Annotated in this window: 54 protein-coding genes and 3 tRNA genes (2 of these 57 running past the window's edge); 18 read left to right on the top strand and 39 right to left on the bottom strand. The window is 70.0% G+C overall.

All coding sequences use genetic code 11. The features are described from left to right. The 7 genes from pabB to ncot_RS00780 form a co-directional block, all read right to left on the bottom strand. Positions 1-663 carry the 5' portion of an aminodeoxychorismate synthase component I gene (gene pabB / locus ncot_RS00810; RefSeq protein ID WP_168615890.1) on the bottom strand. 606 nt of this gene lie to the left of the window's left edge, so the window shows 663 of its 1,269 coding nt (coding positions 1-663); it begins with the start codon at positions 661-663; its stop codon lies beyond the left edge, outside the window. Next, positions 660-1,244, bottom strand: a complete 585-nt coding sequence (locus tag ncot_RS00805) for an aminodeoxychorismate/anthranilate synthase component II (protein WP_168615889.1) — start codon at positions 1,242-1,244, stop codon at positions 660-662. Before ncot_RS00805 ends, pabB begins: the two co-directional genes overlap by 4 nt. A gap of 10 nt (positions 1,245-1,254) precedes the next feature. Beyond that, positions 1,255-2,943, bottom strand: coding sequence for a sulfatase-like hydrolase/transferase (locus ncot_RS00800; RefSeq protein WP_168615888.1), 1,689 nt, complete (start codon positions 2,941-2,943; stop codon positions 1,255-1,257). A 92-nt stretch (positions 2,944-3,035) separates the two neighbouring features. Next, entirely contained in the window at positions 3,036-4,943 is a 1,908-nt protein-coding gene (locus ncot_RS00795) for an anthranilate synthase family protein (RefSeq protein WP_168615887.1), read from the bottom strand. Positions 4,944-5,126: 183 nt separating this feature from the next. After that, positions 5,127-6,548 carry a Re/Si-specific NAD(P)(+) transhydrogenase subunit beta gene (pntB, locus tag ncot_RS00790; protein ID WP_168615886.1) on the bottom strand — a complete coding sequence of 474 codons (1,422 nt, stop codon included), beginning with the start codon at positions 6,546-6,548 and terminating at the stop codon, positions 5,127-5,129. Between the two features lie 13 nt (positions 6,549-6,561). After that, complete coding sequence (locus ncot_RS00785) at positions 6,562-8,088, bottom strand: Re/Si-specific NAD(P)(+) transhydrogenase subunit alpha (protein ID WP_168615885.1); 1,527 nt, start codon at positions 8,086-8,088, stop codon at positions 6,562-6,564. 118 nt (positions 8,089-8,206) lie between these two features. Then, positions 8,207-10,330 carry an MMPL family transporter gene (locus ncot_RS00780; RefSeq protein ID WP_206065064.1) on the bottom strand — a complete coding sequence of 708 codons (2,124 nt, stop codon included), beginning with the start codon at positions 10,328-10,330 and terminating at the stop codon, positions 8,207-8,209. A gap of 89 nt (positions 10,331-10,419) precedes the next feature. Between ncot_RS00780 and ncot_RS00775 the strand changes: the two genes are divergently transcribed. Next, entirely contained in the window at positions 10,420-11,187 is a 768-nt protein-coding gene (locus tag ncot_RS00775) for a WHG domain-containing protein (protein ID WP_168615884.1), read from the top strand. Positions 11,188-11,316: 129 nt separating this feature from the next. Here ncot_RS00775 and ncot_RS00770 read toward each other — a convergent pair whose 3' ends face one another. Both ncot_RS00770 and ncot_RS00765 read right to left on the bottom strand, forming a co-directional pair. Next, the gene (locus ncot_RS00770; protein WP_240938005.1) at positions 11,317-12,015 is read right to left on the bottom strand and encodes an NAD-dependent deacylase; all 699 of its coding nucleotides are present in this window, start codon (positions 12,013-12,015) and stop codon (positions 11,317-11,319) included. 132 nt (positions 12,016-12,147) lie between these two features. Continuing rightward, complete coding sequence (locus ncot_RS00765) at positions 12,148-13,092, bottom strand: 1,4-dihydroxy-2-naphthoyl-CoA synthase (protein WP_168615882.1); 945 nt, start codon at positions 13,090-13,092, stop codon at positions 12,148-12,150. 227 nt (positions 13,093-13,319) lie between these two features. On the opposite strand from ncot_RS00765, the gene ncot_RS00760 reads away from it, so the two are divergent. Then, a complete protein-coding gene (locus ncot_RS00760) occupies positions 13,320-13,757 on the top strand; it encodes a nitroreductase family deazaflavin-dependent oxidoreductase (RefSeq protein ID WP_168615881.1) in 438 nt (145 codons plus the stop codon). Positions 13,758-13,835: 78 nt separating this feature from the next. Continuing rightward, positions 13,836-14,330: an FBP domain-containing protein gene (locus ncot_RS00755; protein ID WP_168615880.1), complete on the top strand. Its 495-nt coding sequence runs from the start codon at positions 13,836-13,838 to the stop codon at positions 14,328-14,330. A gap of 31 nt (positions 14,331-14,361) precedes the next feature. On the opposite strand, the gene ncot_RS00750 is transcribed toward ncot_RS00755, so the two are convergent. The 7 genes from ncot_RS00750 to ncot_RS00720 all read right to left on the bottom strand — a co-directional run bounded on the left by ncot_RS00750 (position 14,362) and on the right by ncot_RS00720 (position 26,114). After that, the gene (locus ncot_RS00750) at positions 14,362-14,976 is read right to left on the bottom strand and encodes an ACT domain-containing protein (RefSeq protein WP_168615879.1); all 615 of its coding nucleotides are present in this window, start codon (positions 14,974-14,976) and stop codon (positions 14,362-14,364) included. Positions 14,977-15,059: 83 nt separating this feature from the next. Then, entirely contained in the window at positions 15,060-15,629 is a 570-nt protein-coding gene (gene thpR, locus ncot_RS00745) for an RNA 2',3'-cyclic phosphodiesterase (RefSeq protein WP_168615878.1), read from the bottom strand. 19 nt (positions 15,630-15,648) lie between these two features. Next, positions 15,649-16,794, bottom strand: a complete 1,146-nt coding sequence (locus ncot_RS00740) for an acyl-CoA dehydrogenase family protein (protein ID WP_168615877.1) — start codon at positions 16,792-16,794, stop codon at positions 15,649-15,651. A gap of 10 nt (positions 16,795-16,804) precedes the next feature. After that, the gene (gene recD, locus ncot_RS00735) at positions 16,805-18,580 is read right to left on the bottom strand and encodes an exodeoxyribonuclease V subunit alpha (protein WP_168615876.1); all 1,776 of its coding nucleotides are present in this window, start codon (positions 18,578-18,580) and stop codon (positions 16,805-16,807) included. Further along, on the bottom strand, positions 18,577-22,011 hold the full coding sequence (locus ncot_RS00730) for a UvrD-helicase domain-containing protein (protein WP_168615875.1): 3,435 nt from the start codon (positions 22,009-22,011) through the stop codon (positions 18,577-18,579). The genes recD and ncot_RS00730 overlap by 4 nt, the downstream gene beginning before the upstream one ends. After that, the gene (gene recC, locus ncot_RS00725; protein ID WP_168615874.1) at positions 22,008-25,355 is read right to left on the bottom strand and encodes an exodeoxyribonuclease V subunit gamma; all 3,348 of its coding nucleotides are present in this window, start codon (positions 25,353-25,355) and stop codon (positions 22,008-22,010) included. The genes ncot_RS00730 and recC overlap by 4 nt, the downstream gene beginning before the upstream one ends. A gap of 129 nt (positions 25,356-25,484) precedes the next feature. Further along, complete coding sequence (locus ncot_RS00720; protein ID WP_168615873.1) at positions 25,485-26,114, bottom strand: TetR/AcrR family transcriptional regulator; 630 nt, start codon at positions 26,112-26,114, stop codon at positions 25,485-25,487. 261 nt (positions 26,115-26,375) lie between these two features. Here ncot_RS00720 and ncot_RS00715 point away from each other — a divergent pair, with 261 nt between their 5' ends. Beyond that, positions 26,376-27,269, top strand: a complete 894-nt coding sequence (locus ncot_RS00715) for a DUF5938 domain-containing protein (RefSeq protein ID WP_168615872.1) — start codon at positions 26,376-26,378, stop codon at positions 27,267-27,269. A 26-nt stretch (positions 27,270-27,295) separates the two neighbouring features. Beyond that, the gene (locus ncot_RS00710) at positions 27,296-28,024 is read left to right on the top strand and encodes a hypothetical protein (RefSeq protein ID WP_168615871.1); all 729 of its coding nucleotides are present in this window, start codon (positions 27,296-27,298) and stop codon (positions 28,022-28,024) included. Between the two features lie 222 nt (positions 28,025-28,246). On the opposite strand, the gene ncot_RS00705 is transcribed toward ncot_RS00710, so the two are convergent. Both ncot_RS00705 and ncot_RS00700 read right to left on the bottom strand, forming a co-directional pair. Further along, positions 28,247-28,319: transfer RNA gene (locus ncot_RS00705), tRNA-Arg, on the bottom strand. 60 nt (positions 28,320-28,379) lie between these two features. Next, positions 28,380-28,715, bottom strand: coding sequence for a metalloregulator ArsR/SmtB family transcription factor (locus ncot_RS00700; RefSeq protein ID WP_168615870.1), 336 nt, complete (start codon positions 28,713-28,715; stop codon positions 28,380-28,382). 182 nt (positions 28,716-28,897) lie between these two features. Between ncot_RS00700 and ncot_RS00695 the strand changes: the two genes are divergently transcribed. Both ncot_RS00695 and ncot_RS00690 read left to right on the top strand, forming a co-directional pair. After that, positions 28,898-30,742 carry a phosphoenolpyruvate carboxykinase (GTP) gene (locus ncot_RS00695; protein ID WP_168615869.1) on the top strand — a complete coding sequence of 615 codons (1,845 nt, stop codon included), beginning with the start codon at positions 28,898-28,900 and terminating at the stop codon, positions 30,740-30,742. Between the two features lie 94 nt (positions 30,743-30,836). Then, the gene (locus ncot_RS00690; protein WP_168615868.1) at positions 30,837-31,823 is read left to right on the top strand and encodes a LuxR family transcriptional regulator; all 987 of its coding nucleotides are present in this window, start codon (positions 30,837-30,839) and stop codon (positions 31,821-31,823) included. A 183-nt stretch (positions 31,824-32,006) separates the two neighbouring features. Here ncot_RS00690 and ncot_RS00685 read toward each other — a convergent pair whose 3' ends face one another. The 3 genes from ncot_RS00685 to ncot_RS00675 all read right to left on the bottom strand — a co-directional run bounded on the left by ncot_RS00685 (position 32,007) and on the right by ncot_RS00675 (position 33,062). Then, entirely contained in the window at positions 32,007-32,150 is a 144-nt protein-coding gene (locus ncot_RS00685; protein ID WP_168615867.1) for a hypothetical protein, read from the bottom strand. A gap of 277 nt (positions 32,151-32,427) precedes the next feature. After that, positions 32,428-32,518 (bottom strand) — tRNA-Ser (locus ncot_RS00680). 88 nt (positions 32,519-32,606) lie between these two features. Then, entirely contained in the window at positions 32,607-33,062 is a 456-nt protein-coding gene (locus tag ncot_RS00675; protein WP_168615866.1) for a hypothetical protein, read from the bottom strand. Between the two features lie 100 nt (positions 33,063-33,162). On the opposite strand from ncot_RS00675, the gene ncot_RS00670 reads away from it, so the two are divergent. Together ncot_RS00670 and ncot_RS00665 are read left to right on the top strand one after the other, a co-directional pair. Next, positions 33,163-33,537 (top strand): hypothetical protein, encoded by a 375-nt coding sequence (locus tag ncot_RS00670; RefSeq protein WP_168615865.1) that lies wholly within the window; start codon positions 33,163-33,165, stop codon positions 33,535-33,537. 112 nt (positions 33,538-33,649) lie between these two features. Beyond that, positions 33,650-33,737, top strand: a tRNA-Ser gene (locus ncot_RS00665). 73 nt (positions 33,738-33,810) lie between these two features. Here the strand turns inward: ncot_RS00665 and ncot_RS00660 are convergent. From ncot_RS00660 to ncot_RS00650, 3 genes are all read right to left on the bottom strand, one after another. Next, positions 33,811-34,047, bottom strand: coding sequence for a biotin/lipoyl-binding carrier protein (locus ncot_RS00660; protein WP_168615864.1), 237 nt, complete (start codon positions 34,045-34,047; stop codon positions 33,811-33,813). A 70-nt stretch (positions 34,048-34,117) separates the two neighbouring features. Then, a complete protein-coding gene (locus tag ncot_RS00655; protein WP_168615863.1) occupies positions 34,118-35,206 on the bottom strand; it encodes a hypothetical protein in 1,089 nt (362 codons plus the stop codon). A 10-nt stretch (positions 35,207-35,216) separates the two neighbouring features. Next, a complete protein-coding gene (locus ncot_RS00650) occupies positions 35,217-36,020 on the bottom strand; it encodes a carbon-nitrogen hydrolase family protein (protein ID WP_168615862.1) in 804 nt (267 codons plus the stop codon). 26 nt (positions 36,021-36,046) lie between these two features. Between ncot_RS00650 and ncot_RS00645 the strand changes: the two genes are divergently transcribed. From ncot_RS00645 to ncot_RS00630, 4 genes are read left to right on the top strand one after another with little or no spacing between them, the layout of a single operon-like run. Next, the gene (locus tag ncot_RS00645; RefSeq protein WP_240938003.1) at positions 36,047-36,613 is read left to right on the top strand and encodes an NTP transferase domain-containing protein; all 567 of its coding nucleotides are present in this window, start codon (positions 36,047-36,049) and stop codon (positions 36,611-36,613) included. 52 nt (positions 36,614-36,665) lie between these two features. Beyond that, positions 36,666-36,998, top strand: coding sequence for a DUF6457 domain-containing protein (locus tag ncot_RS19410; protein ID WP_206065062.1), 333 nt, complete (start codon positions 36,666-36,668; stop codon positions 36,996-36,998). 41 nt (positions 36,999-37,039) lie between these two features. Next, positions 37,040-38,008 (top strand): NAD(P)H-quinone oxidoreductase, encoded by a 969-nt coding sequence (locus ncot_RS00635; protein WP_168615860.1) that lies wholly within the window; start codon positions 37,040-37,042, stop codon positions 38,006-38,008. A gap of 16 nt (positions 38,009-38,024) precedes the next feature. Next, positions 38,025-38,639, top strand: a complete 615-nt coding sequence (locus tag ncot_RS00630; RefSeq protein WP_168615859.1) for a bacterial proteasome activator family protein — start codon at positions 38,025-38,027, stop codon at positions 38,637-38,639. On the opposite strand, the gene ncot_RS00625 is transcribed toward ncot_RS00630, so the two are convergent. From ncot_RS00625 to serS, 5 genes are all read right to left on the bottom strand, one after another. After that, positions 38,640-39,281 (bottom strand): hypothetical protein, encoded by a 642-nt coding sequence (locus tag ncot_RS00625; RefSeq protein ID WP_168615858.1) that lies wholly within the window; start codon positions 39,279-39,281, stop codon positions 38,640-38,642. Next, on the bottom strand, positions 39,278-39,877 hold the full coding sequence (locus tag ncot_RS00620) for a hypothetical protein (RefSeq protein ID WP_168615857.1): 600 nt from the start codon (positions 39,875-39,877) through the stop codon (positions 39,278-39,280). Before ncot_RS00620 ends, ncot_RS00625 begins: the two co-directional genes overlap by 4 nt. Positions 39,878-40,007: 130 nt before the next feature. After that, a complete protein-coding gene (locus tag ncot_RS00615) occupies positions 40,008-40,799 on the bottom strand; it encodes a Cof-type HAD-IIB family hydrolase (protein ID WP_168615856.1) in 792 nt (263 codons plus the stop codon). Then, positions 40,796-41,770, bottom strand: coding sequence for an HAD family hydrolase (locus ncot_RS00610; RefSeq protein WP_168615855.1), 975 nt, complete (start codon positions 41,768-41,770; stop codon positions 40,796-40,798). Before ncot_RS00610 ends, ncot_RS00615 begins: the two co-directional genes overlap by 4 nt. 2 nt (positions 41,771-41,772) lie before the next feature. Continuing rightward, on the bottom strand, positions 41,773-43,047 hold the full coding sequence (serS, locus tag ncot_RS00605) for a serine--tRNA ligase (protein WP_168615854.1): 1,275 nt from the start codon (positions 43,045-43,047) through the stop codon (positions 41,773-41,775). A 113-nt stretch (positions 43,048-43,160) separates the two neighbouring features. Between serS and ncot_RS00600 the strand changes: the two genes are divergently transcribed. Continuing rightward, a complete protein-coding gene (locus ncot_RS00600) occupies positions 43,161-44,741 on the top strand; it encodes a YegS/Rv2252/BmrU family lipid kinase (RefSeq protein ID WP_168615853.1) in 1,581 nt (526 codons plus the stop codon). 125 nt (positions 44,742-44,866) lie between these two features. Next, positions 44,867-45,352 (top strand): nitroreductase/quinone reductase family protein, encoded by a 486-nt coding sequence (locus ncot_RS00595; protein ID WP_168615852.1) that lies wholly within the window; start codon positions 44,867-44,869, stop codon positions 45,350-45,352. 59 nt (positions 45,353-45,411) lie between these two features. On the opposite strand, the gene ncot_RS00590 is transcribed toward ncot_RS00595, so the two are convergent. Further along, positions 45,412-45,810, bottom strand: coding sequence for a DUF4446 family protein (locus ncot_RS00590; RefSeq protein WP_240938002.1), 399 nt, complete (start codon positions 45,808-45,810; stop codon positions 45,412-45,414). Positions 45,811-45,950: 140 nt separating this feature from the next. Continuing rightward, positions 45,951-46,889 (bottom strand): prephenate dehydratase, encoded by a 939-nt coding sequence (gene pheA, locus ncot_RS00585; RefSeq protein ID WP_168615850.1) that lies wholly within the window; start codon positions 46,887-46,889, stop codon positions 45,951-45,953. A 90-nt stretch (positions 46,890-46,979) separates the two neighbouring features. Here pheA and ncot_RS00580 point away from each other — a divergent pair, with 90 nt between their 5' ends. After that, complete coding sequence (locus ncot_RS00580) at positions 46,980-48,215, top strand: arginine deiminase (protein WP_168615849.1); 1,236 nt, start codon at positions 46,980-46,982, stop codon at positions 48,213-48,215. 159 nt (positions 48,216-48,374) lie between these two features. Here the strand turns inward: ncot_RS00580 and ncot_RS00575 are convergent, their stop codons facing one another. Then, on the bottom strand, positions 48,375-49,310 hold the full coding sequence (locus tag ncot_RS00575) for a DUF5926 family protein (RefSeq protein ID WP_168615848.1): 936 nt from the start codon (positions 49,308-49,310) through the stop codon (positions 48,375-48,377). A gap of 10 nt (positions 49,311-49,320) precedes the next feature. After that, positions 49,321-50,094 (bottom strand): glycerophosphodiester phosphodiesterase family protein, encoded by a 774-nt coding sequence (locus tag ncot_RS00570; RefSeq protein ID WP_168615847.1) that lies wholly within the window; start codon positions 50,092-50,094, stop codon positions 49,321-49,323. 75 nt (positions 50,095-50,169) lie between these two features. Here ncot_RS00570 and ncot_RS00565 point away from each other — a divergent pair, with 75 nt between their 5' ends. Continuing rightward, positions 50,170-51,348 carry a benzoate/H(+) symporter BenE family transporter gene (locus ncot_RS00565; protein WP_240938001.1) on the top strand — a complete coding sequence of 393 codons (1,179 nt, stop codon included), beginning with the start codon at positions 50,170-50,172 and terminating at the stop codon, positions 51,346-51,348. A gap of 29 nt (positions 51,349-51,377) precedes the next feature. Here the strand turns inward: ncot_RS00565 and ncot_RS00560 are convergent, their stop codons facing one another. After that, a complete protein-coding gene (locus ncot_RS00560) occupies positions 51,378-52,592 on the bottom strand; it encodes an ATP-binding protein (RefSeq protein ID WP_168615846.1) in 1,215 nt (404 codons plus the stop codon). An 81-nt stretch (positions 52,593-52,673) separates the two neighbouring features. Then, positions 52,674-52,928, bottom strand: coding sequence for a hypothetical protein (locus ncot_RS00555; protein ID WP_168615845.1), 255 nt, complete (start codon positions 52,926-52,928; stop codon positions 52,674-52,676). A gap of 170 nt (positions 52,929-53,098) precedes the next feature. On the opposite strand from ncot_RS00555, the gene ncot_RS00550 reads away from it, so the two are divergent. Continuing rightward, complete coding sequence (locus ncot_RS00550; protein WP_168615844.1) at positions 53,099-53,965, top strand: Fpg/Nei family DNA glycosylase; 867 nt, start codon at positions 53,099-53,101, stop codon at positions 53,963-53,965. 95 nt (positions 53,966-54,060) lie between these two features. Here the strand turns inward: ncot_RS00550 and ncot_RS00545 are convergent, their stop codons facing one another. The 4 genes from ncot_RS00545 to aat all read right to left on the bottom strand — a co-directional run. Beyond that, positions 54,061-54,621: a hypothetical protein gene (locus ncot_RS00545; RefSeq protein ID WP_168615843.1), complete on the bottom strand. Its 561-nt coding sequence runs from the start codon at positions 54,619-54,621 to the stop codon at positions 54,061-54,063. A 187-nt stretch (positions 54,622-54,808) separates the two neighbouring features. Next, entirely contained in the window at positions 54,809-55,150 is a 342-nt protein-coding gene (locus ncot_RS00540) for a hypothetical protein (protein WP_168615842.1), read from the bottom strand. Positions 55,151-55,287: 137 nt separating this feature from the next. Beyond that, positions 55,288-55,812, bottom strand: a complete 525-nt coding sequence (locus ncot_RS00535) for a hypothetical protein (RefSeq protein ID WP_168615841.1) — start codon at positions 55,810-55,812, stop codon at positions 55,288-55,290. A gap of 85 nt (positions 55,813-55,897) precedes the next feature. After that, positions 55,898-56,150 carry the 3' end of a leucyl/phenylalanyl-tRNA--protein transferase gene (gene aat / locus ncot_RS00530; protein ID WP_240938000.1) on the bottom strand. Its footprint extends 422 nt past the window's final position, so only the last 253 of its 675 coding nucleotides appear in the window; its start codon lies beyond the right edge, outside the window — the gene reads right to left on this strand; it ends in the stop codon at positions 55,898-55,900.

The raw sequence follows: 56,150 nt of genomic DNA, 5'->3' as shown, positions 1-56,150 counted from the left end.
GAGCAGCCAGGTGCCGTGGTGCTGCAGGAACCCGGCGTACGGCGCGGGGTTGAGCTCGCGCAGGCGCAGGTACGCCGTCACCGGGTCCAGCCCGCTCCGCACGGCGAGGCGGTAGGTGAGGTTCACCTCGTAGGAGTTGCCGGCACGCAGCTCCTCCTGCACGCGCTCGAACTCGTTCCGGTACTCCGCCGGAACCACGACCTCCGGCACCGGCGCCGCGGGGACCTCCGGCACCATCGTCCCCGGCGGTCGGGACCACTCCGCCGGGTCCGCGGGACCATTCACCTCGTGCTCGAAGATCCGCACGTTGCGGGTCCGCATCCAGACCGCGGTGGGCATCGGGTCCGTCGGGTCGATCGCGGCCGGAAGGTCCGACCGGCTGGCGTAGCCGAAGTGGCCCACCCAGTGCACGTCGGCGCCGTCACCTGCGGACTCGGCCTCGAGGACGGCGAAGATGTCGTCACCGACCACCTCGGTCCTGCCGCCGCGGTGCCGGGTCACCTCGCCCGTTCCTGCATCGTAGGTGAGCGAGACGTCGTCGCCCTCCAACCAGCCGAGGATCGACCGACGGCCGGACCACGGCCGCGACCCGCCTCCGTCGAGCCAGAAGCACCGGTCGTGACTGGCGGCGATCTCCTCGAAGTGGGCCACTGGATCCGTCATGGGCTCTCCAGGAAGGTGCGGACCAGGTCGGCTCCGTGCCGGCTGAGGATCGACTCGGGGTGGAACTGCACGCCGTGCAGCGGCAGGGTGCGGTGGCGGACGCCCATCACCACGTCAGGCTGGCCCGGCTCGCCGTCGCAGACCGCGGTCACCCGCAGGGCGCCGGGGATCTCGGTGGCGGCGAGCGAGTGGTAGCGCACCGCCTCGAAGGGACTCGGCAGGTCGGCGAAGACCGAGTCTCGCTGGTGCCGGACCAGTGCCACGTCGCCGTGCGCCGGGGCGATGCGCGCGACCGTTCCGCCGTACGCCGTGACCAGGCCCTGCATGCCGAGGCAGACGCCCAGCACGGGTGTAGTCCCGGCGAGCAGCACGTCGTTGCCCACCGAGAAGTCGACCGGGTCAGCCGGGTGCCCCGGCCCGGGCGAGAGCACGACGTGGCTGAACCCGAGCAGGTGGTCGGCCGTGGTGGCGTCGTGCTGCACCACCTCCGGCAGCACGCCTGCGACCTGCGCCACCAGGTGCACGAGGTTCCAGGTGTAGGAGTCGTGGTGGTCGACCACCACCACTCGCGCGTCGGTCACGCCCTGAAATCTAGTGGGTCAGCGCCCGGCACCTCGTGGCAACGGTCGTGCCCGCCTTCTCGTGGCAGGTCGCGAAACGTTCCAGCCGACGCTGCAGTCGGCGCACCTGGTCGCGCTTGGCCGGGTCGGCAAAGCTGTTGGTGCGCTCGAAGGCCGCGTCGCGGTAGTCGTAGAACTCCCACGCGAAGTCGGTGGCCTCCCAGTCCGGATCCAGGTCGAGACGCACCAGCAGCGCATCCCGGCTGCGCACCGCCACGTAGGACGGGATGATGTCGATCGTGCCGCCCGCGTAGGCCCGATCCGGATCCGCGCCGAGCGAGGGCGCATAGGTGTGCTCGAGGAACGCGAAGCGATTGCCCCGCGCTGTCGGGTCGTCGAGGCTGGCGGCGAAGGAGGTGCCGGAGCGCCAGGGCGCGGGCTGCAGCCCCGCCAGGTCCTCGAAGGTCGCGGCGAGGTCGATGTTGTTGACCACCTGCGTGCGCAGGCCCGGCTCGACGCCGGGACCGACCACCAGCAGCGGCACGTGGGAGTCCGAGGCGTACGGCGCTCCCTTGCCACGCTCGAGGTCGTGCTGACCGAGGTGGAATCCGTTGTCGGAGGTGAGCACCACGAACGTGTCGGCGTCGACCTCGGCGAGGACCTGCTCCACCATCCGGTCGATCGACTGCACCATGCGGGCCCGGTTGCGCAGGTCGACCACGGCGGCGCCGTCCGTCAGCGCGGTCTTCTGCGGCTTCCATGCCGGTGCCGGGGTGCCGTCCTCCCTGACCGGACGGTTGTCGGCCTGGTCGTCGCCGTGGCCGGACAGGTCGTCGAGGTCGAGGTCGGAGCAGGCCACCTGCCCGCAGTTGCCGCCGGGCTCGACCACACCGGGCCGGTCCTGCATCGCCGGCGGGAAGAGGGGTTCGCCGGGCCACGGGGTGTCGGGGTTGGTCCGGCTGTGCGGGCCGTACGGCGCCACCTCGAGGTAGAACGGCTTCTCGTCGTCGCGGTGGCGTCGTAGGAAGTCGAGGGCCAGGTCGCTGGTCACCGTGCCGGCGTACGCCGCGTCCTTCTCCTCGGGCGTCGCCGCGGAGGACGGAATCGGGTGGTCGACGAGGCGCAGCCGGCCGTCCTCGACGTGTGACTGGACGAAGCCCCAGCCGTCGTAGGCCGAGCCGAACAGCACGTCGAACTCGTCCCATCCCGGCATCAGCTCGGGCACCAGCCCGTCGCGCGGCTCGTAGGCATTCAGGTACTTCCCGACGAAGCCGGTGGTGTAGCCGCTCTGCTGGAGCTGGAGGTTGACGGAGCGGTCGGGGTTGCCGTGGGCCTCGAACGCGTCGAACCCGCCGATCGGTCCGTAGGGGTTGGGCAGGTTCGCGGTGTTCGTCAGGACCCCGGTCTGGTGCGGGTACTGACCCGTCATCAGGCTGGAGCGCGACACGCAGCACAGCGAGTCGACCACGAACGCCGCGTCATACGAAGCACCGTCGCGACGCATCGACTCGGCGGAGCGCATGGTCTGCAGCAGGTCGAGGGAGAAGTCGTCCATCAGCACCAGGACGATGTTGGGGCGAGGACTGACGGTGACCGCGGCAGCCACAGTCTTCCCCGGTGCCTCGGTGGCGGCCGCGATCCGGCCGGGCTCGTTGGCGGTGAGCACCGCGGCAGCCACCAGGATGCCCAGGAGCGCAATCGCCGTCACTCGAAACCGCATGCTGACTCCCCCGCCGAACTGCTCGCTGTCCGAGCCCGTCGATCAGATAGACGCACCGGGCCCCGGTTTGGTTGCCCCGGTTCGGGACGAAGTCACACGAGCAGGTCGCGAACCAGCTCGTGGATCAGGTCGAAGCCGTTCTCGGTCAGGATCGACTCGGCATGGAACTGGATGCCCCGGTAGTGCGGGCCACGCACCAGGTGGACGTCACCGGTCTCGGGATCGGCCTCGACGCTGACCCCCTCGGGGAGCTCTGCGCCCGTGCGTCCGACGAACGTGTTGTAGAAGCCGACGCGTTCGGTGCGCCCGTCGATGGTGACCGGGGACTGGGTGCCCTGGAAGACGATGTCCTTGTAGGCAAGGGGGATGCCCAGCCGCTGGCACAGCGTCTGGTGGCCGAGGCAGACCGCCAGGAACGGTTGCTCGGTGGCGAGCAGCTCGTCGACGGCGGCACGGAAGGCGCTGATCTTGGGGTGGTCGCCATCGCGCGGGTCGCCCGGGCCGGGTCCGACGATCACCAGGTCGCGTCCGTCGAGCGAGCCCGGCTCCCAGTCCTCGTGCCGCACCACGCTCGAGGTCATGCCGAGGACGGTGAGGACGTGACGGAGCATGTTCACGAAGTCGTCCTCGCCGTCGAGGATCACCACCGACTTGCCGCGCAGCCGGGGGTCGGGATCGGCGCCGCCCTGGTCGGTCAGCCAGAACTTGCTGAGCCGTTGGTTGCGGGCGTTGAGGGCGATCAGCACGTCCTCGTCGCGAGCCAGCTCGCCCAGGCTGCCCGGGGGCGCCGCGGCCGGCGGGACCAGGCCGAACGCGCTCAGGATGCCACCGGCCTTCGCGTGCGTCTCCCGTACCTCGGTGGCCGGGTCGGAGTCGCGGACCAGGGTGGCCCCGGCGACCACGGTCAGGTCGCCGTCGGGGCTGACGTCGGCGGTGCGGATCACGATCGGGCTGTCCAGCGTGGGCTGCCCCTCGTGGTCGCGGCCGAACAGCGCCAGCGCCGCGCCGTAGTAGGCGCGACCGGCGGGCTCGTACTGCGCGATGAGACGACAGGCGTTCTCCACCGGCGAGCCGGTGAGGGTGGCGGCGTACATCGTGTCGCGCAGGACCTCGCGCGGGTCGGAGTTGGTGCGACCGGCGAGGAGGTACTCGGTGTGCACCAGGTGGGTCATCGGCTTCAGGAACGGGCCGAGCACCTGCCCGCCCTCCTGGCAGACGTCGCACATCATCTTGAGCTCTTCGTCGACGACCATGAAGAGCTCGTAGATCTCCTTCTCGTCGGCCAGGAAGTCGAGGAGCTGGGCCTTGGTCTCGGCCTGCGACTGCACCTGCTTGGGCAGGTGGAAGGTGCCGGAGATGGGGTTCATCCGCACGTCACCGCCCTGGATGCTGACGTGGCGCTCGGGGCTCGCGCCGACCAGGTAGCGGTCGCCGGTGAAGAAGACGTAGGTCCAGTAGGCGCTGCGCTCACGCTCGAGCAGTCGGCGCAGCACGGTCAGCGCCTCGTCGTCACCCCACCCGCGGGCCTTGGCCCGGTAGTTACGGGCGACCACGAGGTTCGCGCCCTCGCCGTGGCCGATCTCCTCGGCGATGACCTTCTCGACGACGTGGGTGTAGTCCTCGTCGGTGGTGTCGAACCCACCCGGGTCGTCGAACTCGACGGGTACGTCGGGCAGCGCGGCCAGCAGGTCGTCGTACGCCACGTGTTGCTCGACGTCGAGGTCGACCACGACCAGCGGGGTGCCGTCGTCGACGGCGTCGAAGCCGCGCTCGCGGACCTGCCGGAACGGCACCGCGACCAGGCGGTCGAACTGGCGTCGCTCCTGCGGGACACCGCTCTCGAGCGGGATGTCGAGCAGGCTCTCCACGACGCTGCGCCGACCACCCACGAGGGTGATCGTGGCGGAGTCCCGTTGCCGGATGACCGCCCACGCCTCCCGGGTCCGCAGCTCCTCGAGCGCAGCACGCGCGTCGGTCGGGGCGGCGGAGGCGTCGGTCATGACCAGACCCTATCCACGCCGACCCGGCACGTGTTGACGCTCCTGCGCGATGAGACAACCCGACCCGGCACGTGTTCACCCACAAGAGCGCCGAGCCGGCACGTGTTGACGCGTTGGTCGTCAACTCGTGCCGGCTCGACGCTCTCAGTCGTCAACTCGTGCCGACTCGGCGGGAAGCGGAACTCAGAGGGCGCGGAGGATGTCCTCCACGCGGTCCTTGGCGTCACCGAAGAGCATCTGCGAGTTCTCGCGGAAGAACAACGGGTTCTGCACGCCGGCGTAGCCCGAGGCCATCGACCGCTTGAACACGATCACGTTCTCCGCCTCCCAGACACTGAGCACCGGCATGCCGGCGATCGGGCTGGACGGGTCCTCGGCGGCCGCCGGGTTCACCGTGTCGTTGGCACCGATGACCAGCACGACCGAGGTCTCGTCGAAGTCGTCGTTGATCTCGTCGAGCTCGAGGACGATGTCGTAGGGCACCTTGGCCTCGGCCAGCAGCACGTTCATGTGGCCGGGCAGGCGACCCGCGACGGGGTGGATGCCGAAGCGGACATCGACGCCCTTCTCCCGGAGCTTGCCGGTCAGCTGCGCGACGCCGTACTGCGCCTGGGCCACCGCCATGCCGTAGCCGGGGGTGATGATCACCGACTTGGCGTGGGTGAGCAGGTCGGCGACGTCGTCGGCGTTGGTCTCGCGGTGCTCGCCGTAGTCGGTGTCCTCCGACGGACCGGCCTCGATACCGAAGCCACCGGCGATCACCGAGATGAACGAGCGGTTCATCGCCTTGCACATCACGTAGGACAGGAAGGCACCCGAGGAGCCCACCAGCGCACCGGTGATGATCAGCAGGTTGTTGTTGAGCAGGAAGCCCGAGGCCGCAGCGGCCCAACCGGAGTAGCTGTTCAGCATCGACACGACGACGGGCATGTCGCCACCACCGATGGAGGCAACGAGGTGCCAACCCAGCGCGAGCGCCAGGACCGTGACGACGATGAGCAGCCACAGCTGCGGGTCGATGACGAACCAGACGGTCAGGGCAAGGAACACGACCAGGGCACCTAGGTTGATGAAGTTCTTGCCCGGCAGCACCAGCGGGGACGACTTCATCTTCGCCGAGAGCTTCAGGTAGGCCACGATCGACCCGGTGAGGGTCACCGCGCCGACGAAGACGCCGATGAAGACCTCGGCCGAGTGGATGCCGAGCATGTCGAACGCCTCGAGCTCGCGCACCGCGGCGCTGTTCGGGCCCTCGTGCTCAGCGTGCAGGTAGGCGTTCCAGCCGACCAGGACCGCAGCAGCACCGACGAAGCTGTGCAGCAGGGCGATGAGTTCCGGCATACCGGTCATCTCGACGACCTTGGCCCGCTGCAGACCGATCAGCGCACCGATCAGGATCGCGCCGATCATTAGGCCAATGCCGAGGCCCGAGGGCTCCCGGTCGAAGGCCAGGGCGACGGTCGCGAGCAGCGCGACCACCATGCCGGTGATGCCGAAGGAGTTGCCCATACGGGCGGACTCGTGCTTCGACAGCCCAGCCAGGGCAAGAATGAAGAACAGGCCTGCTACGAGGTAGGCCGCAAAGGATGCAGATTCGATATCCATGGGTCAGCTCGTTTCAGGATCGGGAGAACATGGCGAGCATGCGGCGCGTCACCGCGAAGCCACCAAAGATGTTGATGGAGGCCAGCAGGATCGCTGCAGCCGCAATGACGGTGATCAGGGTTCCGTCGTGTCCGATCTGGAGCAGCGCTCCGACCACGATGATCCCGGAGATCGCGTTGGTCACGGACATCAGCGGCGTGTGCAGCGCGTGGTGTACGCCGGTGATTACGTAGAAGCCGATGATGATCGCCAGGGCGAAGGTCACCAGCTGGAGCTGTAGGACCGCCGGAGAAGCGGCGACCAGCAGCACCAAAGCAGCGCCACCGGCCAAGATGCCACCGAACTTGGCTGCCGGGGCGAGGGGCTCCTTCTCCTCCTTGACCACGACCTCCGCCGCGGCCGGGGCAGCGGCCGGGGCCGCAGAGACCTGCACCGGCGGCGGGGGCCAGGTCGACTGGCCGTCGCGGACGACGGTGATCGAGCGCTGGACGACGTCGTCGAAGTCGAGGACGAGCCGGCCGTCCTTCTCCGGGGTCATCAGCTTGAGCAGGTTGACCAGGTTCGTGCCGTAGAGCTGCGAGGCCTGGGCGGGCAACCGCCCGGCGAGGTCGGTGTAGCCGATGATCGTCACGCCGTTGTCGGTGGTGATCGCCTCACCTGGCACCGAGCCCTCGACGTTGCCGCCGGAGCCGGCGGCCATGTCGACGATGACCGAGCCGGACTTCATCGACGCGACCATGTCGGCGGTGATCAGTCGGGGCGCGGGGCGGCCCGGGATCAGCGCCGTCGTGACGATGATGTCCACGTCGGGCACGGTCTGGGTGTAGAGCTGCGCGGCACGGGCGTTGTAGTCGTCGCCCATCTCCTTGGCGTAGCCCGTCGCCGACACCTCGGCCTCGGGGTCCTCGACCGCGAGGTACTCACCACCGAGCGACTTCACCTGGTCGGCCACCTCGGGACGCGGGTCGGTGGCCTTGACCACCGCGCCCAGCGAACCCGCAGCACCGATCGCCGCCAGCCCGGCCACACCGGCGCCGGCGACCAGCACCGTGGCCGGTGGGACCTTGCCGGCCGCGGTGACCTGGCCGGTGAAGAACCGACCGAAGACGTGCGCTGCCTCGACGACCGCACGGTAGCCCGCGATGTTGGCCATCGAGGACAGCACGTCGAGCGACTGCGCGCGCGAGATGCGCGGGACGGCGTCCATCGACAGGGCAGTGATCTGCCGCGACGTGAGGTCGGCGACGACCGACTCGTCCAGGCGGGCATTCAGGATGCCGATCAGGGTCGCGTTCTGCCGAAGCTGGTCAAGCTGTTCGTCCGCCGGGTTGTTCACGCCGAGCACGATGTCGGCATCGAACGGATCGCCGATCGTCGCGCCGGCCTCGACGTACGCCTCGTCCGCGAAGCTGGAGGCCGTGCCGGCGCCCGTTTCGACGACGACGTCGTAGCCGAGCTTGAGCAGTTGGCCGACGGTGGCAGGGGTGGCGGCGACGCGGGTCTCCCCGGTCTGTGCCTCCCTGAGGACGCCGATGAGCATGTGATCACTCCGATTTCGATGCTGCGGTGGGCAGAGTTCTGCCAGTTGAGATGCAATCTAGAGGTCGGGTGACCACCATTTGGGCATTGATCCCACGATACGGAACGTGAGCCACGCCTCAGTGGCCCCGGAAACCGTAGCGTTCCCACCACCGCAGCAACGGCCCCGGGGCCCACCAGTTCAACCGCCCGAGCAGCTTCATCGTGGCCGGGACCAGCAGCGCGCGCACCACCGTCGCGTCGAGGAGCAGCGCGACCAGCATGCCGATGCCGATCATCTTCATGAACACGATCCCACTGAGCCCGAAGGCTCCGATCACGATCGCGAGCAGCAGCGCGGCGCTGGTGATGATGCGCCCGGTCTTCTGCAGTCCCGTCGCGACCGCCCGGTCGTTGTCGTGGGTCAGGTCCCACTGCTCGCGCACCCTGGACAGCAGGAACACCTCGTAGTCCATCGACAGCCCGAAGAGGATGGCGAGCATCAGGATCGGCTGGGTGGCATCGAGGTAACCCTGCGACTCGAAGCCGAGCAGACCCTCCAGGTGGCCTTCCGCGAAGATCCAGGTGACCACACCGAACGAGGCGGAGATCGAGATCGCGTTCATCACCACCGCCTTCAGGGGCAGCACCAGCGAGCCGAAGGCCAGGAAGAGCAGCAACAGCATCACGCCGACCACGATCAGGCCCATCCACGGCAGGTGGCTGCCGACCGAGTCGAGCAGGTCGACCGTGGATGCGCTGAGCCCACCGGCGAGCACCGACCCGCTGTCCGGGGCGACCTCGCGGATGCGCTCGACCATCTCCTGGGACTGCTCGGTCTGGCTGTTTCCCTGCCAGCTCGCCCGCAGCAGCGTCACCTCGCCCTCGGCAGCCACGGGTTCGACCGTGAGGCCGGGGATCCGGGCGAGCTCGGCCTCGTACGCCGCCACGTCGGCCCTCGTGGTTCCGTCGAGCAGCAGGTTGGCGCTCGAGGTCTCCGGGCCGAAGTCGCTGTTCAGCTTGTCGGCGGCCACGTGGGCAGGGGCATCGGCCGGCAGGACGCGATAGTCGACGCTGCCCCACTTCACGCCCAGGAACGGTGAAGCGATCGCGATCAGGACCACCGTGACCAGCACGGTCACGACCACGGGTCGGCGCATGACGCCATGGGCCAGGCGCGCCCACGCGCCGTGGTCGCTGCCGACCGGGACCGGCCGGTGCCGACGCCACGGAAGCCGCCCGCCGTCGACCCGCCGGCCGAGCAGCCGGAGCACGGCCGGCAGCACGGTCAGCGCCGAGAGCATGGCCACGACCACGGCCGCCATGCCGCCGTACCCCATCGACTTGAGGAAGCTCTGCGGGAAGACCATCAGCGAGCTGAGCGCCGCGGCGACGGTCAGGCCGGAGAAGAGGACCGTGCGCCCGGCCGTCGCCATGGTCACCGTGATCGCCTCGGCGACCGCGTACGGGTCGTCGACCGGACGGAGGGCGAGCTCCTCCCGGAACCGGCTGATGATGAAGAGCGCGTAGTCGATCGCCAGGCCGAGGCCGATCAGGGTGATCACGTTGACGGAGAAGATCGAGACCTCGGTGAAGACGGTCAGGAGGCGGACGACGGCCAGCGCGCCGACCACCGCGATCGCCCCCACCAGCACCGGCATCGAGGCGGCGACCAGGCTGCCGAAGATCAGCAGCGACAGGAGCAGCACGACGGGCGCCGAGATCGTCTCGGCCTGCGCCAGGTCCTTCTCGGTGATCTCGTTGACGTCGCCGTAGACCGCGAAGGCACCCGCCACGTCGGTCTCGAGCCCGTCCGCCTCGAGGTGCGGCTCGAGGGCGTCCCAGCTCTCGAGCAGCTCGTTCTGGGACTCTCCCTCCAGGGAGATCAGCACCTGCACGGCGTGCTGGTCGTGGCTGACCAGGGCCGGCGACGGGGTGTCGTAGTGGTTCACGACCGTGGTGGTGACGTCCGGCAGCCCGGCGACGACCTCCCGCACCGATGCCTCGAACTCGGGGTCGTCGACGGTCTTGTCGTCGCTGGAGTAGATCGCGACCACGTCGACGGTCTGGTTGCCGAAGACCTCCCGCTCCTTGGCCAGCTCCCGTGAGGACTCACTGCTCGGATCGTCGAAGCCACCCTGGGACAGGTCGCCGAAGACTCCCGCGCCGTAGGCACCCGCGCCGAGCACGACGAGGACTCCGATGACGACGACGTGCACGGCCCGACGGGCGATGACAGCACCCCAGCGCTCCATGGTGGACATCCCTTTGTGACGAGGTATCAGGAAGGTTAACGCCGTTAACTGTAAACAGTGTAAACTCGTCCCGTCAACGTCAATTCGGAGGAACTTTCGTGACACCAGCACCCGGCCGACGCGAGCGCCAGCGCCAGGCGACCCTCGACGAGATCGTCGACTCTGCGCGCGCGATCCTCGCCGAGGACGGCGAGCTGTCGCTGCGCGCCGTGGCCCAGCGCATGGGCATGACCGCTCCCGCGCTCTACCGCTACGTCGCGTCCTACCAAGACCTGTTGCGGGTGGTCGCGATCGGCATCGATGCCGCGATGACGGCCGAGCACCTCCAACCAGCCGTGGCGGCCCACCCCGCCGACGACCCGGCCATGCGCATCACGGCAGCGGCCCTGGCCTTCCGCCGCTGGGCACTGGCTTCGCGCAAGGAGTTCGACGTCGTGTTCACCAACATGGATGTCGCCTCGCTCTGCATCGACCCGACCCTGAGCGAGACCACGCTCGCCGAGGCATCCGCATCGGGCGCGCTCTTCAACGACCTGCTCGTGCAGATCTGGCAGAAGTACGACAGCCCCTACCCGGCACTGGCCGACCTCGACGACGACCTCGTCGAGATCCTGCGCGACCCGATCATGCCGGTCACACCGATCGAGATCCCCGACGACCTGCGCGGCCTGCTGTGGGTGTTCACCAGGTCATGGTCCGCGCTCTACGGCACGGTGACGCTGGAGGTGTTCGGCCACGTCGACCCACGGATGACCACCACCGGGGTGCTGTTCCGCCAGATGTTCCGCGACCAGGCGAGAGTCCTCGGCCTGGCTGACGAGCTGCCCCGGCTCGAGCCGTTCATCGTGGCCGAGCTGGCGCGCTGAGCGCTCGCGGCATCCGAGCTCCCCGGTGGTGAGGAGGCGAGGAACGAGCCGTCTCGAAACCACCCCGGGCCCACCCGGTGGTTGAGGAGGCGAGGAACGAGCCGTCTCGAAACCACCCCGGCCCACGACTCAGAGCGTGGTGCGCTCCAGCATCTCGTCGACCCACAACGGCACCAGGTCGCTGGCCCGGCCGTGCCGGGCCTCGGCGAAGAACGACGACCCCTCGCTCGGGACCAGGTTCAGCTCCAGGGTCTGGGCGCCGCAGGCCCTGGCCAGCTGCACGAACCCGGCGGCCGGATAGACCGCACCGGAGGTGCCGATCGAGACGAAGACGTCGGTGCTCATCAGGGCCCGCTGGATCCGGTCCATCTCGTAGGGCACCTCGCCGAACCAGACGACGTCCGGGCGCAGCTCGTTGACACCGCAGCGCGGGCAGGGCGGGAAGTCACTGAGACCGTCGGCCCACGGCGTACGTCGGTTGCAGCTGCGGCACAGGGCCGAGAGCAGCTCGCCGTGCATGTGCACCACGCGCCGTGAGCCACCGCGCTCGTGGAGGTCGTCGATGTTCTGGGTGACCAGCAGCAGGTCCTCGCCCAGGACGTCCTCGAGCCGGGCCAACGCCTCGTGGGCCGGGTTCGGAGCGACCTGGGCCAGCGCGGCACGACGGTCGTCGTAGAACTTCTGGACCATGCTCGGCTTCACGTCGTAGGCCTCGGGGGTGGCGACGTCCTCGATGCGGTGTCCCTCCCAGAGTCCGTCGGCGTCACGAAAGGTCGGCACTCCGCTCTCCGCGGAGATGCCAGCACCGGTCAGCACGACGACGTTCACATCCAGCACCCTATGTGCACAGTGACCGGGGACACGGCGATCCCTCCCGAATGACGGATCAGCCCGCGAGTGTGAGCGCACCTGGTCCGCCTCACGCGAGCTCCGCGAACCGGGCCCAGCGCGTCGGATCCGTCAGTAGTACCAGGGGAAGGGTGACCAGTCGGGGTCGCGCTTCTCCAGGAACTGGTCGCGCCCCTCGACCGCCTCGTCGGTCATGTAGGCCAGGCGTGTGGTCTCGCCGGCGAAGAGCTGCTGGCCGACCAGGCCGTCGTCGATCAGGTTGAAGGAGTACTTCAGCATCCGCTGTGCCGTGGGCGACTTGCCGTTGACCTTGCGACCCCACTCGAGGGCCTCCTTCTCCAGGTCGGCATGGTCGACGACCTTGTTCACCGCACCCATGGCGTGCATCTGCTCGGCGTCGTACTCGTCGCCGAGGAAGAAGATCTCCCGGGCGAACTTCTGCCCGACCTGGCGGGCGAGGTACGCCGACCCGAAGCCGCCGTCGAACGAGCCGACGTCGGCGTCGGTCTGCTTGAAACGGGCGTGCTCCCGAGAGGCCAGGGTCAGGTCACAGACAGCGTGCAGCGAGTGCCCCCCACCGGCCGCCCAGCCGTTGACCACGCAGATGACCACCTTCGGCATGAAGCGGATCAGTCGCTGCACCTCGAGGATGTGCAGGCGACCGAGCCTGGCCTTGTCGATCGGGCTGGGTTCCTCGGCCCCGGTGTCGGTGTTGCCGGCCTCCCCGGCCTCGTACTGGTAGCCGGCCCGCCCCCGGATCCGCTGGTCGCCGCCCGTGCAGAACGCCCACTTGCCGTTCTTCTCGCTGGGACCGTTGCCGGTCAGCAGCACGCACCCGACATCGGCCGACGTCCGCGCGTGCTCCAGGACCGTGAGCAGCTCGTCGACGGTGTGGGGACGGAACGCGTTGAGCACGTCCGGCCGGTCGAAGGCCACGCGCACCGTGCCGTGGTCCCTCGCCCGGTGGTAGGTCAGGTCGGTCATGCCCTCGAATCCGGGGACCACGTCCCAGGCCTCGGGGTCGAAGATCTCGGAGACTCCGTCAATCGCGCTCATGGGCGCAGGCTATCGGCCGCAGACGGCAGGCTGACAGCGAGACCGGCGGCCTCACAGTTGATCGCTCCAGTTCCACCCGTTTCGGCGCTGATGTTCACGGCGGCAGGAAGTTCGCCGTTGTACTGGGGAACTGACGCTCAACCGCCGCGCGCTCTGCGCGAACTTCCTGCTGAAATGAACGCTGAGGCCTCTGGAATGGCACGCCCGCGCGTGCTGTTCTTGTGGACATGACACTTCAAGGCGAATACCAGCCCAGTGCGGCCGAATGGGTCCGCAACCAGGTCGCGGCCTACGAGGCCTCCGGTGGCAAGGAGGCCAACACGCTTCCTGACGGTCGACCGATCGTGGTGATCACCTCCCGCGGCCACAAGTCCCAGAACCTCCGCAAGAACCCGGTCATGCGCGTCGAGCACGACGGGGTCTACGCCGCTGTCGCGTCGAAGGGCGGCGCCCCGGAGCACCCGGAGTGGTTCCACAACTTCGTGGCCGACCCGCACGTCGACCTGCAGGACGGCCCCGAGCCCCACGAGTACGTCGCCCGGCTCGCCACCGACGACGAGCGCGCCGAGTGGTGGCCACGTGCGGTCGAGGCGTTCCCGCCGTACGCCGAGTACCAGGAGAAGACCGACCGCACGATCCCGCTCTTCCTGCTCGAGCGCGCCTGAGCACACACCCCCTCGGTCCACGAGCCTTGGCCGGATAACCCGTGGCGCCGACCCACGGGCGGCACGTACCGTCTGCGCGTGGAACCGCTGACCGCTGCCGAGATCCGGGCCTCGTTCCTGAACTGCTCCAAGGGTGAGGCGAAGCGGGCCGTGCTCCCCGACCTGGACGAAGTTCCGTGGTCGGACCTCGACTTCCTCGGCTGGGCGGACCCGTCCGGTTCCTCGCGCGCCTACCTCGTGGTGCCGCGCGAGGAGGGGCTCATCGGCCTGCTGCTGCGCCAGAACCCGGCCGGCAAGGGCACCGCTCGGCGCAGCAAGCTCTGCGAGATCTGCCTGACCGCGCACACCGACACCGGTGTCTGCCTGACCGTGGCCGCCAAGACCGGGCCAGCCGGCAAGCGAGGCGACACCACCGGGATCCACATATGTCGCGACCTGGGCTGCTCCCTCTACGCGCGCGGCAAGAAGGCCTCAGGGGTCCCCAGGCTGCGCGAGACCCTGCCGATCGAGGCGATGGTGGAGCGGGTCCAGGTCCACCTGGACGGGTTCGTACGCCGAGTGCTCGCGGGCTGAGGTCCCCCGCCCGGCGGGACCCCTCGACGACTCACGACCGGGAGATCGAGACCGCCAGGCTGACCAGGTGGTTGAGTCGGGCCATCTCGGACTCGAGGATCGCCGGACCACCGCGCCGTCCGACCAGGATCAGCTCCTCGGAGACCAGCGGCACCGCGGCCAGGAGGTTGTTCTCGTCCTCCGACGGGAGCTGCATGGCCCGGTCGACGTCGTGCCACTCGACGACATCGGGAGCCGCGGGGGTGCCGTGCACGCGCACCGCACCCTCCGGCGTACGTCGGACCCGGGCGCCCCAGTCGACACGGAAGGTTGCGGGCAACAGGTCGACCAGCCGATTGAGCGCATCGCTCGGGTGGGCGGTCAGCTCCTCGACCGCCTCCAGGTCCATCACCAGGCTGCCGCCGGCGGCGTACCGCGAGATCCACACGACGTTGACACCGTCGACCGAGTTGCACGCGGAGACGATCGAGTCGGGCATCGTGCCGGGCACCATCTCGAGGAGGACGTCGTCGACCGCGGTGCCGTCGTGGCGGTGCTCGACGATCTCGATCGCCTCGATGTCACCGCCGGCCTCACCGATCGTGGTGGCCAGGCGCCCCAACGACCCGGGGACGTCGGGCAACTCGACACGGAGCAGGAAGGCCATGCCCCGACTCTATCCGCCGGATGTTTCGCCCGGATTGCGAATTTCCTTGTTGGGACGACGCGCGCCGCACGGGCGGCACCGGGTCACTCCTTCGGTGGCTGCGCGAGCGGCACCGTCGCGATCACCTCGTGCCGGGGCCGTCGGCGCGGGCCCTCGCCGAGGTGCGAGGCGACCAGGCCGAGCTCGTGGACGGTCCAGGATGGACCCTCGTAGGCGTCGAGCAGCCGGACCCAGCTCGAGATCTCGCTCGGACGCCCCAACCGGCCGAGGGTCAGGTGGGCGCGGAACGGCCCCCCGCTCGGCACGGCACCGGCCGCGTTGGCCGCGTTGCGGGTTGCCGCCGCCGTCGACGCGAGCGCGTCAGTCTCCCCACCGACGCCGCACCACAGCACCTTGGCCCGCGCCGGATTCGGAAAGGCACCGCCTCCGCGCAACGTCAGTCGGAACGACGCCCGCCGACCCGCCACCTCACCCAACCGTGCGACCAGGTCGTCGATCCGCCACGGATCCACCTGGGGCATGAACGTGAGCGTCAGGTGCCACTGGTCGACGGCGGCCCAGCGGAAGTCGGCCGCGGCACGGCGGGGTTCGACGAACGTATCCAGGTGGTCGATGGCCTCGACCGGTGGGACGACGGCGACGAACAGCCTCACGCCATCACGGTACGCCGGACTAGAGACCGAGATCGCGGCCGATGAGCTCCTTCATGATCTCGTTGGAGCCGGCCCAGATCTTCGAGACGCGGGCGTCGCGCCAGGCGCGGGCCACGCGGTACTCGTTCATGAAGCCGTAGCCACCATGCAGCTGCACGCAGTGGTCGAGCACCTCGTTCTGGACCTGCGAGGTCCACCACTTGGCCTTGGCCGCGTCGACCGGCGTCAGCTCACCCTTGGTGTGCGCGAGGACGCACTGGTCGAGGTAGGTCTCGGTGACCTCGATCTGGGTGAACAGCTCGGCGAGCAGGAACTTGTTGTGCTGGAAGGAGCCGATGCCCTGGCCGAACGCCTTGCGGTCCTTGGTGTACTGCAGCGTCTCGATCAGGATCTGCTTGGCGTGGGCGACGTTGGAGATCGCGCAACCGATGCGTTCCTGGGGCAGCTTCTGCATCATGTGGATGAAGCCGTTGTCGAGCTCGCCGATGATGTGGTCGTCGCCCAAGCGCACGTTCTCGAAGAACAGCTCGGCGGTGTCGGACTCGTCCTGCCCGACCTTGTCGAGCTTGCGGCCGCGGCTGAAGCCCTCGGCGTCGGCGGGGATCGCGAAGAGCGTGATGCCGCGGGCCTTCTTCTCCGGGCTGGTGCGCACCGCGGTGATGACCAGGTCGGCGGAGTAGCCGTTGGTGATGAAGGTCTTCGACCCGTTGATGACCCACTGGTCGCCGTCGCGGACCGCGGTGGTCTTGAGGCCGGCCAGGTCGGAGCCGCCGGACGGCTCGGTCATCCCGATCGCGAGCAGGATCTCGCCGGCAGCGACGCCCGGCAGCCACTTCTGCTTCTGCTCCTCGGTGCCGAGCTCGACGATGTAGGGAGCGGTGATGTCGGCATGGATCCCGGTGCAGGCACCCAGTGCCGCGTTGATCTTGCTGAGCTCCTCGAAGAACACCGCGTTGAAGCGGTAGTCGCCGGCCCCGGAGCCGCCGTACTCCTCGGGGATCTCGAGCCCGAGGAAGCCCTGGCGCCCCGCGCCGAGCCAGTACTCGCGCGGCAGCGCCTTGTCGCGGGCGTGCTCCTCGACGTGCGGGACGACCTCGCGGTCGAGGAACTCCCGGACGGAGGAGCGGAAGGATTCGTGGTCGGCGTCATAGATGGTGCGCTTCATGACCGGGATCCTACTCGCCGGTAGTCGCGGCCTGCTCGAGGCGTTGGCGCAACCCCGAGGCCCGGACGGCGCGCCGCTCGACGGCACCGCGCACGGTCGCCTCCGCACCGACCACGCGCACCCGTTCCTCGGCACGTGTCACGGCCGTGTAGAAGAGCTCGCGCGTCAGCAGGCGTGAGTCCTCGTCGGGCAGCAGCACCGTGACCTCCTCGGCCTGGCTGCCCTGCGCCTTGTGGATCGTCATCGCGTGCATCGTCTTCACGGAGTCGAGACGACTCGGCGCGAAGTCGAGCAGGCCGTTCGGCCCGTCGAAGACCACCCGCGCCGCACCGTCCTCCGGCCGGCGCACCACCACGCCGGTGTCGCCGTTGTGCAGGCCCAGGGCGTAGTCGTTGGCGGTCACCAGCACCGGCCGGCCGACGTACCAGGTGTCGTAGAGCGGGTCGCCGGTCGTCTCGGAGATCCACGCCTCCACCTGCCGGTTCCAGTGGCGTACGCCGTGTGGTCCCTCGCGGTGCGCACAGAGCAGCCGGTGCTGGTCGAGGGCCGCCAGAGCACCGAGCGCGTCGCCCTGCTCGGCGGCACGGCGTACGTCCAGGGCGGCGGTGACCACGCGGGTGCGCAGCAGCGGCCCGGGGTCGGGGTCCGTGACGAAGCCGATCTCGCCGTCCGAGGACGAGGCGTCGTGCAGAACGGCGAGGGCCTGCTCGGCATCGCCGGCCTTGAGGGCCTCGGCCAAGGCAATGATCCGTGTCGTCGAGCGGTGGTTGGTCCGCAGCGCCGCGACCGTGCCGTCGTCGGGCAGGCCGCGGACCAGGTCGCCGAGCACGGCGCCGGCGTCGACCGAGGCGAGCTGGTCGGGGTCGCCGACCAGGACCAACCGGGCATCGGGCCGCACCGCCTCGAGCAGGCGCGCCATCATCGTCAGCGAGACCATCGAGGTCTCGTCGACCACCACGACGTCGTAGGGCAACCGGTTGGCCCGGTGGTGCCGGAAGCGGGTGCCGTTGTCGCGCCGCGACCCGAGGAGCCGGTGCAACGTCGAGGCGGTGAGGCCGTCGAGCCTGACCCGATCGGCCGGGTCGGTGAAGCGTGCGGTCTCCGCACGGACCGACTCCTGGAGCCGGGCGGCGGCCTTGCCCGTGGGCGCCGCCAGCGCGATCCGGAGGTCCTGGTCGGCGGCCTCGGCCTGCTCGGCGAGCACGGCCAGCAGGCCGGCCACGGTGGTCGTCTTGCCGGTCCCCGGACCGCCGGTCAGCACGGTCGTGCGCTGGCGCACCGCCTGGGCGACCGCGGCGACCTGCTCCTCGTAGCCGTCGACCGGGAACACCCGGGCCAGTCCCGCGGACAGCACCGTCTCGTCCACCATCGGGGGCTCGAGAGCGCGCCGGGCCCGCAGGTCGGCGACGACCGCGGTCTCCTGGCGCCAGTAGCGGTCGAGGTGCAGCAGCTCGAACTCCCAGTGCAGCACGCCTGCCCGGACCAGCGGGCTCGCCTCGATCGCCGCGACCCACGGCTCCGGCTCGGGCCAGGCCAGCGACGGCTCGACGTCGGCGACGGTGGCCGGCTCCAGGCACACCGAGCCGTGACGAACAGCCCGCGAGGCCAGCGCGACCGCCAGCAGCACGGACTCGTCGACCTCCCCACCGAGCACACCGAGCCTGGTGGCGACGTGCACGTCGGCGGCGGTGAGCACCCCGGCTTCGTTGAAGTCGCGCAGCAGGCCCGACGAGCGACGAGCCAGTCGGCGGTCGTGCTCGCCGCTCAGCTCATAGAGGTCGGTCATGGCGCCACCCCGTCCAACAGGTCGCTCAGCGCCTCGACGAGTGCCACCGGCGGCCGCCACGAGAAGACACCGGTCGGGTGCCCGTCGTAGGTCGGGGTGTCCGGGCCGCACATGCCGCGCAGGTAGAGATAGAGCACTCCACCGAGGTGGGTCGAGGGGTCGTAGTCGGCGAGTCGCCAGCGCAGGTAGCGGTGCAGCACGACGGCGTAGAGCAGCGCCTGCAACGGGTAGTCGGAGTGGCCCATCGCCGCCTCCAGCGCCTCGGGCCGGTAGTCGGCCGAGGTGAGCGCCTCGTCGAAGCCGCCGAGCCAGTTGGTCTTGTAGTCGACGATCAGGAAGGTGCCACCGATCCGCAGCACCACGTCCACCGACCCGGTGAGGTAGCCGCGCAGGTCCTGTCCACCGAGGTTCGGATCGGCCAGGGCCTCCGCATAGGGCAGCAGCGGGTCGCCCGCGGGGAGGTGGCGACGCAGCAGCGGCGCCACGTCACCGAGTCGCACCGGTTCCGTCGGGTAGTGGACCTCGTCGCCGCCGGAGAGCGGCAGCTCGAACTCGAGCTCGCACAACCGGTCGGCCATCGGGATCGCACGCAGCGTCGCGTCGCCGGCCAGTGGGCCCAGCGGGCTCTCGCAGACCACGATCAGGGCCTCGGCCAGCCCGGCCGGGTCCAGCTCCACCGGCCATCGGACCAGCTGTTCCCGGACCCGGACGAGGAGCTCGGCCCGGAAGTCGGGCGCAGACGGGTCCGCGGTCTCCAGGACGCCGTGCACCAAGGAGCCGAATGTCGCTCCCACCGGCAGCTCGCCCATCGGCGATGGCACCACAGCACCTCCGGTGGTTGAGGAGCGAGCGCCAGCGAGTGTTGGTTCCTGAGGAGGCGAGGTACGAGCCGTCTCGAAGGGCTCGAAACCACCAGACCCAGCGACCGACACCACCTGCGGCACATCGGGCTCGTCCTCGCGCGGCGTCTCCTCGGGCTCGCTGGCCACGCCGGCCACCACCGGGTCCACCGTGTCGACACTGCTCAACGCCGAGTACGACGTACGCCGCCACGCGGTGTCCACCGACCGGTCGAACGTGCGGGCACTCAGGTCGTCGCCGGGCCGCGGGAGCTCGGCGTCGGTGAGCTGTGCCGGGACGGCCGGCAGCCACGTCGGTCCGCCGTGGCGCTGCCAGGCGTCGAAGAAGGCCTGCGTGGCGTCGTCGTCGGACAGCGGCACCTCGGGCGGCACCGCTGACATCGACGGCCCACGACCGATCAGCATCCGGTGCAGGGCCGAGGTCTTGGCGTTGTTGGACGGTGCCCACCAGGCCACCACCTGGGACTGGGCACGCGTCATCGCGACGTAGAGCAACCGCAGGGACTCGCCCAGGTCCTCCGCCTTGTGGCGCGCGACGTTCCCCCGCCAGTCGTCTCCACCGCTGCCGACGTCGATGCACCGTTGTTCGTCAGAGGGCGCGTGGAACAAGGGAATTGCCGGGTCGCGGGAGAACCTGTCGGCCACGAACGGCAGGTGCACCACGGGGTACTCCAGCCCCTTGCTGCCGTGGATGGTGACCAGCTGGACTGCCGCCGCGTCACTGTCGAGGCGTCGGGTCCGCTCGGAGGCGACCTGGACCTTGTCGTCGGCCATCTGGTCGCGCAGCCAGGTCAGCACGGCGACCAGTCCGAGCCGATCGACCAACGCGGCCTGGTGCAGGGCCTGGGCGACGTGGCGCAGGTCGGTGAGGTGACGCTCGCCGTCCACACGGGAGAGCACGCGGGCATAGAGCCCACCGATGACGGCGGCCTCCATCACCGCGGCGACGCCACGCAGGCTGAACAGCTCCGCCCACTCACGCATCGTGCTCGCGACACGGTCGGTGAGGTCCTCGTCGGCGTCGAGCTCCACCGCGTCGATCCCGAGGAAGGAGGTGAGCGCCGCGCTGCGCACCCGGGCCGAGCGGTGCGGCTGCTCCAGCGCCTCGAGCAGGGTCAACCACTCGACGGCCGCAGGCGTGGCGAAGACGCTGCCGCCACCGGCCACGACGGCCGGCACGCCGATCTCGTGCAGCGCCTCGCGCACCAGCTGCAGGCTCTTGCCCGTGTGGGCGAGGACCGCGACGTCCCCCGGCGCGATCGGGCGCCCGTCGTAGGTCGCCCCGGAGGTCAGTAGGTTCTTGATGTCGTGCGCACAGTCCCGGGCGACCAGCGGCCGGATGCGTCCGACCGGGACGCCCTTGGCGCCGCGCAGGTTGAACTGCTCCCGGCGCACCACACGCAACCGGAACGGAGCGTCGTCGGGAGCGCCCACGAGCCGGGACTCGTCGTGCGCCGCCTCCACCGGGCGTACGACGATGCGGGGGTCGCCGAGCTCGGCGGCGTCGAGCACCGTCTGCAGGGAGCTGAGCAGCGGCTGGTCCGCGCGCCAGTTGGTGGCCAGCGTCTTGCGGGTGTCGGCGGTGGCCGCGGCGGCGAGATAGGTGACCACGTCGCCCCCACGGAAGGCATAGATCGCCTGCTTCGGGTCGCCGATCAGCACCATCCGGGCGTGCCCGGTGAAGGCCCGGTCGAGCACCTGCCACTGCACCGGGTCGGTGTCCTGGAACTCGTCGACCAGCACGACCTTCCAGCGTTGCCGCATCCGTGCCCGGGCCGGGGCGTCCTCCTCGTCGAGGGCGTGGGCGAGCTGGGAGAGCAGGTCGTCATAGCTGAGCACACCGAGCCGGCGCTTGCGGCGGTCCATCTCGGCACGCACCGCACGGGCGAAGCCGAGGCGCCGTCCGGGCTTGCTCGACGGCTCAGCAGACGTGGGCTCGAGCCGGGCCTGGGGATCGCCGACGGCGGCCCGGGCCAGGCTGAGCGCTTCGGAGCGACTGAACAGCGGGCCGTCCTCCGCGTCGGCGAAGCCGCGGAGGTAGAGGTCGTCGACCACCTCCACGAGAAGGTCGTCCAGGTCCTCGACCAGGCGGGCACTGGAGTCGGTGTCACCGGCGACGCCGAGGCTGCGCAGCACCAGCTGGCAGAACTGGTGGGTGGTGGCGATGGTGGCGGCGTCGAAGCTGCCCAACGCCTCGCGGAGGTTGTGCCGTCGCTCGGCGACCTCCTGCTGCGTGCCGGTGAGGAGGAGCTCGATCAGGTCGTTCTCCTGGTGTGGCGCGGCCGGGTCGGCCAGGGCCTGCTCGGCCTCGACCAGCTGGGCGCGCACACGCTCACGCAGCTCCTGGCTGGCGGCGCGCCCGAAGGTGACCACCAGCATCTCCTCGAGCCGGGCCTCCCCCTCGGCCACGAAGCGGGTCACCAGTGCGCCGATGGTCCAGGTCTTGCCGGTGCCGGCACTGGCCTCGAGCAGGGTGGTCCCGGTCGGCAGCGGGTCCGTGATGTCGAAGGGCTCGAGGTCCTCGACGAATAGGTCTGCTCCCGGGCCGCCGCGGCCTCTCGCTTCGCTCACAGGGAGCTCACCTGCTCGGCTCCGCTCAACAGCGGGCTCCAGACCCGCCACGCATACTGTCCCAACCGGTGCGGCTCGTCGTTGAAGTCCTCGTCGGCGCGCGGGGGCACGGTCAGCACGGAGATCGGCGCACCGTCCCCGAAGAGGCGCACATGCGCTGCGTCGTCCTGCTCACCGGGGATCACCAGCGCGCGGTCACGATCGGTGCGCCACTCCCGCTCGGCCATCTCCACCGGGTCCTTCGGGTCACCCATCCGGGAGCGCACGCTCGCCTCGGCGTACGCCAGACCGGTGCGCAGGGGCAGGGGCAAGGGTTCGCGGAGCCCGCGGTCGTGCAGGTCGACGAGCTCACGCAGCCACCCCACGGCACGGTGGTCGAGCGGCCCGGCCAGCGCGTGCTGCGGCCCGGCCTTGCCCTTGCCGACGGCCGAGGCGATCCAGTGGTCGTCGGGCCGCGAGGCGCTCAGCGTCAGCAGGTTGATCCACGACTCGAGCCGCTGCCTCGCACGCAGCGACGAGTAGGTCACCGAGACGATCCGGTTGCCGCGGATGCCCGAGACGGTGCCGGTCAGCCGTCTCCCGTCGCCCAGGTCGACGTCCACGTCGAGACTGCGCGGCGTGCCCTGACGCAGCTGGTCGGTCCTCTGCACCAGGGCCTGCACGTCGTTCACCACCGACCGCAACGTCTGCTGGCCGAGCAGCGCGGGAGGCAGCAGGCCGCGCAGCTGCTCGGCCGTCATGCTGGAGACCGGGTCGAGGCCGTCGAGCACGTCGCGCAGCAGTCGGTCCCCCACGCCCCACTTCTCCAGCGGGTCGAGCTCGATCGGGATCGCGTCGAGGGTCTCCTCGGCCTCCAGCGGCGAGGAGACGTCGAGCCGGCGGCGCAGGAATGCCCGGGCCGGGTGCGCGAAGAACTGCTGCAGGTCTTCGAGCGCGACGTCCTCGCTCGGCCACGCCGGCAGCGGGTCGGCGATCAGGGGCCCGGGCACTGTCCGCTCGGCCACCGCGGCGCGCGCACCTGCGGCCGCTGCGCGGTCGAAGCTGAACACCCGGTCGGGGTCGGTCAGCCCCGGCACCTCGAGGTTGCGCCGGTCGAAGGGCTGCAGCGGGTGGCGGGTCAGCACGCCGGCGTCGGGCGCGGTGCGGGCGACCGCGTCCAGCAGCTCCCCGAGGGGTACGGCGGGGGGCCGCTCCGCGCCGGTCTGCTCGTTGGCACCGGTGTAGGTGACCACCAGTCGTTCGGTGGCTGCGAGCACGGCGTCGAGCAGGAGCTGCCGGTCCTCGCTGCGCACGTCACGTTCACCGGTCTGCGGACTCCGGGCGAGCACGTCGTCACCGTCGAGGCTGCCGGTGCGGGGGAAGACGCCGTCGTCGAGACCGATCAGGCAGACCACCCGGTGCGGCACCGACCGCATCGGCACCATCGTGCAGACGGTCAGCGTGCCGGTGCGGAAGTTGGCGCGGGTGGGACGCCCGGAGAGTCGATGGGCGAGCAGGTTGCGGACGTCGGCATGCCGCAGCTCCGTGCTCTCCACCGCGTCGACCGCATCGCGGATCGTGGCCAGCTCCCGGTCGAACTGCGCGACCTGCCAGGCGTCGTCACGCTCGACGTCGGTCAGCGCGAGGACTCCGTCACCCAGGGCCCGCACCCAGTCCTGGACCGAGTGCGCGTCGGCCATGGCGGAGAAGACAGCGTCGAGACGGTCGACGTACTCGGCCAGTCGGCCGACCAGGTCGATGTCACCGGAGGAAACGTCGTCGACGGGCAGCGCGGCGCCGAGCCACTGGTGCTCGTCCTCGGCCATCGCCACCCCCAGCAGGACCCGGTCCAGCCCGGCGCGCCAGGTGTTCTGGCCGAAGCGGCCGAGCGCGTAGTCGGCGCGGCCGGCCGCGTCCATGCCCCAGCGGATGCCGGCCTGGCCGACCCAGCGGGACACCTGGTCGAGGTCGTCCTCGTCGAGGGCGAACCGTTGCCGCACCGGAGCGGAGGCGAGCAGGTCGAGCACCTCGGTGGCGGTGACCCGACCGCCGGCGACCTCGACCAGTCGCGCCGCCACCGCCAGGAGGGGGTTGGTGCTGGACAGCGCCCGGTCGGCGAGCCTCACCCGCAGCCGGTGGGCGGGATGGCCGGCCCCGCCGGTGACCTCGCCGAGCCCGAAGCCGGCCTGGATCAGCGGCGCATAGGTCTCGATGTCGGGGCACATCACCAGGATGTCGCGCGGCTCGAGGGTCGGGTCGTCGGCGAGCAGTCCGACGAGGACCTCACGCAGCACGTCGACCTGGCGTGAGGGCCCGTGGCAGGCGTGCACCTGGACGGTGGCGTCCTTCGGGTCCGCCGCGCGCGGCGTGGGAGTGGCGTTGCCTCGCAGGTCGGCCTGCAGGTGCCCGAGCAGGGTCTCCGGAGCGACGATGGTGTCGGCGGACGCGGAGTCCTCGCCGTCGGCCAGCGCCAGGTTCCGCTGCAGCTCGCGCGAGTCCCGCCCGAGTGAGGCCAGCAGCGGATGGTGGACGTGCTCGGCGGACCGGTCGTCGGCCCGGGCGACCGGACCCGCGGCGGCGACGTCCACGAGGTCGTCCCAGAGCCGTCCGGACGGCTGCGGCAACCAGAGGTGCACGTCACGCAACGCGCCCAGCGCACCGAGCAGCTGGACCTCGGTGCAGGGCAGCCGGGTGTGGCCGAACAGCGAGAGCCGGTCCGGCAGGTCGAGCCCGTCCCCGCCGGCAGCCAGGGCAGCGAGCGTCCGCTCGTGGCGCACGTCGGGCGGCTCCACGTCACGACGGGCCACCACCCGGCGCCACAGCTCGGCCTGCCAGTGCAGGTCCGGGTCGAGCGGGCTGGCGCACCCGTCGGTGTCGTGACCCTCGCGCCAGTCGGTGAGCAGCTGCGGCCGCTGGGCGGCGTACGACGTGAACAGGCCGGCGATCCGGCGCGCCACGGAGAAGCGACGACTGCGCCGGAGCTCGCCGTCCTCCCCCGGCACCTCGTGGCCCAAGTGGGTGGCCAGCGTGGTGCACCACTGCTCACCGAGGCTCTCGTCGACGACCTCGAGCACCGTCCACACCAGGCGATCGGCATCCCACGGGTCGTCGCGCTCGCGACCGATCAGCATCGACACGAGCGAGTGGGGGCTCAGGAAGCGGACCCCGGCACAGACCCCGTCACCGCCGCGGGCGCCCACCCCGAGCCGGTGGGAGAGGCGCTGGGTCAGCCACCGCTCCACGCCGCGGGCAGGAACCACCACGACCTCCTGGGCGAACGGGTCCGCCAGCGGCTTCTCGAGGAGCGAGGCCAACCCGTCCGCCAGGAGATCGGTGCGTTCTGCACGATGAAGGCGGAGGCTCACGCGGGACACCCTTGCACACGTGAACCGAGGTCTCGGGCGGTTTGGCTCCGTGCCCGTGTCGGTGCTGGAGGACCACCGCGTCAGCCACGAGCTCGCCGACCTGTGGCGGCACCGCCGGCGCCTGATCGACTACGCGCGGAAGAGCAGGGGCAGGACGGCGCACGCATCGTCCCGCAACCGCTCGGGCACCGCGTCGTCGCCGTGCAGGTGGGCCAGCAAGGCCCTGAAGAAGACCCCGTCGACCATCGCATAGCTCACGGAGGGCGAGAAGGCCGGCTGCCGGCCGCTGAGCTCGGCGAACCGGGTCACCACACGCCAGATCATGTCCTCGAGCAGCAGGTCGATCTCGGCAACCTGCTCCGCGAGCTCCTGCTCGAACATGCTCTGGCCCCGCAGGTCGTACCAGAGGCGGTGCATCGAGGCGTCCTCGCACATCGTCGCGACCAGTCGCTCCACGAAGCGCTCGGCCAGCTCCTCCGCGCTCGTGGCGGTGGCGATGATCTCGTCGTACCGGGTGGCGCAGTCCGCCTTGTAGTACCTCACGCAGTGCAGGATCAGGTCAGCCTTGCCCGAGAAGTAGTAGTGCACCACTCCGTGGGAGAACTCCGAGTTCTGCGCGATCTCGCGCAGGCTGGTCCGGGCGTAGCCCAGCTCACCCAGCGTCGCCAGGGCGGACTCGGCCAGCTGGGCCCGGCGTTCGTCGTACTTCTCCTCGCGCGACCGCTTCGCCCTGTGCTGCTTCCCCGCAGTCCCCGTCACCCGACCACCTTACGCTCGTGCGACGGAGCCCGGGCATACCCAATCTTGGCGATAGTCCAGCCCCGTTCGGCCCGCCTCCTTGACGACCGTCAAGCTTCGGTCGCACCCTTGGACGGTGGTCTGGTCAGCCATGAGGTCCCCCACTCTGCCCCCGTTTGGAGTTCATGTGCTGCCCTCTCGTCGCGCGGTCGTGTTCGGCAACCCCGGCCCCTTGGTCGACAGGATCACGGACCGACTGACCGAGCAGCGGACCCCCACTGCGTGGTGGCCACCGAGCCCGGCCTCCAGAACGTGGACGCGCTGACCAGGGCCTTTGCCGACGCGCGGGTCGTGATCAACGCCCACGGCGCGTTCGCTGTCACCGGGCACGATGTCGCCGGGGCCGCGCTCGCCGCCGGTTGCCACTACGTCGACACCTCCAACGAGCAGCACTGGCTGGTCAAGGCCCGAGAGGTCTGGCACCAGCAGTACGCCGACCGCGGGCTGCTCATGGTGCCCGGGCTGGCCCAGCCGTTCACCACCAGCGAGATCGCCGCCAACATCTCGTTGGAGACACCGGGGGCCCAAGCCCTGGACATCCTCACGCTCTGGACCGAGCTCGCGGCCGACTCGTCCGTGCGGTGGCTGAGCCGGGTCGCCGAGCACCACGGCTTCGACGCCCGCGACCCCGGCACCTGGCGGTTGGACCGTGTCCTGAACCTCCGCGTGCCCGGCAGGAGCGAGCCCGGCATGGCGATCCGGTGCGACGAGTCGCCCCACGAGGTGTGGTTCCGGGACGACGCACGCGTCACCGAGCTGCGGGCGTACGGCGGCGCCGCCGAGCGCTCGGCGCTGGAGCGGGCGCTGGCCGAGGAGCTGACCTGCGGGTCCGACGAAGGAGCCAGCCCGATCTCCCACGGCCGTCGGGTCGACACCTCGATCGACGTGGTCTACTCCGAGGGCCACGGCCGGCGTACTCACGTGGTGATGGAAGGGGCCCGCCCCTACGACCAGACCGCCACACTCCATGCCGTCGCCGCGCGGTACCTGCTGACCGAAGCGCCGCGGCGAACCGGCTTCGCCTCCGGCTGCCAGGCATTCGGCCACCGGTTCCTGCTCGATGCGCTGGTCGACGCCGAGCTGATGCTCCCGCCCGCGGTCACGGTCGACGCCTGATCCCCGGTCACGGCTAACCTGCCGTCATGCACCGACGCAGACTCATCGCGCACACCACCACGGTGGGCCTGGCGCTTTCGGCCCTCGTCCTCAGCGGTTGTGGCTCGACCGGTGCCGCGGACGGTCCGGCTGGCCGCATCGGCGCCGCCGCCACGGGGGCGCCGCTGCATCCCGACGAGCCGCTCGACGACGAGCAGCTGGCCACCGTGCTGCTGAAGGTCGACGAGCTGGGGTCCGACTATGCCGAGGACACCGAGCGCTCGGACGACCCGGCCCGCGACTGCCTCCACGAGCTCCTCGACGTGACGAACTTCGGGCTCGCCGAGCCCGAGTCCCACGACGACGCGGAGTTCTTCGGCACCGAGACCCACAACCAGGGCGAGACCGTGCTCTCCTCCGTGGCGTCCTACCAGAACGAGACCGCCGCCGAGAGCACGTACGACGACTACCGCGAGCACGTGGACGAGTGCACGCGTGTGACGTTCACCCGGGACAAGCGTCGATGGGACCTCCGCATGAGTCATGACGAGGACCTCGCGGTGGATGCCGAGGAGCAGCTGAACCTGCACATCGACGGTTCCATGACGTGGAAGCAGAACACCTACGAGGTGACCGGGAAGTACTCCCTCGTGCGCAGCCAGAACGACGTCGTCGGGCTGGCGCTGATCGCCGTCGACGCGGCCCAGCCGCCCAGCAGGACCGTCGACCCGATGCTGGTGCGTTCGGCCAATCGCCTCATCGACCTCAACTGGTGAGACCTGGGACGAGACCCGCGCGTCGGGGGTAGCAGCGCGAGCCTCGCCGAAAGAGGTGTTGGGGAGGCGTCTCGGGTCACCTCCCCAACCCTTCAAATGGTGCCCGAAGCGTGCCGACCCTGTCTCTGATTTCTTGAGAAATCCCCCAAATCGGACATCCGGATCGACGGCCGGAAACGCAGAGGCCGGACCCGATGTGGGTCCGGCCTCCTGCTTCTCTTGTGCGCCTGTAGGGATTCGAACCCCAAACCTTCTGATCCGTAGTCAGATGCTCTATCCGTTGAGCTACAGGCGCAACGCCCTCACCGAAGCGAGGACTGGAAGAGAATAGCCGACACCCGTCGGTTTCTCGAAATCAGTTGCCGTCACGCAGTTCGTGGAGCAGTCCCTCGGTGTCGCTCCACAGCGACGCGAGGATCGCGCGGCCCGCAACCAGCAGGTCCGCGACAGCGGCAGTGGTGACCGAGTAGACGACCAGGGAGCCCTCGCGGGTGGAGGTGACCAGGCCGGCGCGGCGCAGCACCGCGAGCTGCTGGGAGAGGTTCGACGACTCGACGTCGATCGTGGCGAGCAGGTCGCGCACCGGGGTCGGCCTCTCGACCAGTAGCTCAAGCACTCGGATCCGGACGGGGTGTCCCAACGTGCGGAAGAGGTCTGCCTTAGCCTGATTGATGGGGATACTGGTCGTCATCTCACCTCCCTGAGGTTTGAACCGAGGATTCAACGTCGAAGACTCAACGCGGTAGATTCACCAGAGATGAACACTACATTAGTTGAAAAGTTCTTCAACTAATGGAACCCTGCAGCACACGGGGTGGGACTTACGCAGTCCCACCAAAACCGACACTTCCACCGAGAGGGTCAAGGCACACGATGGCAGACGTTGAGGCAACACTGGATGCGGCTGGGGTCACCAACCCCCACGTTCGTGAGTATGTCCGTTACTACGCGGAGCTCACCGGCGCAGAGCGCGTCGAGGTCGTCAGCGCCGCCGACGACGCCCGCCTGATCCAGGAAGCCCTGGATGCTGGCGAGCTCGACCCGGCCGGCGATGGGCTCTACTACTCACGGTCCTACTTCAAGGACACCGCCCGCTCCGAAGAGCGCACGATCGTGGCGACCAACGACCCCAAGGACAAGGGCGTCTACAACAACTGGAAGCCCGCCTCGGAGATGAAGCCGATGCTCGAGGACCGCATGCGCGGCGCCTCGAAGGGCAAGACGATGTACGTCATCCCCTACCTGATGTCCCCTCCCGGCAACGACCTCGCCCCGTGGGCCGCCGGCGTCGAGCTGACTGACGCCCGCACCGTCGTGCTGCACATGATCCGCATGTCGCGCGTCGGCGCCGAGTTCCTCAACGACCTCGAGGACCCCAACCACTTCGTCCGCGCCGTCCACGTGACCGGCGACCTGGAGAACCTGGGCCAGGGCACCCCCGAGGACCAGCGCTACTTCGTGACCGTCGCCGACGAGCGCACGATCCTGCACTTCGGTTCGTCGTACGGCGGCAACGCGCTGCTCGGCAAGATCGCGCACGGCCTGCGCCAGGGCGCCTACGACGGCTGGGCCAGCAAGAAGTTCCTCGCCGAGCAGTACATGCTCATCGGGATCCACGACAAGGAGACCGGCAAGGACTACCACATCTGCGGTGGCTTCCCGAGCGCCTCGGGCAAGACCAACCTCGCGATGATGCTGGCGCCCGACTCCCTCGGTGAGCGCTACCACGTCTCGTTCTACGGCGACGACATCGCCTGGCTGTGGGTCAACGAGAAGGACGGCAAGCTCTACGGGATGAACCCGGAGTACGGCGTCTTCGGCGTGGCCAAGGACACCAACGAGTCCACCAACCCGACCGCCCTGCACTCCATCGACCCGGGCACCCAGGCGATCTTCACCAACATCGCCTACAACCCGGACACCAAGGAGGTCTGGTGGGAGGGGCGCACCCCCGAGCCGCCGGCCGACACCACGGGCTGGCTGGACTGGAAGGGCAACCCGATCTCGGAGCGCTCCGACGACGAGAAGGACGCTCCCTGGGCACACCCGAACAGCCGCTTCACCACCACCCTCGACAACGTCCCGAACATCGCGAAGGACTACAACGCCGCTGCCGGCGTGCCGATCGACGCGATCATCTTCGGTGGCCGCACGCGTGACCGCGAGCCGCTGATCCGCGCGATCACCGACCTCGCCGAGGGCGTCTACGACGGCCTCACCCTGGGCGCCGAGGCGACCGCCGCCGCCGAGGGCAAGGAGGGCGTGCTCCGCTACGACCCGATGTCCAACCGCCCGTTCATGGCGTACGGCGAGGGCGACTACGCGCAGCACTACCTGAACATCGTCGGCGCCGCCAAGGACCAGCCGATCTTCGCGCACGTCAACTGGTTCCAGCGCGACCCGGAGGACGGCCACTTCCTGTGGAACGGCTACCGCGACAACCTGCGTCCGCTGCTGTGGCTGCTCCAGCTCAAGAACGGTGAGGTGAAGGGCCGCCAGACCGCGGTCGGCATCATCCCGCTCGAGGAGGAGCTGATGCTCGAGGGCATGAACACCAAGCCCGAGGACCTCGAGACGATCCTGACGATCGACAAGGCCCGCTGGCTCGAGGAGATGGCGCACCGCGAGGAGCACCTCAAGCAGTTCGAGAATCTCCCCGAGGCGATCTGGGAGGCCCACCGTCGCGTGGCCGCCGACCTGGAGAACGAAGAGGGCTGACCTCTTCGCCCGAAGAACGACAATGACGGCCCCGGACTCATCACGAGTCCGGGGCCGTCAGGCATAATCGGCCGCGGACGCACTGGAAGGGCTGATGGCTGTGGAACGACAAGGTGGGTCAGAGCGACGCGCTCTCTTCGAGTCCACGGCCTCCCAGCTGTTCGAGGAGATCGCCTCCGTGGGCGGGGTCGAGGTCGACGACCCGCTGCTCGAGCAGGACCGAGCCGCCACCGACCTGCTGATCGAGCTGGGCCTGCTCAGCCTCGACGGCACCCGCTACGTCGTGGTCGACCCGCACTCGGTCCAGGCCGCCGTGGTCGCGCCGCTGGGCCTGCAGGGCGCCCAGCTGATCAACGAGTCCAGCCACTGGGCCCAGGCGTTCACCTCGCTGGGCCACGCCTACCGCCGCTCGCCCTCGACGGACGACGGCCCGATCACCCGGCTGCGCGGCGACCAGATCGACCGGTTCCTCGCCGACGTCGTGCCCAGCGCGCAGAGCGAGCTGCTCACCGCACAACCCCAGTCGGGTCACTCCTCCGCCGCGCTCAAGGAAGCCGGCAGGCGCGACGTCGCGGCCCTCCAGCGGGGCGTGTCCATGCGGACCATCTATCAGCACGCGGCCCGCCGGAACCGGGCCACCCGCGCCTACGTCTCCAAGATCTCCGCCGAGGGTGGCGAGGTGCGCACGCTCGACGAGTTCTTCAACCGGCTGATCGTGGTCGACCGGCAGGTCGCCATCATTCCGGCCGGTGACGACCTCGACATCGCCCTGGCGATCCGTGACACCGCCCTGGTCGCCTACCTCGTCGACATCTTCGAACGGTTCTGGAACCGCGGGCGCCCGTTCGCCAGCAGCGAGACCAGCGTGATGAAGGGCATCGCCGAGGAGCAGCGCGCGATGGCGATCCGCATGCTGGTCGAGGGTCACGCCGACGCGACCTGTGCCAAGCGGCTCGGCGTCAGTCCCCGCACCTATGCGGGCTACGTCGCCGAGCTCAAGGAGGAGTACGACGCGCAGACGCGCTTCCAGCTCGGCTACCGGATGGGCCTGCAGCAGGCCAAGGCACGCAAGAAGTCCTGACCCCCGCGACCACTCCCCGCCGACAGGGGAACGCGGCCGGGGAAAGCGGCAAGGGCAGCGACGAGAGTCGCTGCCCTTGCTCTGAGACGGGCCGGGGGGATGGCTCAGGGACCGAACATGTGGGGGGTTGAAGGTCCCCGTCTCAGGTCTTTGTCGGATTCTGCGGTCGCAGAACCGAATTTGTCAGTCGATGACGATGTCGCTGGGTGCGATGCGGCCCCAGCCCGTGTCGTCGGATGCGTTGGCGGCGGACGTGAGGCCGCTGATCCCGACGGCCAGTCCAGCTGTCAGGAGGATGGCTGCCACCCGCCGAGCAAGAGTCTTCATGTTCATGTTCTCCCCACCTAGGCCTGCTTGATTCCCCGTGGTCACCAGTGTGCGTCATGCCAGGATCAGAACTCCACTCTTTCCGACTGCACAAATCGGCATTGCAAGGACTTGCAAATGTTGGGCCCCGCGTGGCCGTCTCCCGACCGCGCGCTGCACGTCGTCCGGGGCACGGCAGCCGGCGTCGCGACGGCATCCCGGGGCACAACCGCAGGTCGCACCCACGACAGGAGAACCCCGCCCGGGCCATCGGCCCGGACGGGGTTCTGTGCAGCAGCGGAGGCGGAGGGATTTGAACCCTCGATGGGGTTGTAGCCCCAAACCCGCTTAGCAGGCGGGCGCCATAGACCGGACTAGGCGACGCCTCCATGATGCGCGGATCAGGTTACCGGAGTCGCGCCGCGAGTCAGAATCGGGTCGCCACCCGACCACGGCGCACTCGGAACGCCGACTGGATCAGCGTCGTCCCCTGCCCTCGCGCGGGTGGCCGGCGAGGTGTTCCTGTAGCTCGCGGACGAACTGTTCGCGGTCGATCGCAAGCACCTCGACGGGGATGGTCGTCGTGCGCCCGTCCCGCAGTCGCAGCACCACACAGGGAGCCCCGGCGATGGTGTCGGTCACGGCTTCCTCGACGTCGATCCAGCGAGCCTGCCGAACACCTGCCCCGCGCACGAAGCGCACGCGAAAGCCGTCGTCGGTGGCCCGCACGATGTAGGCGCGACGGTTCAGCAACCATCCGGTGGCGAAGACGCCGACGACACAGACCACCACGACCACGCTGAGCACGACGACCGGCAGGGCGAAGATCACCACCAGGGCGGCCGCCACGAACACGAGCGCGCCCAGGGCGATCAGGGAGAGCCCCAACATGCGGGCGGCGAGCTGGGGGGCGAGGCGATAGTCGGACGTCACGGGGCAATTCTCGCCGACTCGCCGGGAACGGCCCAACTCGGCCTTGTCCGGGCACGTGATACAGGTCACACTCGATGCACCGGGCCGATGGGAGACGACGATGCGAGACGACGTACAACGCGCACTCGCTGCGCTCAGCCAGCTGATCGAAGCGCCCACAGCCGCCGGCACGGCCCTCGGCAACTGGCGCTGGACGGTGCGCCAGCGCCTGTCCGCGGTGCGCGACGGCCTGGCGCTCGAGTCGGCCCGGGCCACCGAGGGATGGCTGGTCGCGCGCGAGGGATCCCTGCTGCGCGAGCGCACCGCCCTGATGACCAGGCTCAGTGCACTGGGCCCGACGGTCCTCCAGGCATCCGACGTCAGCATGGTGCGCGAGGAGCTGCGGCGCATCGTGGCCGACATCAGCCACCACCGGCAGCGCCTGCACGACCTGGCCTACGACGAGGTGGAGCTGGAGCTCGGCGGGTCGGAGTGACCCAGCAGTGACCCAGCACTGACCCGGGAGTGGACGCGGTCGGAGTGCCACGGTCCGTGCGGCCCCGACGGCACCAGTAGGATGCTGCGTGCACCTGCCACGGTGGGTGCACGGAGGGGTGCCGGAGTGGCCTATCGGAACCGCCTTGAAAGCGGTCGTAGGGAGACCTACCGCGGGTTCGAATCCCGCCCCCTCTGCCAAAGCCCCCGGGCCAGTTCTCCCGTGCCGGTGCCACCACTGAGGGGCTCCCCGTGGAGAGCCCAGCGGCGTGGGTCAGGGCTTGTTGCGCAGGGTGATCAGGATGTCGCCCTCCTGCACCACGTCACCGGCGGTCACCCGGATGTTGGTGACGGTGCCCGCGCACTCGGTCAGCACGGGGATCTCCATCTTCATGGACTCCAGCATCAGCATCTGGTCACCGACGCCGACCTCGTCACCGACGTCGACCGACACGGTCATCACGTTGGCCACCATCTCGGCCACGATGTCTGTTGCCTTCTCCCGGGTCATGCCGGTGACGCTACTCGCTGCGTCCGGTTACCTGGAAGTACCACCCACGACTCGCGCACGAGCCGGTGCCTCAGTGCAGCGGCTGCAGTCGGGCGGGCTCCGGGCGCGAGGCGGCCAGCTCCTCCTCACGGCGGGCTCTGCGCCCCCGGGGGCCGGTGAACGCCAGGTCCACGCGGATCACGAGATAGCCGAGGACCAACCCGGGCAGGACCGAGTAGAGGATGATCAGGCCCGCTTCGAGCCAACCTGTCATCGGGTTGGTCATGATGCCCGCCACCGAGCAGGTCAGCGCCACACCGAAGACGCACACCCACCAACCCTGGCGTCGCCGGGCCCTCAGGTGCGTCCCGTAGACCAGGGCCGGCACACCGACCAGGACCTGGATCGGACGAGGAACGGCGCCGAGGTTGGCCCGCACCCACCGGACGCCGTCGAGCACATCGTCGACCATCGACTGGGAGCCGTAGCGGCGCAGCAGCTCGGCGTACGCCAAGGTGAGGGCCAGCGAGACACCGCCCACCAGCAGCACCACGGCACCTCGCCGACCGAGACCGTGCAGGCCGGCACCGAGGCGGTAGACCAGGACCACGGCGAGCAGGAACGCCAGCGCCAGGGAGACGTAGTCGAAGCGCTCCAGGCTGATCATCGGCCGGAAGCCGACCACGGCCAGGGCTCCCACGCAGGAGATCAGCAGGGCCACCAGCACCTCGCGGGCGGCGATCCGGAACCGACGGGCCGGCACCGTCGCCATCACCGCGAGAACGCCCGCGCACACCGCGGTCAGGACGGCCGCCCCGGTGCGCAGACGCTCCATGTCGGACAGCACCGCACCCAGCCCGATGGCCAGGGCCAGGCCACCGAAGATGAAGGGACGGCCACCGGTTCGCGCGGCCAGCGCGGCAGCACCCACGGTGATGATCGTGACCGCGGCGGCCTGGTCGAGCCAGCCGGGTCCGAAGCCGAGCACGGCGCAGGCGGCGGCGGCAACCGCGGCCACGGTCGCCAGCGTCCCGACCACCAGGGCGGCGGAGCGGACACCGATTGCGGCCCGGTCGTCCGACGGCCTGCCCGAGCGCTGGAACCGGTTGGACAACCGGGCGGCCCGGCTCGGGGGACGCTCAGCCACCCGTCGACCGGTGACTCGTTCGGGGCTGGACACGGCGCACAGGCTATCCGGCCGCCGTCCGCCTGTTCGCCAGGGATGGGTTCGTCGCACGAGCCTCGTCGATCGCGGCCCTGCTCAACGTCGCGGCGAGCACGGTCGGCTCCGGACCGGCCTCGGCCACCACCCCGCCGAGTGGATCGACCACCAGCGAGTGGCCGGTGTAGCGCGGAGCCGCCTGGCCACACGCCAGCACGTACGTCGTGTTCTCGATGGCCCGGGCCCGGGCCAGCGTGCGCCAGTGGTCGACCTTGCGGGCGTGCTCCTGCTCGGAGCGTCCCGGCACCCACGCCGCCGGGACGACGAGCGCGTCGGCCCCGCGGTCGACCAGCGCCCGCGCCAGCTCCGGGAAGCGGAGGTCGTAGCAGGTCATCAGCCCGAGCCGGAAGCCGTCCACGTCGACCACCACCGGCTCCCACTCGCCCGCGGTGAGCCGGTCTGACTCCTTGTAGCCGAAGGAGTCGTAGAGGTGGATCTTGCGGTACGCGGCGGTCGCGGCGCCTCGCACGACGAGCGTGTTGAACGGCCGCTCGGGGTCCGCTGCGGTCTCGAACATCCCGGCCACGATCGTGCGCCCCGGCGAGGCGGCCGCCGCGACCGCGGTGCCGAACGGACCGTCCTGGGGCTCCGCGAAGGCAGCGATGTCCTCGCCGGGCTTGCCGAAGTCGCGGGCGAAGGCCTCGGGGAGCACGACGAGCTGCGCGTCCCCCACCCCGGTCGACCCCGACAGGCCGGTCAGGAAGGCACGGTTCTCCGCAGGGTCCAGCGATGATGCCTGCTGGACCAGGGCCACGGTCAACTCATCCGCCATGCCCCCAGCCTGCCAGAATGTCGTGCATGAATCCCCTCGCGCTCGGCGCGATCATCCTGGCCGGCGGAACCGCCGCTCGGATGGGTGGCGTCGACAAGGCCTCGATCGAGCTGCACGGCCGCACGCTGCTGACCCATGCCCTCGACGCCGTGGTCGACGCCGGCGAGGTGGTCGTCCTGGGCGACTGGGTGGCCACGAACAGGCCGGTCACCTTCACCCGCGAGGACCCGGCCCAGGGCGGGCCGGCGGCGGGGCTGCTCCACGGACTCGACTCGTTCGTCCGTGCGCCGCGGCAGGTCGTCGTGCTGGCCGTGGACATGCCGCAGGTGACCATGGCGACGACGTCCCGGCTGCGTGCCGCCGCCGAGGGTCACGACGGCGCCGTGCTCTGCGACACGACAGGTCGACGGCAGCTCGCGATGGTCCTGGACGCGGAACGCCTGCAGGCCGTGCGGCCGGCGTACGGCGAGGAGTTCGGCCTGCCGATCCACCGCCTGGTGGCCGACCTCGACCTGGCCGAGGTGGTCGCCGTGGGCGGCGAGGCGCGCGACATCGACGGCTGGTCGGACCTGCGCGACCTCGGAGACACGTGAAAACCATCCCCGGGGTCTTGCAACCCGAGCCGGTTCGCAGGACGGTGGAGGCGTGAACCTCCACGACTGGATCGATGAACTCTGCGACGTCCTCGACGTCGAGGTCGAGCTGGATGAAGCCCTCGTGCTCGACCTGGCCCGCGACGCCGCCCACAACGTGCAGCGGCCGGCGGCTCCGATCACCACCTTCCTGCTCGGGTACGCCACCGCCGTCCACGGCGCCGACCCGGCTCGCGTCGAGGAGCTAGCGGGAGCGGCCAGCCAGCTGGCGATCGGCTGGGAGCGACCGGCCGACGCCCCCGACCCCGAGGACATCGACGACCCGATCCCCGATGACAGCACGGTCGACCACACCGCCGACAGCATCGACGAGTTCGACAGCTGAGCCGCTGCGGGTGATTCGCGGGCACCTCCTACGCTGGGTGCATGCGTGCCGTGATCGTCACCGACCCGGGTGGCCCCGAAGCCCTGACCGTCACCGACCTGCCCGATCCCGAGCCCGGCCCGGGTGAGGTGCTGGTCAAGGTCGCAGCGACCGCCGTCAACCGGGCGGACACCCTGCAGCGGCAGGGCTTCTACCCTCCGCCGCCCGGAGCCTCCGACGTGCTCGGCCTGGAGTGCAGCGGCACCGTGGTCGGCATCGGCGAGGGGGTCACCGACTGGCAGGTCGGCGACAAGGTCTGCGCCCTGCTCGCCGGCGGCGGGTACGCCGAGCTGGTCGCCGTCCCGGCCGGCCAGCTGATGCCGGTGCCGGAGGGGATCTCCCTCGTCGAGGCCGCCGCCATCCCCGAGGTGGCCTGCACGGTGTGGTCCAACGTGTTCATGGCCGCGGGCCTGCAGCCGGGCGAGAAGTTCCTGGTGCACGGCGGTGCCGGTGGCATCGGCACCTTCGCCATCCAGCTCGCCACCGCGCTGTCCGCGAAGGTGTTCACCACCGCAGGGTCTGCGGAGAAGCTGGCCGTCTGCGCCGATCTGGGCGCCGACGTGACCATCAACTACCGCGAGGAGGACTTCGTCGAGGTGCTGAAGGAGGCCGGCGGCGCCGACGTCATCCTCGACAACATGGGCGCGAAGTACCTCCCCTCCAACGTCAAGGCGCTCGCCACCGAGGGACGCCTGGTCATCATCGGGATGCAGGGCGGGTCCAAGGGCGAGCTCGACATCGGTCGCCTGCTCAGCAAGCGTGGCGCCGTGATCGCCACGTCGCTGCGGGCCCGGCCGGTCGAGGAGAAGTCGGCGATCTGCGCGTCCGTCGTGGAGCACATCTGGCCGCTCGTCGAGGACAAGCAGGTCAAGCCCGTGATCCACACGTCGTTGCCGCTGGAGAAGGTCGTCGAGGGCCACCAGCTGATGGAGGACAGCGGCCACGTCGGCAAGATCCTGCTCACGCTCTGACCCGTAAGGTGGTGCCATGAGCGAGAATCAGCCCGAAGAACACGTCGTCGTCATCGGCCCTGACGGCCAGCCGGTCGGGACCATCCCCGCCGAGGCCCTGACCCCGGAGGCGATGGAGGTAGTGACCTCGACGTCCGGGGGTGACGAGGACGACGAGCGCCACATCACCGAGCTGGTCGAGCAGCCGGCGAAGGTCATGCGCATCGGCAGCATGATCCGTCAGCTCCTCGAAGAGGTGAAGTCGGCGCCGCTCGACGAGGCCAGCCGCAACCGGCTCAAGGAGATCCACCAGTCCTCCATCAAGGAGCTGGAGGCCGGGCTCGCCCCCGAGCTGATCGACGAGCTCGAGCGGCTGTCCTTGCCGTTCGCCGAGGGCACGCCGAGCGACAGCGAGCTGCGCATCGCCCAGGCCCAGCTGGTGGGGTGGCTCGAGGGGCTGTTCCACGGCATCCAGACCGCCATCTATGCCCAGCAGGTCGCCTCGCGCGCCCAGCTCGAGCAGATGCGTCGCGCGTTGCCCCCGGGCATGCTGCAGCAGGCGGACGGTCAGCCCGGGCAACCGGGGCAACCCCAGCCCGGACAGCCGTCGGGCGAGCCCGACTCCGGCGGCCAGTCGGGGATGTACCTCTAGCTAGCTCGTTCGCCGTGCGGTCCAGGTCCCGGCAACCAGGGCGATCACCAGCACCCCGCCGATGAACGGCCAGACCGCGACGCCGTCGTCGCCGGAGGAACCGCCCGCGGCGGAGCTGGCCTCGACGCTCGAGCCGGCACCCCGGTCTCCTGGGTCGGCGCCCTCCGAGGGTTGCGGACCGGCGAGGGTGCCGGTCGGTGTGGTGCCGGGGCCGGCCACGGCCTCGACCTTCTTCACCACCCGGTCGGTGAGCGGCGCCGAGCCACCGCACAGGGAGGCCTTGACGACCCCCTCACGCGTGGCATCGGTCAGGCCGAAGAACAGGTAGTGGTCGCCGTCGGGAATGCCCTCCAGGCCGCAGGTCGCCGACGACGCCGCCGTGGCCACCTGCACGGTGTCGGCGACGTCGCCCTTGAAGGCGCGGTCGACCTCGACGTCGTACGTGATCTCGCCGACGTTGCCGCGACCGGTGCGCGTGGAGTCGACCACCGTGCCGCTGAACACCTGGTCGGCGCTGCCGACCAGCCGGTCCGTCCCCACCACGGCGCAGGAGCAGGCCTGGGCCGGGGCTCCGAAGAGCACCAGGCACGTGGCGGCGAGCCCGAACACGACGAGCAGACGCAGCAGCAGGCGCGCGGTCATGGGTGATCGGGCCTGCCGAAGATGCGGGTGAGCACGAGCACCAGGCAGCCGATGAGGGCCAGCACGAGTCCGGGAACCACCATGGTGGCGACGCTGGGAGCGGATGTCTCGTCGACCCGGGTGGTGGTCAGCGCGTCGTCGGCAGCCCGCTCCTCGGCGTCCGCAGGCGGCGTTCCCTCGCCGAGGACCCGCTCGACGTCGTCGCGCACCTCGGCATTGATCGCCTGGGTGCCCTGGAAGCTGCGCGCTTGGAAGGTGCCCTTGGTCACCTGACCGGCCACGAAGAGATAGCGGTTGCCCTCCGTGACCCCCACGAGCCCGCACTTGGCGCGCTTGGTCGGCGAGCTGACCGTCTCCTCGGTGTTGACGCGCTCGCCCTTGAACACCCGGTCGACCTCGACGACGTACAGTGTCGTCGCGCCGGCGCCGGCCCGGTCGGCCGTGACCCGCTTGACGGTCGCGGTGAAGACCGCCTCGGCCTGGGTGAGCTGCTTGGCCCGCGGCGCAGAAGCCGTGTCACAGGCGTACGCCGCGGTGGCGGGGCTGAGCGCCACCCAGCCGAGGGCGAGCAGCACGATCACCATCAAGCGCCGCATGGCCACCTCCGTCTGTCGGTTCCGTCTGTCGATCGGTCGCGTGGGCGTCACCGATCGCACCAGCGTCTCAGGGTAGTTCGTCCTCAGGGTAGGACGTGCACCCACCACGGTTGGTTCCCGATCGCCCGGTTCAGAGCTCGAAGAGCTCCTCGAGCGTCGCGGCCACGCCGTCGACGTCGTTGCCGGGGGCCACGTGGTCGGCAACCCGCTGCAGGGTCGGGTGCGCGTTGGCCATCGCGAACGACGTGCCCGCCCACTCCAGCATCGGGACGTCGTTGGGCATGTCACCGAACGCCACGACGTCCGCCTGGTCGATCCCGAGCTCGGCGCAGAGCCGAGCCAAGGTGGTGGCCTTGGTGACGCCCCTGGCGGACATCTCCAGGAGCGAGAACGACGACGACCAGGTGACCTCGAGCTGGGTGCCGACCATCTCCTCGGCACGGCGCCAGTAGGTCTCCGGACCGATCTCGTGGTGGATCGCCAACAGCTTGACCACGGTGTCGTCGAAGATCGACTCCAAGGGCCCGGTCTCGATGCCGAGCGGCTCGCGGTGCCGGCCCATGAAGCCCTCCTCCCGAGCGAAGCCACCCGTCTTCTCGAGCGCGAAGAACGTGCCGGGAACTGCCTTGCGCAGCGTCGCAGCCACGCTCATCGCGGTGTCGCGCGGGACGGTGAGCGCGTTGCGCACGGTGTGGGACGAGACGTCGTAGACGATGCCGCCGTTGGAGCAGACGGCCAGGCCGTGGCCACCGACGTCGGCCCACAGGTCGTCCATCCAACGGATCGGGCGACCGGTGACGAAGACGACGGGCACGCCCAGTGCCTCCACCGCGAGCAGGGCGGCGCGGGTCCGGTCACTGACCTGGCCCGAGGGATCGAGCAGGGTGCCGTCCAGGTCCGTGGCGACCAGCCTCGGCCTCACGGCCCTTCGGCGCTTGCGCCGCCCTTGAACCCTTGGGTTGAGGAGCCGAGGGACGAGGCGTCTCGAAACCACAGGTCCAGCTCCACCGCGGCGCCGTCCTCGTCGACCGGTGCGGTGACGTGGTCGGCGGCTTCCTTCACCTCGGGCACCGCCTGGCCCATGGCCACGGAGCGGCCGGCCCAGGCAAACATCTCGAGGTCGTTGCGTCCGTCACCGATGGCCAGTGCCTCGGCCTCGTCGATGCCCAGCTGGGCCGCGACGTGGGCCAGCCCGGAGGCCTTGGAGATGCCGACCGGGGCGAGGTCCATCCACGCGGTCCAGCCGATCACGTAGTCGGTGCCGTGCAGCCCGAGCCTGGTCGCGAGCTGCTGGAAGTCCTCGACGGTGGCGTCGGGGTCGCGGATGATCACACGACTGACCGGCTCGGCGATCATCTCCTCGACGTCGGTGATCGTCATCTCGCCCGACAGCTCGCCCGGTGGGAAGTGCCGGTTGACCCGGTAGCCGTTGCCACGGTTCTCCACCCCGATGAGGGCGCTGGGGTGCAGCTCGAGGACCTGGCGCACCGCCTTGCTCGCGTCGAACTTCTCCTCGTGCACCACCTCGACGGGTGGGTAGCGGAGCACGACCGCACCGTTGGAGGCCACGATCCACAGCGGCTCGGCGCCGTCGTCGGGCAGCCCGAGCTGGTCGGCGATCGTGGTCATCCCGTGGAGCGAGCGACCGCTGGCCAGCACGACGTGCGCGCCGGCGTCGTGTGCTCGGCGTACGGCGTCACGCACCGCCGGCACGACCTCGCCGTGCACGGTGCCTCCGCCGTCGACCCAGCGCAGGAGGGTGCCGTCGATGTCGAGGGCGACCAGCTTGGGGGTCCAGTCGTGGTTTCGAGACGCCTCGTTCCTCGGCTCCTCAACCACCGACTCGGAGGACCCCTCGTTCCTCGGCTCCTCAACCACCGTCTTGTCCGTCATCTTCAGACCACGGGCTCCAGGACTTCTCGGCCACCCAGGTAGGGCTGCAACGCCTTCGGGACCCGCACCGAGCCGTCGGCCTGCTGGTGGGTCTCGAGGATCGCCACGATCGTGCGCGGGATCGCGCAGAGGGTGCCGTTGAGCGTGGCCACCGGCTTGATGGTGCCCTCGAAACGACCCCGGATGTCGAGTCGGCGGGACTGGAACTCGGTGCAGTTCGAGGTCGAGGTGAGCTCGCGGTACTTGCCCTGCGTGGGGATCCAGGCCTCACAGTCGAACTTGCGCTTCGCGCTCAGCCCGAGGTCACCGGCTGCGGTGTCGATCACCTGGTAGGCCAGCTCGAGCTTGTCGAGGAACTGCTTCTCCCAGTCGAGCAGGCGCAGGTGCTCGGCCTCGGCCTCCTCGGGGGTCGTGTAGATGAACATCTCCACCTTGTCGAACCAGTGCACCCGGATGATGCCCTTGGTGTCCTTGCCGTGCGAGCCTGCCTCCTTGCGGAAGCAGGGGCTGAACGCGGCGTAACGACGCGGCAAAGTCTCGCCGTCGAGGATCTCGTCGGAGTGGTACGCCGCCATCGCGACCTCCGAGGTGCCGACGAGGTACATCTCCTCGCCCTCGATCCGGTAGACGTCGTCGGCGGCCTGGCCGAGGAAGCCGGTGCCCTCCATGGCCCGCGGCTTGACCAGCGCGGGCGCGATCATCTGGGTGAAGCCGGCCTCACGGGCCTGCGCCATCGCCAGGTTGATCAGGGCGAACTCGAGCTCGGCGCCGACGCCGGTGAGGAAGTAGAACCGGCTGCCCGACACCTTCGCGCCGCGCTCAAGGTCGATCGCGCCGAGCATCCGACCGAGCTCGATGTGGTCGCGGGGCTCGAAGCCCTCCTGGGTGAAGTCCCTCGGCGTGCCGATCGTCTCGAGCACGACGAAGTCGTCCTCGCCACCGGCCGGCGCCTCGTCGGCAGCCAGGTTGGGGATGCTGAGCAGCGCCTGCTGCCACTCGGCCTCGGCGCCGGTCTGGGCTGCCTCCGCGGCCTTCACCTCGGCGGCCAGGGTCTTGGTCTGCGCGAGAAGCTGGGCCTTCTCGTCGCCCTGCGCCCGGGGGATCAGCTTCCCGAGCTGCTTCTGCTCCGCGCGCTTGGCCTCGAAGGCGGCGATCGCCTCGCGGCGGGCCTTGTCGGCCGAGAGGGCGCGGTCCACGACGTCGTCGGAGAGTCCACGCTTGGCCTGGCCAGCACGCACGCGGTCGGGTTCGTCTCGGAGGATTCGTGGATCGATCATGCGGCAAGGCTATCTGGCGTCGCTGCCACAGGTCGCGTCGAATACCGGGGTGGTGCAACGCTCGCGGCATACTTTGCCCTTGACCCACCTGTTCCCCACCGAATGGCTTGCCTGTGATCGACCGCCCCCGCGCCATCCTCCTGCGCTGGTCCGCCCTGTGCTTCGGGCTGTTCGTGCTGCTCACGGTCCTGGTCACCACGGCGTGGAGCCCCCTGCAGACCCTGGACCACGACGTCACCCGCCCCTCCGCGGAGTGGACCCGCGACCACGCGAGCCTGGCCGACGCCCTGCACACGCTGGAGCTGGCCACGGGCACCCTCGCCTGCACGGTGCTGACGGTGCTGATCGGCGCACTCCTCTGGTCGAAGGGGCACCGCCGCGCGGCCGGCTACGTGGTGGGGGTCGTCGCGGCGACGATGGCCGCGGTGCACCTGCTGAAGTGGGGCGTCGACCGGGACCGACCGCGCTGGTGGGTCCCCGAGGAACAGCTGACCAACGGTTCCTTCCCGTCCGGCCACGCGGCGTACGCCGCTGCGCTGGGTGGGGTCCTCCTGGTGGTCACCGTCATGCTGGTGCGGCGGCGCGGGTTGCGCCACCTCGTGGGCGTGCTGCTGGGGTTCGCCTTCCTGCTCATCTGTGCGGACCGGATCCTGCTCGGGCGCCACTTCCCGACCGACCTGCTCGGTGGCCTGCTGCTCGCCAGCGGCTTCGTGGTGCTCGGGTTGGCGCTCTACTCACCGCTGCCCAGGAGCAGCGCCCAGACCACCAGCCCACTGGTCACGAGCGTGCCCGGCTCCTCGCGCGACCTGCACGTCGTGCTCAACCCGATCAAGGTGGAGGACGTCGGTCAGTTCCGCTCGATCGTCGCGACGATGGCCCGGGAGGACGGCTGGAACGAGCCGGTGTGGCACTACACGACCATCGAGGACCCGGGCACCGGGATGGCCGCGGCCGCCGCCGTCGGTGGTGCCGACCTGGTGATCGTCTGCGGTGGTGACGGCACGGTGCGTGAGGTCTGCGCCGAGCTCGCCGGCACCGGCATCCCCGTCGGCATCCTCCCGGCCGGCACCGGCAACCTGCTGGCCCGCAACCTCGACATCCCGCTCTACATCCGCTCCGCGATCGACGTCGCCCTCAACGGCCAGGACCGTGCCATCGACATGGTCGAGGTGACCGGCGACGGCATCGACGACGCGCACTTCATGGTGATGGCCGGGATGGGCTTCGACGCCGCGATCATGGAGGGCGTCAACGAGGACATCAAGAAGAAGGTCGGTTGGCTCGCGTACGTGCTCTCGGGGCTCAAGTCCCTGATGTTCCCAGCGGTGCGTGTGGAGGTCTCCGTCGACGACGGCCCGTTCACCAAGCACCGTGCCCGCACCGTCCTGGTCGGCAACGTCGGCTTCCTGCAGGCCGGCATGCCGCTGCTGCCCGACGCCCTCATCGACGACGGCCTGATCGACGTGGTGCTGCTGCACCCGAAGCGGTTCCTCTCGTGGATCCCGCTGGCCCTGCGCGTGCTGACCAAGCGATCGAAGACCGACGAGACGATCGAGCGGTTCACCGGGCGCAAGGTCGTGGTCCGCGCTGCCACCGACACCCCCCGCCAGCTCGACGGTGACTCGATCGGCTCCGGCCGGGAGCTGGCCATGGAGTGCGTGCACGGTCGGCTGCTGGTCCGCGTCCCCCGCTGACCCCGCGCCCTCATCCGCCGACCCCTTTTCGGCGAGCAACGCGGTGTCCATTTCCCTTCGCACGCGACTGGTCACCTGTGAAGTGACACCAGCACCGCGGAAGTGTCGCGACTAGGCTGCCGGCCATGTACGACGTCTACGCCCGGCTGATCCGGCCCCTCACGATCCTGCTCGGCGGCCAGCCCTGGCTGCCCCGCTTCAACCAGCAGATCGTGGCCATCGACCGCTTCGTCCAGAAGGTCACCCGCGGCCGCATCGGCCTGGTCAGGCTCGGTGGGCTCACCGGGCTGATGCTCACGGTCGCCGGCGCCAAGACCGGCGTGCTCCGGCGTACGCCGTTGCTGTGCGCCCCGCACGACGACGGGTGGCTGATCGCGGGCTCCAACTGGGGAGCGCCGAAGCCACCCGCCTGGGTGGCCAACGTCGCCGCTGCCTCCAGCGCGTCGGTCAACTTCGAGGGCCGGACGTACGCCGTCGTGCCCCACGAGGCCGTGGGCACCGAACGGGATGAGCTGTGGGCGGTGATGAACCGCACCTGGCCGAACTATGCGAAGTACGAGAAGCGGACCGACCGGCAGATCCGGGTGTTCCACCTGCGACCCACTCACTGAGCGCTGACCGGGCGTGGTGCCGGCCCACCACGTGGGGCACGGCGGCGGGGGGTCAGCCGTCAGCCGCGAGCGTGGGAGATCGCTTCCTCCTCCTCCGGGGACAGCTGCTGCTCGCACTTCCAGGCACTGATGCTCTTGGCATAGGTGCGCGCCTCGCTCCGGCCGTGGATCGAGGTGATCGTCACGCCGTTGCCGCCGTCGTCGAGCAGCGCGACCGACCAGCTGAGGTGCCCGCCCATGTCGCCGAAGGCGTCGTAGCGCACCACGGCCAGGTGCTTGAGGGCGTCGGCTGCCTCGCGACGCAGGGCCGCCACCTCCTGGCGCAACCCGTGCACGTCCTCGGGCAGGGCATCGACGCCGTCACCCCGACGTCGGCCACCTCCGCGAGCGTTGGCCAGCGAGACGACGAGTGCGATCGCGGCCAGCACAATCGCCAGACAGGCAAGGGCAATCTCCATGGGCGAGAGCCTAGTGCCCCCGGGCTGCATCTCTCAGCACGCTCGAGTGGTTCTGCGCCCCCGGATCCAGTAGAGGGGCCCGGCAGCGGGGGCCCAGCCGCGGGGCCCAACCGCGGGGGCCGCCGAGGACAGGGCCCGGCTCAGTGGCCGTCGCGGAGGCGTGCCAGCCACCTGGCCGCCTCGCCGAAGTCGGCATCGGCGGTGCCGGCGCGCACCGACGTACGCTCGCCGTCGGCGCGTTCGTAGGAGCCGAGGAACCGGACGTCGTCGCAGGTGCGGTGCAGCCCGGTCAGCACCTCGCCGACCCGGGCCTCGTGGAGGTGGCCCTCGCAGTCGATCGAGAAGCAGTAGCGACCCAGGCCCTGCCCGGTGGGTCGGGACTCGATGCGCGACAGGTTCACCCCGCGCAGCGAGAACTCCTCGAGGATCTCCAGCAGGGCGCCCGGGTGGTCGTCGCGGATGAACACCACCAACGAGGTCTTGTCGGCGCCGGTCGGCGGGGCCGGTGCTCCCGGGCGCGTGACCAGCACGAAGCGGGTCTGGGCGTCGGCGGTGTCGGCAATGTGCGTGGCGAGCTCAGTCAGGCGGTAGTGCGCGGCCGACAACGGCGCGCTGATGGCGGCGTCCCAGTCGGCTGTTCCGTCGGCCAGGCCTGCGGCTGCCGCCGCGGTCGAGGGCGCGTGCACGACCTGGACCCCGGGCAGGTGGGTGGCCACCCAGCGCCGGGTCTGCGCCGCGGCGTGCGGGTGCGTGGCCACCCGGCGTACGTCGTCGGCGCGGGTGCCGGGTCGCGCGACCAGGGAGAACTGGATCGGCACGGTCATCTCCCGGGTGATCATCAGCGGGTCGCCGGTCGCCAGCTCGTCCAACGTCACCGGCACCGAGCCCTCGACCGAGTTCTCGATGGGTACCACGGCGCCCGCGGCCTCGCCCCCGCGCACCGCATCGAGCGCGAGCGTGACCGTCGTGCACGGGGTCAGCTCGGCTCGGTCGGCGGCGGGCAGCGAGCGAGCCGCCTGCTCCGTGAAGGTTCCCTCGGGGCCGAGGTAGGCGTATCTGGCGGGCGGGACTCCGGGCATGGGTTCAGGATAGGGACGCCGACCAGCGGGTCGCAGCGGCCCCGATTCTGGGGGCTGCTCCGCCGCGGTCCGCACCGATAGAGTGCCCACATGTTCACGCACGGAGCCGACAGCGAAGTCGGGACCCTCAAGACAGTCATGCTGCACCGTCCCGGACCGGAGCTGAAGCGGCTGACCCCGCGCAACAGTGACCGTCTGCTGTTCGACGGGATCCCGTGGGTGAGCCGGGCCCAGGAGGAGCACGACGCGTTCGCCGAGGCCCTGCGCAACCGTGGCGTCGAGGTGCTCTACCTGACCGAGCTGCTCACCGAGACGTTGGCCAGCGAGGACGCCCGCAACCACGCGATCACGACCGCCCTGTCGGGCCTGCACCTCGGCGACACCCTGCGCACCTACCTGGCCTCCGCGCTGCGCGACTGCACCCCCGAGGAGCTCACCGGCTACCTCACGGCCGGCATCCGCAACGACGAGGTGCGGGGTGGGCACGGCCTGGTCACGGCACTGTTGCCGCAGGAGGAGTTCCTGATCGACCCGCTGCCGAACCTGCTGTTCACCCGCGACTCGAGCGTGTGGATCCAGGACCGGGTCGCGATCACCTCCCTCGCCATGCCTGCGCGTGCCCGCGAGACCCAGCTGACCGAGCTGATCTATGACCGGCACCCGCGCTTCAGCGAGGCCCCCGGCGGCACCCGCAAGATCCACGGATGGCACCACGAGCACGTCGAGGGCGGCGACGTCCTGCTGCTGGCACCGGGAGTCATCGCGGTCGGTGTCGGTGAGCGGACCACCCCCGCCGGCGTGGAGCGGCTCGCCCGGCAGGTGTTCCACTCCGGCCTGGCCCACACGGTGCTGGCCGTGCCGATCGCGCAGGAGCGCGCCACCATGCACCTCGACACTGTCTGCACGATGGTCGACGTCGACAAGATCGTGATGTACCCCAACGTCGCCGACTCCCTCCGCGCCTTCACCGTCACCTCCAACAAGGTCGAGGCGGAGAGCTACGCCGACCTGCAGCTCCACGTCTCCGAGTCCGAGCCGTTCTTGGTCGCCGCGGCCAAGGCGATGGAGATCGACACGCTGCACCAGATCGACACCGGTCTCGACCCGGTCGCCGCCGAGCGCGAGCAGTGGGACGACGGCAACAACACCCTGGCCATCGCCCCGCGGGTGGCGGTGGCCTACGTGCGCAACGACGGCACCAACGACCGCCTCGAGGAGGCCGGCATCGAGGTCATCAAGATCGAGGGCTCCGAGGTGGGCTCGGGTCGCGGCGGCCCGCGTTGCATGTCGTGCCCGATCTCGCGGGAGTCGCTGACCGTCGACTGACGCGCAGTGCCGTACGCCGGGCGCGGTCGCGGCGGGGAAATGTGAAAGCCCGGCCGCTGTTGACGGGGGATACAACAACGACCGGGCGAAGAGAAAACTACGTCACGCGGCGCCGGTTTACAACTGAAACACCCAAAAGATGATTGGGATTTCTACCACTCAACGAATCGTGACCTGGCGGTTGGCCAGGCCGGACCGCGCGGCCCTCTCCTCGGACGTCAGTTCCTTGCCGGAAGCAAGTGTCTCCGCAAGGGCTGCGGCGAAGGTCCGGGCCGGCTCCTCGAGCACGTCGGCACCGGTTCCCACCGGAAGGTCCCACACCGGGACGAGCAGTCCGTGGGCCCGGAACATGCCGACCAGACGGGCGCCCTCGGCGATCACGTCCTTGCCCTGCACGTGCAGCTTGGCGAGGGCGTCGAGCAGGTCGTCCTCGGGCTCCGGCATCACCCAGCGCAGGTGCTCCTTGGGGCCCACGTTGGTCCAGTAGGCCGCCTCGACACCCGACAGCCGGGCGGTCGGGCTGACCGCACCGTTGGCCTGCTCGAGTGCGGCCAGCATCGCCGGTGACTGCTCCTCGACGTCATCGATCCAGTAGCCGAACCCGTCGTGGACGGTGATGTCCAGGGGTTCGTCGACCACGAGGTCCTGCAGTCGCGGGCCGTCGCCCGGAGCGTCGGTCAGGCCGACCACGCCAGCCTCGGCGTCCAGCGCCTTCAGCAGCACCGCACCCAGGTCGCGGGCCGGGTCCCCGAAGTTGTGCTGGACCTGCAGGCCCAACCAGATCGCGCCGTCGTCGCGCACCATCGCGGGGGCGGCGCCGGGCAGCAGCGTGCACAGTCGCACGACACGGTCGCCGTCCTTGAGCTTCAACGGCGCGGTCGCCGCAGGGACCAGCTCGCGCAGGGCGATCAGGTCGGTCTCGAACGACAGCCCCTCGAACGGCCGGGCGACGAACGCCGGCGGCGGCCCGTCGGCGGCACCGTGGCACGCCTTGTACCGACGGCCGGAGCCACACGGACAGGGCTGGCGAGGACCGACCGCACCTTCGACAGGCGCTGCGGCGTCGCGGTTCTTCTTGCGTGAGCTCTTTCCCATGCCGGGCAGGCTACCCGCGCAGGCGCTCCAGCATGTAGGCCGGCCGGTCGGTGATGATCGCCTCGACGCCGAGCTCCTGGCACAGCGCCAGCTCCTCGTCGGTGTTGACCGTCCACACGTGCACCCGCCGGCCGGCCTCACGCAACCGACGACCCAGGCCGGGATGATCGATCAGCTCACCGATGCCGGGTCCCACGATCCAGTCACGGGGGATCACTCGACGCAGCATCGGCCAGTGGTGGGCCTTGTCGACCAGCTGCACGATGGGAAGCTCGGGAGCCAGCCTCTCGACTCGTTGCAGGGCGGTGAACGAGAAGCTCATCACCCGCACCGGGGAGTCCCCGCCCGTCCAGCCGAATTCGTCCAGGAGCTGGATCAGCCGACGCTCGACCAACCCACCGAACCTCGTGGGGTGCTTGGTCTCGATCGCGACCTCGATCCGGCGATCGGCGCCGGCCACCGTCTCGAGGAGCTTGCGCATCGTGAGGACCTTGCCGAGCTCGGGATCCATGTCGGGAGCCTCGTCGTCGAGGTCGCTCCACGGCTTCTTCCACGACGAGAAGTCGAAGGCGTCGAGCTCGTCGAGGTCCATCGTCGAGATGACGCCCTTGTTGCTCGCCGTTCGCACGAGGTTGCGGTCGTGCACGCAGACCAGGTGCCCGTCGGCCGTCAGGCGTACGTCGCACTCGAGGCCGTCGGCGCCGGTCTCGATGGCGGCGAGATAGGCACCCAGCGTGTGCTCGGCGATCTCGTGGCTGGCACCGCGGTGCGCGACGACCTGCATGGCCGGCACGCTACTAGCCGCTGCGACCGGCCACGACCACCGCGGGCGCGTTTCGCGGCCGATAGCCTGCCCGTCGTGACCTCCCCCTCCGCCGGTACGACGCACGCGGTCCTGGCCGGCGTGATCTGTGGGTTCGTCGGATTCACCAGCTCCTTCGCCGTCGTGCTGACCGGCGTCCGGGCAGTCGGCGCCTCGGCCGACCAGGCCGCGTCGGCCCTGCTGGTCCTGTGCCTGACGATGGGCCTCGGCACGGTGCTCTTCTCGTGGCGGTTGCGGGTGCCGATCACGATGGCCTGGTCCACGCCCGGGGCCGCGCTGCTGGCCACCGCCGCCGTACCCCACGGTGGCTTCGCCGCGGCGGTCGGCGCGTTCGTGGTGTGCGGCGTGCTGCTCGCGTCGTGCGGTTTCATCCGCCCGCTCGGCGTCCTGGTCTCCCGGATTCCGCCGACGCTCGCCAACGGCATGCTGGCCGGAGTGCTGCTCACCTTGTGCGCGGCTCCGTTCCTGGCCGTGGTCGACGAGCCTGCGGCGATCACTCCCGTGATGGTCACGTGGCTGGCCCTGATGGCCCTGGCCCGACGGTGGGCGGTGCCGGGCGCCCTCGTCGCCGCGATCGTGGTGATGGCCGTCAACGGCGTCTTCGCCTCCACCAGCGCGGACGCTGCGACCCCGGTGCTCACCGTGGTCACCCCCACCTTCGACGCCGGCGCCCAGGTCGCCATTGCCGTCCCGCTGTTCATCGTGACGATGACCTCGCAGAACATCCCCGGCATCGCGGTGCTGGCCTCGTTCGGCTACCGACCGGACATGCGGGCCCCGCTGGCGTACGCCGGCACCGCGTCGGCCGTGGGGGCGGTCGGCGGCGGCCACGCGATCAACCTGGCCGCGATCTCGGCGGCGTTGGCCGCCGGTCCCGAGGCCCACCCCGACCCTGATCGGCGGTGGATCGCAGGTGTCTCGTGCGGCTTCACCTACCTGGCCTTCGGCCCGCTGTCGGCTCTGGTCACCGACCTGGCCACAGCCGCCCCGGACGGGCTGGTCGAGACCATCGCCGGACTCGCCCTGCTGGGCACGCTGGCCGGCGCGGCCAGCGCAGCCCTGGGCGACAACGAGCACCGCGAGGCCGGTGCCCTGACCATCGTCGTGGCCGCCTCGGGCATGACGATCGCCGGGATCGGCGCGGCCTTCTGGGGACTGGTCGCCGGGGCGGCGTACCTGCTGGTGATGCACTCCGTGGCACGCCGGCGCGGGTGAGGAGCGGGCCGCCGACGACGGCAGTCGCGTCAGGCGTGGTCGCGCAGGTAGCGCCCGAAGTGGGGCACGGTGAAGGCGATCCGCCCGCGCTCTCCCGAATAGATCAGGCCCTTCTTCAGCAGCGAGTCGCGTGCTGGGGAGAGGGACTGCGGCTTCTTGCCGAGCACGGCGGCGACATCGGCGGTGGGCACCGACCCGATCTCGTCGAGCCGCTCGTCGCCCTTCTCCGCGATCGCGATGGCGGCGTCGGCCATCGCATGGAGGTATTCGCGCTCGCCCGGGGTGGCCCGCTCGAAGCGGCTGCCGAAGAAGCCGACGGCCAGCTCCGACTCGGCCTCGGGCGAGGCCACGGAGACGTCCTCCTCGGTGATCGGTGACGACGGCGCCAGGTCCCAGACCGCCTTGCCGTAGGCCTGGATGAAGTAGGGGTAGCCACCGGTCGCGGCGTACATCGCCGCGAGTGCGTCGTCGGTGAAGCAGGCGTCCTCGTCGTCGGCGGGTGCGGAGAGTGCCCGGTCGGCGGCCTCCCGGGCCAGCCGGTCGATGCGTTGATAGCGGAAGAGCCGCTCGGAGTAGGACTTCGACGCGGAGAGCACGGCGGGCAGGTGCGGGAGCCCAGCCCCGACGACGATCACCGGCAGGCCTGACTGGCTGATCTCGTGGCAGGCGGCGCACAACGCGGAGACGTCGTCGGGTCCGAGGTCCTGCATCTCGTCGATGAAGACCGCGACACCCTTGCCGACGTCGGCGGCGAGGCCTCCGATGTCGGTGAACAGCTCGACCAGGTCGATCTCGATGTCGCCGGAGTCGGCGCGACCCTTCACCGCGGGTGCGTCGATGCCCGGGTTCCACTGGTCCCGCAGCTTGGCGTTGGGGCCGGCGTCGCGCTGGGCGAAGGCCTTGATCACGCCGAGCACGTGGTCGACGTCGTCGGACTGCGGGTGGCCGAGCTCTCGCACGGCCTGGTGCAGGGCCGAGGACAGCGGTCGGCGCAGGCCCTGATCGGGCCTGGCCTCGAGCTTGCCGGTCCCCCAGTGCCGGCGTACGGCGGCCGAGCGCAGGGCGTTGAGCAGCACGGTCTTGCCGACCCCGCGCAGCCCGGTGAGCACCAGCGAGCGCTCCGGACGTCCCCGCGCGATGCGCTCGAGGACGACGTCGAAGGCGCTCAGCTGCTCGTCACGGCCGGCGAGCTCGGGCGGGCGCTGACCGGCGCCGGGCGCGTAGGGGTTGCGAATCGGGTCCACGATCGAACACTATCCGCATGTCTAGATCTTGTCGTAGACATTCCTAGCGAGTCTGATCGACGCGACGGCAGGTCCGCGGGGTCAGGACGTCGCCGACAGCGGCCGCCCCTGTCCACGAACTTCGTCGTAGGCCGAGGCGAGGCCGGCCACCAGGGCATCGACGAGGTCCGGCACCTCCTCGATCGCCAACCGGAACGACGCCGAGCACACGTTGTCCCGCCAGAGGGACAGGACGACGACGCCGGCCTCGTGGTGCCACGTGACCTTCAGCGCGCGGTCGCCCCCGCGGGCGTCGATGTGGATCGACCCCGCCCGGTCGAACCGCGACGGAGGCATGCACCCATGATGCGCCTCGACGGCGGATCTGTCACCGGATCGATGACCGTGCGACCTGCAGCGCTTGCGACATGCAGTTGGCCGGTCGCGAGCACGACCTGAGCGTGTCCGAGGTCGCCGGAGGCGCCAACTGCATGTCGGTCGGTCCGCCGCGCACTACGCTGGGGCGCATGCCCGAGCTCCCGGAGGTCGAAGCACTCAGCCACGACCTCGCCACGCGCCTCGACGGCCGCGCGATCGCCAAGGTCCACATCGCCGCGTTCAGCGCGCTCAAGACCTTCGATCCCCCACTCAGCGCGGTGGAGGGCACGTTCGTCGAGGGCGTCACGCGACACGGCAAGTTCATCGACATCAGCAGCGGCGGGCTGCACCTGATCCTCCACCTGGCCCGGGCCGGCTGGGTGCGCTGGCGCGACGAGGTCCCGGCACTGCCACCCAAGCCCAGCAGCCGCTCGCCGCTCGCGGTTCGCATCGTGCTCGACGACGACAGCGGGCTCGACATCACCGAGGCAGGGACGAAGAAGAGCCTCGCGCTCTACGTCGCCCACTCACCGCAGGACGTGGAGGGGATTGCCCGGCTCGGCCCGGACCCACTCTCCGACGACTTCACCATCGACGTCCTGCGCGACCTCCTGGCCGCCGCCGGACGGTCCCAGATCAAGGGCGTGCTGCGCCACCAGGGCACCATCGCCGGCATCGGCAACGCCTACTCCGACGAGCTGCTGCACGCGGCGAAGATGTCGCCGTTCAAACCCGCCTCCTCACTCGACGAGGCCGACGTGTCCACCTTGTACGCCGCGATCCGTGACGTCCTCGGTGCCGCCGTGGCCCGGGCCGACGGCGTGGCGATGAGCGAGCTCAAGGGCGAGAAGAAGTCGAACCTCGCCGTCCACGGCAAGGCCGGGGAGAAGTGCCCGGTGTGCGGTGACGTGGTGCGCGAGGTGTCCTTCGCCGACTCGAGCCTCCAGTACTGCGCAACCTGCCAGACCGGCGGCAAGCCGCTGGCCGACCGGCGCACCAGCAAGTTCCTCAAGTGATCCGTCGCCGGACTTCGTAGCGGCACCACCGAGGAGGGGTGCCCCAGCCCTGATGGCTGGAGCACCCCTCCGACGTGGAACCCGGGCCGAGCGGCTCAGTTGCTGGGCATCTCGGACGGCAGCTCGGACAGCATGCTCTCCAGCTCGCTCGGCAGGTCGCTGAGGTCCGTCGGGATCTCCGTCGGCAGGTCGCTCGGGAGCTCGGTCGGCAGGTCGGAGGGCAGGTCGGTCGGCAGGTCCGAAGGCAGGTCGGACGGCATCTCGGACGGCATGCCCGTGCCCATGTCATCCATGCACTCGTCGAGGAAGTACTTGCTGAACGCCTCGGACTGCTTCTCCTCGTCGTCGCTGAGGTCGTCGGCCTTCTTGTCCAGCTCGTCCTGGTCGCTGGAGTCGTCGTAGGCGTCGACCATCAGCTCGAAGCCCTTGCGGGCATCCTTGCTGATCCCGTCGGGGGTGCCGACGTCGCCGAGCTCGGCAACCGCGTCCTTCTGCTTGTCGAAGTCGTCGCCGGACTTGCCGACGTCTTCCATGGCCCCGCAGAAGTCGTCCGAGCTGGCGTCGTCCGGCGAGCCACCGCAGGCGGTCAGGCTGACCATCAGGACCACAGCAGCGCCCGCGCTGGCCAAGGTCCGGAAAACGTTCGTGCGCTTCATTGCTGCCTCTTTCGCTGGGTTCGAGTCACGGTGCGACTCCATTACTGCCCGAGTTGCTGGGATCTACACCCCAGGCTGAGGAAATTCTGAGGAGACACCACCCGAATCCTCGGGATCCGTCCCTCGAAAGCGAACTGCGGGGCGGCCCGGTGGGCCGCCCCGCAGTCAGGCGCTTCGCGCGATCAGCTCAGGAGCAGGTCTCCGTGATGTACTTGAAGAAGGCCTCGGACTGCTTCTTCTCGTCATCCGAGAGGTCTTCGTCCTTGGGGAGGTCGTCCTCGCTGTCGGCGTCGCCGACCTCGTCGACGAAGAACTCGAAGCCGTCGCGTGCGTCATCGCTGATGTCTTCGGGCGTGCCCACGTCGTTGAGATCCTCGACCGCGTCCTTGGCGTCGTCGAAGCTCGACGCGTCAATCTTCTTGGCGGCATCGCAGAAGTCATCCTTGGACGCGTCGTCCGGGGCGCCACCACAGGCCGTCAGGCCACCGAGCAGGGCCAAGCTGGCGCCCACGAGTGCGAGTCGTCGCATCTCGTCACCTCTTCATGTCTAGGGAATGTCAGCCACCTACATTCCCACCCGGACGCCATTTCAAGCACTCGACACAGAATTCGTCCGACGAACCTGTGAATTCTCAGGATTCAGGGGTGCTCAAGTCGCACAAACCATCAGGAAGCGGACTCGGACGGCGCCTCGGCGCTCGCGCAGGTGGCGTCCTCGAAGTCGCTGTAGGCCTGGACGTCGGCCTGGTCCTCCTTGCTGAGCCCTTGGACCATCTTCGTGAACTCCTGGAGGTCCTGGGCCGAGCCCAGCCGCTCCTGCAGGTGGTCCAGGCCGTCCTCGGCCTCGTCACCGGCAGCGTCGGGCAGGTTCTCGTCGAGTGCGTCCACCGCAGTGCGGAGGTCCTCGATGCTTCCCGCGTCGCTGGCGGCGCCGGCATCGGCCACGGCACTGCAGTAGGCCGCATCCTCACCGCCGTCGTCGGAGTCGGCGGACTCGGAGTCCGTGGGATCCGGCGTCGCGTCCGTCTCCGACGGCGAGTCGTCCTCGGACGCACTGGTCGAGTCCGATGCGGTGGCCGACCGGGACGTGGACGCGTCGTCCTTCGCGTCGTCGGCGGAGTCGTCGTTGCCGCAGGCAGTCAGACCGGCCATCAGCAACAGGCTGGCGCAGGCGAGTGTGGCACGTCGCATCTTGATCACTCCTCGGGTGTCGGCATGCGTGTGATCGCCTCCCATCCTTGCTGACCACCCCTGAGAGCACACACCGGGAGGCCGGTCAGTCCACGTCCTGGGATGCTCCGAAGACACCCGGCAGGGGTGTGACCAGGGCGGCGCGCAGGCGTTCGAGGTAGTCGCCACGGTCGACCTCCACGACTCCCAGCGACGCCAGGTGCTCCGTGCTCCACTGCACGTCGAGCAGGCGGTCGGGTCGGCCGTCGCTGAGCAGGTCCACCAGCGCCACGAGGGCCACCTTCGAGGCATCGGTGACCCGGTGGAACATCGACTCCCCCGCGAACAGGCCGCCGGTC

This window comes from Nocardioides sp. JQ2195 (assembly GCF_012272695.1).
Taxonomy (GTDB): Bacteria; Actinomycetota; Actinomycetes; order Propionibacteriales; family Nocardioidaceae; genus Nocardioides.
The sequence above is the reverse complement of the archived record's forward strand: the minus strand, read 5'-3'. Positions and strand labels throughout refer to the sequence as shown.

Excerpts from the sequence above, each read along its gene's own strand:
- ncot_RS00800 (WP_168615888.1), bottom strand. The coding sequence starts at position 2,943 with ATGCGGTTTCGAGTGACGGCGATTGCGCTCCTGGGCATCCTGGTGGCT.
- ncot_RS00795 (WP_168615887.1), bottom strand. The coding sequence starts at position 4,943 with ATGACCGACGCCTCCGCCGCCCCGACCGACGCGCGTGCTGCGCTCGAG.
- pntB (WP_168615886.1), bottom strand. The coding sequence starts at position 6,548 with ATGGATATCGAATCTGCATCCTTTGCGGCCTACCTCGTAGCAGGCCTG.
- ncot_RS00785 (WP_168615885.1), bottom strand. The coding sequence starts at position 8,088 with ATGCTCATCGGCGTCCTCAGGGAGGCACAGACCGGGGAGACCCGCGTC.
- ncot_RS00780 (WP_206065064.1), bottom strand. The coding sequence starts at position 10,330 with ATGTCCACCATGGAGCGCTGGGGTGCTGTCATCGCCCGTCGGGCCGTG.
- ncot_RS00765 (WP_168615882.1), bottom strand. The coding sequence starts at position 13,092 with ATGAGCGCGATTGACGGAGTCTCCGAGATCTTCGACCCCGAGGCCTGG.
- ncot_RS00760 (WP_168615881.1), top strand. The coding sequence starts at position 13,320 with ATGACACTTCAAGGCGAATACCAGCCCAGTGCGGCCGAATGGGTCCGC.
- ncot_RS00750 (WP_168615879.1), bottom strand. The coding sequence starts at position 14,976 with ATGGCCTTCCTGCTCCGTGTCGAGTTGCCCGACGTCCCCGGGTCGTTG.
- ncot_RS00740 (WP_168615877.1), bottom strand. The coding sequence starts at position 16,794 with ATGAAGCGCACCATCTATGACGCCGACCACGAATCCTTCCGCTCCTCC.
- recD (WP_168615876.1), bottom strand. The coding sequence starts at position 18,580 with ATGACCGACCTCTATGAGCTGAGCGGCGAGCACGACCGCCGACTGGCT.
- ncot_RS00710 (WP_168615871.1), top strand. The coding sequence starts at position 27,296 with ATGCACCGACGCAGACTCATCGCGCACACCACCACGGTGGGCCTGGCG.
- ncot_RS00700 (WP_168615870.1), bottom strand. The coding sequence starts at position 28,715 with ATGACGACCAGTATCCCCATCAATCAGGCTAAGGCAGACCTCTTCCGC.
- ncot_RS00695 (WP_168615869.1), top strand. The coding sequence starts at position 28,898 with ATGGCAGACGTTGAGGCAACACTGGATGCGGCTGGGGTCACCAACCCC.
- ncot_RS00690 (WP_168615868.1), top strand. The coding sequence starts at position 30,837 with ATGGCTGTGGAACGACAAGGTGGGTCAGAGCGACGCGCTCTCTTCGAG.
- ncot_RS00685 (WP_168615867.1), bottom strand. The coding sequence starts at position 32,150 with ATGAAGACTCTTGCTCGGCGGGTGGCAGCCATCCTCCTGACAGCTGGA.
- ncot_RS00670 (WP_168615865.1), top strand. The coding sequence starts at position 33,163 with ATGCGAGACGACGTACAACGCGCACTCGCTGCGCTCAGCCAGCTGATC.
- ncot_RS00660 (WP_168615864.1), bottom strand. The coding sequence starts at position 34,047 with ATGACCCGGGAGAAGGCAACAGACATCGTGGCCGAGATGGTGGCCAAC.
- ncot_RS00650 (WP_168615862.1), bottom strand. The coding sequence starts at position 36,020 with ATGGCGGATGAGTTGACCGTGGCCCTGGTCCAGCAGGCATCATCGCTG.
- ncot_RS00645 (WP_240938003.1), top strand. The coding sequence starts at position 36,047 with ATGAATCCCCTCGCGCTCGGCGCGATCATCCTGGCCGGCGGAACCGCC.
- ncot_RS00635 (WP_168615860.1), top strand. The coding sequence starts at position 37,040 with ATGCGTGCCGTGATCGTCACCGACCCGGGTGGCCCCGAAGCCCTGACC.
- ncot_RS00630 (WP_168615859.1), top strand. The coding sequence starts at position 38,025 with ATGAGCGAGAATCAGCCCGAAGAACACGTCGTCGTCATCGGCCCTGAC.
- ncot_RS00625 (WP_168615858.1), bottom strand. The coding sequence starts at position 39,281 with ATGACCGCGCGCCTGCTGCTGCGTCTGCTCGTCGTGTTCGGGCTCGCC.
- ncot_RS00620 (WP_168615857.1), bottom strand. The coding sequence starts at position 39,877 with ATGCGGCGCTTGATGGTGATCGTGCTGCTCGCCCTCGGCTGGGTGGCG.
- ncot_RS00610 (WP_168615855.1), bottom strand. The coding sequence starts at position 41,770 with ATGACGGACAAGACGGTGGTTGAGGAGCCGAGGAACGAGGGGTCCTCC.
- serS (WP_168615854.1), bottom strand. The coding sequence starts at position 43,047 with ATGATCGATCCACGAATCCTCCGAGACGAACCCGACCGCGTGCGTGCT.
- ncot_RS00595 (WP_168615852.1), top strand. The coding sequence starts at position 44,867 with ATGTACGACGTCTACGCCCGGCTGATCCGGCCCCTCACGATCCTGCTC.
- ncot_RS00590 (WP_240938002.1), bottom strand. The coding sequence starts at position 45,810 with ATGGAGATTGCCCTTGCCTGTCTGGCGATTGTGCTGGCCGCGATCGCA.
- pheA (WP_168615850.1), bottom strand. The coding sequence starts at position 46,889 with ATGCCCGGAGTCCCGCCCGCCAGATACGCCTACCTCGGCCCCGAGGGA.
- ncot_RS00580 (WP_168615849.1), top strand. The coding sequence starts at position 46,980 with ATGTTCACGCACGGAGCCGACAGCGAAGTCGGGACCCTCAAGACAGTC.
- ncot_RS00575 (WP_168615848.1), bottom strand. The coding sequence starts at position 49,310 with ATGGGAAAGAGCTCACGCAAGAAGAACCGCGACGCCGCAGCGCCTGTC.
- ncot_RS00570 (WP_168615847.1), bottom strand. The coding sequence starts at position 50,094 with ATGCAGGTCGTCGCGCACCGCGGTGCCAGCCACGAGATCGCCGAGCAC.
- ncot_RS00555 (WP_168615845.1), bottom strand. The coding sequence starts at position 52,928 with ATGCCTCCGTCGCGGTTCGACCGGGCGGGGTCGATCCACATCGACGCC.
- ncot_RS00550 (WP_168615844.1), top strand. The coding sequence starts at position 53,099 with ATGCCCGAGCTCCCGGAGGTCGAAGCACTCAGCCACGACCTCGCCACG.
- ncot_RS00545 (WP_168615843.1), bottom strand. The coding sequence starts at position 54,621 with ATGAAGCGCACGAACGTTTTCCGGACCTTGGCCAGCGCGGGCGCTGCT.
- ncot_RS00540 (WP_168615842.1), bottom strand. The coding sequence starts at position 55,150 with ATGCGACGACTCGCACTCGTGGGCGCCAGCTTGGCCCTGCTCGGTGGC.
- ncot_RS00535 (WP_168615841.1), bottom strand. The coding sequence starts at position 55,812 with ATGCGACGTGCCACACTCGCCTGCGCCAGCCTGTTGCTGATGGCCGGT.